The organism is Candidatus Kryptoniota bacterium, from assembly GCA_036567965.1.
Lineage (GTDB): Bacteria > Bacteroidota > Ignavibacteria > Kryptoniales > JAKASW01 > JAKASW01.
The window spans coordinates 461,371-513,174 of sequence record DATCTN010000031.1 but is presented as its reverse complement, the minus strand read 5'-3'; the positions used below and the strand labels follow the sequence as shown (position 1 = coordinate 513,174).

Annotated in this window: 49 protein-coding genes and 2 tRNA genes (1 of these 51 only partly in view); 35 read left to right on the top strand and 16 right to left on the bottom strand. The window is 50.1% G+C overall.

Features of this window, described 5'->3' with window-relative positions; genetic code table 11:
• Together VIS48_16935 and VIS48_16930 are read right to left on the bottom strand one after the other, a co-directional pair.
• Nucleotides 1-2,461: GLUG motif-containing protein (locus VIS48_16935; protein HEY9167840.1), on the bottom strand; the 2,461-nt coding region annotated here is incomplete at its 3' end.
• Between the two features lie 617 nt (nucleotides 2,462-3,078).
• Nucleotides 3,079-3,507 carry a hypothetical protein gene (locus VIS48_16930; protein HEY9167839.1) on the bottom strand — a complete coding sequence of 143 codons (429 nt, stop codon included), beginning with the start codon at nucleotides 3,505-3,507 and terminating at the stop codon, nucleotides 3,079-3,081.
• A 415-nt stretch (nucleotides 3,508-3,922) separates the two neighbouring features.
• Between VIS48_16930 and VIS48_16925 the strand changes: the two genes are divergently transcribed.
• Complete coding sequence (locus VIS48_16925; GenBank protein ID HEY9167838.1) at nucleotides 3,923-4,858, top strand: DUF4402 domain-containing protein; 936 nt, start codon at nucleotides 3,923-3,925, stop codon at nucleotides 4,856-4,858.
• A gap of 141 nt (nucleotides 4,859-4,999) precedes the next feature.
• Here VIS48_16925 and VIS48_16920 read toward each other — a convergent pair whose 3' ends face one another.
• From VIS48_16920 to thrB, 9 genes are all read right to left on the bottom strand, one after another.
• A complete protein-coding gene (locus tag VIS48_16920; GenBank protein ID HEY9167837.1) occupies nucleotides 5,000-6,031 on the bottom strand; it encodes a two-component regulator propeller domain-containing protein in 1,032 nt (343 codons plus the stop codon).
• A gap of 279 nt (nucleotides 6,032-6,310) precedes the next feature.
• Nucleotides 6,311-6,661 carry a hypothetical protein gene (locus VIS48_16915; protein ID HEY9167836.1) on the bottom strand — a complete coding sequence of 117 codons (351 nt, stop codon included), beginning with the start codon at nucleotides 6,659-6,661 and terminating at the stop codon, nucleotides 6,311-6,313.
• A gap of 125 nt (nucleotides 6,662-6,786) precedes the next feature.
• Entirely contained in the window at nucleotides 6,787-7,665 is an 879-nt protein-coding gene (locus VIS48_16910; protein HEY9167835.1) for a WYL domain-containing transcriptional regulator, read from the bottom strand.
• 123 nt (nucleotides 7,666-7,788) lie between these two features.
• The gene (locus VIS48_16905; protein ID HEY9167834.1) at nucleotides 7,789-8,031 is read right to left on the bottom strand and encodes a hypothetical protein; all 243 of its coding nucleotides are present in this window, start codon (nucleotides 8,029-8,031) and stop codon (nucleotides 7,789-7,791) included.
• Nucleotides 8,032-8,128: 97 nt separating this feature from the next.
• A complete protein-coding gene (locus VIS48_16900; protein HEY9167833.1) occupies nucleotides 8,129-9,718 on the bottom strand; it encodes a T9SS type A sorting domain-containing protein in 1,590 nt (529 codons plus the stop codon).
• A 97-nt stretch (nucleotides 9,719-9,815) separates the two neighbouring features.
• The gene (locus VIS48_16895) at nucleotides 9,816-11,468 is read right to left on the bottom strand and encodes a hypothetical protein (GenBank protein ID HEY9167832.1); all 1,653 of its coding nucleotides are present in this window, start codon (nucleotides 11,466-11,468) and stop codon (nucleotides 9,816-9,818) included.
• Between the two features lie 7 nt (nucleotides 11,469-11,475).
• Complete coding sequence (locus tag VIS48_16890) at nucleotides 11,476-12,186, bottom strand: ABC transporter ATP-binding protein (GenBank protein HEY9167831.1); 711 nt, start codon at nucleotides 12,184-12,186, stop codon at nucleotides 11,476-11,478.
• A 164-nt stretch (nucleotides 12,187-12,350) separates the two neighbouring features.
• Nucleotides 12,351-13,655 carry a ribosome biogenesis GTPase Der gene (gene der, locus VIS48_16885; protein HEY9167830.1) on the bottom strand — a complete coding sequence of 435 codons (1,305 nt, stop codon included), beginning with the start codon at nucleotides 13,653-13,655 and terminating at the stop codon, nucleotides 12,351-12,353.
• Nucleotide 13,656: 1 nt separating this feature from the next.
• Nucleotides 13,657-14,661, bottom strand: a complete 1,005-nt coding sequence (thrB, locus tag VIS48_16880) for a homoserine kinase (GenBank protein ID HEY9167829.1) — start codon at nucleotides 14,659-14,661, stop codon at nucleotides 13,657-13,659.
• 12 nt (nucleotides 14,662-14,673) lie between these two features.
• Here thrB and VIS48_16875 point away from each other — a divergent pair, with 12 nt between their 5' ends.
• Together VIS48_16875 and VIS48_16870 are read left to right on the top strand one after the other, a co-directional pair.
• Entirely contained in the window at nucleotides 14,674-14,979 is a 306-nt protein-coding gene (locus VIS48_16875) for a hypothetical protein (GenBank protein ID HEY9167828.1), read from the top strand.
• Nucleotides 14,972-15,544, top strand: coding sequence for a TrmH family RNA methyltransferase (locus tag VIS48_16870; protein ID HEY9167827.1), 573 nt, complete (start codon nucleotides 14,972-14,974; stop codon nucleotides 15,542-15,544). The genes VIS48_16875 and VIS48_16870 overlap by 8 nt, the downstream gene beginning before the upstream one ends.
• Nucleotides 15,545-15,683: 139 nt before the next feature.
• Here VIS48_16870 and VIS48_16865 read toward each other — a convergent pair whose 3' ends face one another.
• Genes VIS48_16865 through VIS48_16850 form a run of 4 tightly spaced genes read right to left on the bottom strand, consistent with a single transcriptional unit; the run spans nucleotide 15,684 to nucleotide 19,700 of the window.
• Nucleotides 15,684-16,334, bottom strand: a complete 651-nt coding sequence (locus VIS48_16865; GenBank protein ID HEY9167826.1) for an RNA-binding domain-containing protein — start codon at nucleotides 16,332-16,334, stop codon at nucleotides 15,684-15,686.
• Nucleotides 16,335-17,045 carry a monofunctional biosynthetic peptidoglycan transglycosylase gene (mtgA, locus tag VIS48_16860; GenBank protein HEY9167825.1) on the bottom strand — a complete coding sequence of 237 codons (711 nt, stop codon included), beginning with the start codon at nucleotides 17,043-17,045 and terminating at the stop codon, nucleotides 16,335-16,337.
• A 5-nt stretch (nucleotides 17,046-17,050) separates the two neighbouring features.
• Complete coding sequence (gene ruvX / locus VIS48_16855) at nucleotides 17,051-17,491, bottom strand: Holliday junction resolvase RuvX (GenBank protein HEY9167824.1); 441 nt, start codon at nucleotides 17,489-17,491, stop codon at nucleotides 17,051-17,053.
• The gene (locus tag VIS48_16850; protein HEY9167823.1) at nucleotides 17,484-19,700 is read right to left on the bottom strand and encodes a bifunctional (p)ppGpp synthetase/guanosine-3',5'-bis(diphosphate) 3'-pyrophosphohydrolase; all 2,217 of its coding nucleotides are present in this window, start codon (nucleotides 19,698-19,700) and stop codon (nucleotides 17,484-17,486) included. Before VIS48_16850 ends, ruvX begins: the two co-directional genes overlap by 8 nt.
• A 276-nt stretch (nucleotides 19,701-19,976) precedes the next feature.
• On the opposite strand from VIS48_16850, the gene VIS48_16845 reads away from it, so the two are divergent.
• From VIS48_16845 to VIS48_16690, 32 genes are all read left to right on the top strand, one after another.
• Nucleotides 19,977-21,278 (top strand): multiheme c-type cytochrome, encoded by a 1,302-nt coding sequence (locus tag VIS48_16845; protein HEY9167822.1) that lies wholly within the window; start codon nucleotides 19,977-19,979, stop codon nucleotides 21,276-21,278.
• Nucleotides 21,275-22,141: a hypothetical protein gene (locus tag VIS48_16840; protein ID HEY9167821.1), complete on the top strand. Its 867-nt coding sequence runs from the start codon at nucleotides 21,275-21,277 to the stop codon at nucleotides 22,139-22,141. Before VIS48_16845 ends, VIS48_16840 begins: the two co-directional genes overlap by 4 nt.
• A 141-nt stretch (nucleotides 22,142-22,282) precedes the next feature.
• Nucleotides 22,283-22,369: transfer RNA gene (locus VIS48_16835), tRNA-Leu, on the top strand.
• Between the two features lie 17 nt (nucleotides 22,370-22,386).
• A tRNA-Val gene (locus VIS48_16830) sits at nucleotides 22,387-22,461 on the top strand.
• Nucleotides 22,462-22,737: 276 nt separating this feature from the next.
• On the top strand, nucleotides 22,738-24,639 hold the full coding sequence (gene thrS / locus VIS48_16825; protein ID HEY9167820.1) for a threonine--tRNA ligase: 1,902 nt from the start codon (nucleotides 22,738-22,740) through the stop codon (nucleotides 24,637-24,639).
• 10 nt (nucleotides 24,640-24,649) lie between these two features.
• The gene (gene infC / locus VIS48_16820; GenBank protein ID HEY9167819.1) at nucleotides 24,650-25,210 is read left to right on the top strand and encodes a translation initiation factor IF-3; all 561 of its coding nucleotides are present in this window, start codon (nucleotides 24,650-24,652) and stop codon (nucleotides 25,208-25,210) included.
• A gap of 1 nt (nucleotide 25,211) precedes the next feature.
• Entirely contained in the window at nucleotides 25,212-25,406 is a 195-nt protein-coding gene (gene rpmI / locus VIS48_16815; protein HEY9167818.1) for a 50S ribosomal protein L35, read from the top strand.
• A 55-nt stretch (nucleotides 25,407-25,461) separates the two neighbouring features.
• Nucleotides 25,462-25,809, top strand: a complete 348-nt coding sequence (gene rplT / locus VIS48_16810; GenBank protein HEY9167817.1) for a 50S ribosomal protein L20 — start codon at nucleotides 25,462-25,464, stop codon at nucleotides 25,807-25,809.
• 130 nt (nucleotides 25,810-25,939) lie between these two features.
• On the top strand, nucleotides 25,940-26,959 hold the full coding sequence (pheS, locus tag VIS48_16805) for a phenylalanine--tRNA ligase subunit alpha (GenBank protein ID HEY9167816.1): 1,020 nt from the start codon (nucleotides 25,940-25,942) through the stop codon (nucleotides 26,957-26,959).
• Between the two features lie 6 nt (nucleotides 26,960-26,965).
• Nucleotides 26,966-29,392: a phenylalanine--tRNA ligase subunit beta gene (gene pheT, locus VIS48_16800; GenBank protein ID HEY9167815.1), complete on the top strand. Its 2,427-nt coding sequence runs from the start codon at nucleotides 26,966-26,968 to the stop codon at nucleotides 29,390-29,392.
• Nucleotide 29,393: 1 nt separating this feature from the next.
• Complete coding sequence (locus VIS48_16795; GenBank protein HEY9167814.1) at nucleotides 29,394-29,717, top strand: hypothetical protein; 324 nt, start codon at nucleotides 29,394-29,396, stop codon at nucleotides 29,715-29,717.
• Nucleotides 29,718-29,731: 14 nt separating this feature from the next.
• Nucleotides 29,732-30,022 carry a cell division protein ZapA gene (locus VIS48_16790; GenBank protein ID HEY9167813.1) on the top strand — a complete coding sequence of 97 codons (291 nt, stop codon included), beginning with the start codon at nucleotides 29,732-29,734 and terminating at the stop codon, nucleotides 30,020-30,022.
• A 263-nt stretch (nucleotides 30,023-30,285) separates the two neighbouring features.
• Nucleotides 30,286-31,839 (top strand): ribonuclease Y, encoded by a 1,554-nt coding sequence (gene rny, locus VIS48_16785; protein ID HEY9167812.1) that lies wholly within the window; start codon nucleotides 30,286-30,288, stop codon nucleotides 31,837-31,839.
• Nucleotides 31,829-32,458, top strand: coding sequence for a dephospho-CoA kinase (gene coaE / locus VIS48_16780; protein HEY9167811.1), 630 nt, complete (start codon nucleotides 31,829-31,831; stop codon nucleotides 32,456-32,458). Before rny ends, coaE begins: the two co-directional genes overlap by 11 nt.
• A complete protein-coding gene (dapF, locus tag VIS48_16775; protein ID HEY9167810.1) occupies nucleotides 32,451-33,326 on the top strand; it encodes a diaminopimelate epimerase in 876 nt (291 codons plus the stop codon). The genes coaE and dapF overlap by 8 nt, the downstream gene beginning before the upstream one ends.
• Nucleotides 33,307-33,678, top strand: coding sequence for a metallopeptidase family protein (locus VIS48_16770; GenBank protein HEY9167809.1), 372 nt, complete (start codon nucleotides 33,307-33,309; stop codon nucleotides 33,676-33,678). Before dapF ends, VIS48_16770 begins: the two co-directional genes overlap by 20 nt.
• A gap of 1 nt (nucleotide 33,679) precedes the next feature.
• Nucleotides 33,680-34,243, top strand: coding sequence for a DedA family protein (locus VIS48_16765; GenBank protein HEY9167808.1), 564 nt, complete (start codon nucleotides 33,680-33,682; stop codon nucleotides 34,241-34,243).
• A 9-nt stretch (nucleotides 34,244-34,252) separates the two neighbouring features.
• Complete coding sequence (locus VIS48_16760) at nucleotides 34,253-34,540, top strand: hypothetical protein (GenBank protein HEY9167807.1); 288 nt, start codon at nucleotides 34,253-34,255, stop codon at nucleotides 34,538-34,540.
• A gap of 802 nt (nucleotides 34,541-35,342) precedes the next feature.
• Nucleotides 35,343-36,590, top strand: a complete 1,248-nt coding sequence (locus VIS48_16755) for an anion transporter (protein HEY9167806.1) — start codon at nucleotides 35,343-35,345, stop codon at nucleotides 36,588-36,590.
• Between the two features lie 132 nt (nucleotides 36,591-36,722).
• Nucleotides 36,723-37,238, top strand: a complete 516-nt coding sequence (locus VIS48_16750) for a hypothetical protein (GenBank protein ID HEY9167805.1) — start codon at nucleotides 36,723-36,725, stop codon at nucleotides 37,236-37,238.
• Nucleotides 37,239-37,425: 187 nt separating this feature from the next.
• Nucleotides 37,426-38,307 carry a site-specific tyrosine recombinase/integron integrase gene (gene xerA / locus VIS48_16745; GenBank protein HEY9167804.1) on the top strand — a complete coding sequence of 294 codons (882 nt, stop codon included), beginning with the start codon at nucleotides 37,426-37,428 and terminating at the stop codon, nucleotides 38,305-38,307.
• A gap of 107 nt (nucleotides 38,308-38,414) precedes the next feature.
• Nucleotides 38,415-39,209, top strand: a complete 795-nt coding sequence (locus VIS48_16740; GenBank protein HEY9167803.1) for a nucleotide-binding protein — start codon at nucleotides 38,415-38,417, stop codon at nucleotides 39,207-39,209.
• 180 nt (nucleotides 39,210-39,389) lie between these two features.
• Nucleotides 39,390-39,917 (top strand): hypothetical protein, encoded by a 528-nt coding sequence (locus VIS48_16735; protein ID HEY9167802.1) that lies wholly within the window; start codon nucleotides 39,390-39,392, stop codon nucleotides 39,915-39,917.
• Between the two features lie 60 nt (nucleotides 39,918-39,977).
• Entirely contained in the window at nucleotides 39,978-40,985 is a 1,008-nt protein-coding gene (locus VIS48_16730) for a DUF4136 domain-containing protein (protein ID HEY9167801.1), read from the top strand.
• A gap of 166 nt (nucleotides 40,986-41,151) precedes the next feature.
• Nucleotides 41,152-43,182, top strand: coding sequence for a T9SS type A sorting domain-containing protein (locus VIS48_16725; GenBank protein HEY9167800.1), 2,031 nt, complete (start codon nucleotides 41,152-41,154; stop codon nucleotides 43,180-43,182).
• Between the two features lie 167 nt (nucleotides 43,183-43,349).
• The gene (locus VIS48_16720) at nucleotides 43,350-44,036 is read left to right on the top strand and encodes a hypothetical protein (GenBank protein HEY9167799.1); all 687 of its coding nucleotides are present in this window, start codon (nucleotides 43,350-43,352) and stop codon (nucleotides 44,034-44,036) included.
• Nucleotides 44,037-44,416: 380 nt separating this feature from the next.
• On the top strand, nucleotides 44,417-46,495 hold the full coding sequence (locus VIS48_16715; GenBank protein ID HEY9167798.1) for a YCF48-related protein: 2,079 nt from the start codon (nucleotides 44,417-44,419) through the stop codon (nucleotides 46,493-46,495).
• Between the two features lie 92 nt (nucleotides 46,496-46,587).
• The gene (locus VIS48_16710) at nucleotides 46,588-46,893 is read left to right on the top strand and encodes a hypothetical protein (protein ID HEY9167797.1); all 306 of its coding nucleotides are present in this window, start codon (nucleotides 46,588-46,590) and stop codon (nucleotides 46,891-46,893) included.
• Nucleotides 46,894-47,091: 198 nt separating this feature from the next.
• Nucleotides 47,092-47,514, top strand: coding sequence for an extradiol dioxygenase (locus VIS48_16705; GenBank protein HEY9167796.1), 423 nt, complete (start codon nucleotides 47,092-47,094; stop codon nucleotides 47,512-47,514).
• A 125-nt stretch (nucleotides 47,515-47,639) separates the two neighbouring features.
• Complete coding sequence (locus VIS48_16700) at nucleotides 47,640-48,881, top strand: GAF domain-containing SpoIIE family protein phosphatase (protein HEY9167795.1); 1,242 nt, start codon at nucleotides 47,640-47,642, stop codon at nucleotides 48,879-48,881.
• Nucleotides 48,882-49,366: 485 nt separating this feature from the next.
• Nucleotides 49,367-49,927: a methyltransferase domain-containing protein gene (locus VIS48_16695; GenBank protein HEY9167794.1), complete on the top strand. Its 561-nt coding sequence runs from the start codon at nucleotides 49,367-49,369 to the stop codon at nucleotides 49,925-49,927.
• 350 nt (nucleotides 49,928-50,277) lie between these two features.
• Nucleotides 50,278-50,979 carry an acyloxyacyl hydrolase gene (locus VIS48_16690; protein HEY9167793.1) on the top strand — a complete coding sequence of 234 codons (702 nt, stop codon included), beginning with the start codon at nucleotides 50,278-50,280 and terminating at the stop codon, nucleotides 50,977-50,979.
• Nucleotides 50,980-51,052: 73 nt separating this feature from the next.
• Here VIS48_16690 and VIS48_16685 read toward each other — a convergent pair whose 3' ends face one another.
• Nucleotides 51,053-51,804, bottom strand: the 3' end of a protein-coding gene (locus VIS48_16685) for a PQQ-binding-like beta-propeller repeat protein (GenBank protein ID HEY9167792.1). It continues 805 nt past the right edge of the window; only the last 752 of its 1,557 coding nucleotides appear in the window; its start codon lies beyond the right edge, outside the window; the stop codon is at nucleotides 51,053-51,055.

Genomic DNA, 51,804 nt, shown 5'->3' with positions numbered 1-51,804 from the left:
TCGCGTATCGTGACATGTTCACCACTTCATTGTATCTGCCTGCACCCATTACTCCATTACTCCATTTCTCCACCCTTTGTCCTAATGTGTTGTATATCTCTAACGTCACATTAGAAGCTTGTTTCAGATCAAACCGTATTGCCGTACTCGGGTTGAACGGGTTCGGATAGTTCTGATACAATGCATAATTCTTCGGTACATTTACAGTAACGGTGAGAGTTGACAAGTCTTTTGTAGTACCGTAGGTAGATACACTCTGTATCTTGTAATGATAAGTGGCTCCTGAGATTACTTTGTTGTCCGTGAAGTCATAGCTTCTTCCTGTGCTGCTGGTACCGAGACCTTTTAGACTATCGTTGATCGTGTAACTCGAGATGAGTTTGAATGAGGATGTACCAGGATCTTCGCGAAGGATATTGAATCCGGTATTGTTAACTTCGGATCGTGTCTTCCATGAGAGTGTAACCGACCCCATGTCGGCAGTGGCCAGGAAGTCCGTCGCCTGGACGGGGAGGGAGTAATCTGTCACAGACTGGAGGTATGGATAGCCGCTATTGACGCCGGCGTTTACGACCCAGGTACTGCTAAAGTCCCAACCTGCACCAGCAAATGTTGATTCCGTTTTCATTGCCGCAGTGCTCTCACCTGTGCCAGCGGCGCTAGTGGTTTGACCTGATGTTTGTACATCCCAGAAGTCGCCTAAAATAGTACTGCCACCGTCGAGAGAACCCAAAAGTCCGCCAACATTACTTGCACCCGCCACACTCCCGGTACTGTAACAGAATATTATTATAGATTCGTAGTTTAATCCCACAAGTCCGCCACCCAGAGTGTCTGCACAAGTAACAGCCCCCTTGCTGAAACTATTAACTATGGTGCTGCCCGTAAAAGTTTTGACATTAAATCCGACGAGCCCGCCAACCGCTGTATCTCCTCCGACTGAAGCAGTGCTGAAGACCTTCGACATAATGGCGTCATTATTAATGCCAACTAACCCACCGACCTGGCTAACGCCGCGGATTATACCGGTACTGTAGCTGGCGGATACCGAATCGAATTCATTATAGCCGATTAACCCACCGACGTGACTTGCCCCGGCGATGTTCTCATTGACAAGCCCGATATTCTTCACATTGCCACCATCAGATAATCCGAACAAACCTACATAATCAGAATTTTCACGGGAAATGCTCAGGCTTGAGATTGCAAACCCACCTCCATCATATGTGCCGGCAAAGGGCGATATACTATTTCCTATCGGCGAAAACCCGGCACTCGAATCCCAGCCTGAGGTTTGCGATGCATCTATGTCTGCAGTTTGTTTGAACCTTGATGTCCAGGAACTTGCGTGCTGTGTTATCCAATAAAGATTATCGAGAGTGGCTACGAGGTACGGGACACTCGATGTGCCACTGCCGAAAGGAGTGACTGACACCACTAAATGCGTTCCGTCAGGGTACTGGAATTTCGGATATGGGTACCCGTCGTTAACTCCATCGCCCATATACCAAACAGAAGTGTCCCATCCAGCGTTTGTAAACGTAAGAGGGTCCTTCAACTCTAGTGAGGTTTTGCCTGCAGCACCAGTTATGCTCCCTCCGCCGATGCCGGTCGATCCGGAGGAATCCGTATTCCAGAAACAGTTGACTATTGTAGCGCTGTTAGAGCCGGCAAGTCCCCCCTCATACGCTATTCCAGCGGTTGCTTTTCCCAGGCTGTAGCTATTTGATATTGTACCGTACGCATTGTTACCGACCAGCCCTCCTGCATATCTCAGCACGCTGGTGACATTTCCCGTACTATAGCTGTTACTTATCGTTGAGCCGGTATAATTTTCTCCAACGAGCCCGCCGACGTACGACTGTCCGCTCACCGTAGCGGTGCTGTAATCCTCACTTATCGCTCCATCTAGATTCATGCCGACGAGACCACCTATATCATTATTACTGGTTGTGTTGGTCCCATTAACGGAACCGGTACTGTAGCAGTCCGTTATCGCCGAACCGTTGTAGCCTGCAAGTGCGCCGACGTCTACTCTCCCGGTGATGAATACATGGACGAGTCCGATATTTTTCAATGTTGCTCCCTGAGTCCAACCAAACATCCCAACCTGAAGTCCGCTGCCACGAGCAATGTACAACCCAGAGATAGTGTATCCATTCCCGTCGTAAGCGCCTGTAAAATGTGTCGTGGAATTTCCAATCGGTGTAAATCCGCTATCCGAATCCCATCCAGTATCCGAAGATGCAGCTATGTTGGCAGTCTGCAAGTAATACGCACCCCATGCCGTATCGTTCACCGCCTGCTGGATCCAGGCGAGATTGGCGAGAGAGTCAACCCGGTATGGATCTCCGGCAGTGCCACTGCCGGAAGGTCTAACAGCTGTCTGTGAAAAGGTACCTAGAGCATTGAACAATACGCTTAACACGACTGCCGCAAAATTGTAAACCCACCGAGTCATCTCTCCTCCATTCCTCTCGCGCTCCTTAATAATGTGTATACAACCTAATCAGAATGTGGGTGCGATTGGCATTGACTTTCCATCTCCGCGATGAGATAGTCTTCAAATCCCGTCATTCTGAATCTTCCTAACTCAAAGTTTTGTCCCAGAACATGTGTCCCTCTCTTCTTCGTCAAGACACAAAGGCCCTATTGAATGAATCATGTAATGAGCGTTGAACGCAGGCCTACATATAAACTCGCAGCTTGGTTTACTTCTATTTCCGGGCGGCTTCTCAGTTTAGTCCAACCAAATCCGTAACGTACTCGAAAGTGATGGGGTTCCATCCTATTTATTGTTGCCTGGCTACTTTGCCTTTGATATTCAGAGCAGCCCGGAAGGAAATAGGTAAGGAAACTGAGATGCTGTTCGAAGACGCGGAAGGAGGCTTGGCAGAAACTGACCATGTGCAATTTGTTAGCTGGGTCGTACGGATCAGTTAAGACATTTAGCCCGGTTGCTCCTCGGGCAGGACTCGAACCTAACCACACATAGATAAAGATAGAAAGGATTTGTGTAAGGAATTTGTGCAAGTTCTTTGTGCAATTTATTCCCGGAAGTCCCCAATAATACCCCTCTCAAGCTGCGATTCTATTTGATTCTAACGCATTGAGGTGTGTGAACTGCTCCACGAAGAGAAAGAGCTTCGTGGGTAAGCTATGCCCGGGATGTAAATTATGCCAGTCGATTTCCCTTCGTTGCTGACGCTGTTCCATCTCCAAATCATCGACCCAGCAATTAAGTACAGCGGTTACTAACCTCATGTAATAACCGTTTCCATGCTCATTATCTCCCAGCATCACGATCCTTTTCTCGCTGAGATTATTCACGACCAGACCAAATAGCGAATCGGATTTGAAGACATCGGTAACGCGGAGATCCGGTCTACCGGATCGTGTACATCCGCTGATACAGATCATGAATACCAGCGCATAGCATCCGCCCTGGACTAATCTGGCCAAAAAAGAAATTGGATCCCTGCGGCAACGCATTTTTCTTTTCTCCATCTTACGCAGTCCCCTCAAGATGAGGACAAAATGTCTTGAGCCCGTTGAAGTTTCCATCATTGCACGACTCCATGTGGTGACCAATAGTCGGAACGCAAAATCATCCCCCGCGATATCTGCTAGTGTCATAATTTATAGCTTGCGCCGGAAATTCCCACCATCATGAGTGTGAAGCGGTTCGCCGCCTCGATTTCACCGGAGTTGTAAGGGCTCACCGCGGTCAGCGCCCCCGGCGATCTTAAGAAGGAAAAAACAGGTCTTTGACACCGGCTACACCGAAAAGTTGATTTTCGATCAAGCGCATTATAAGTTTCCATCGACTCGGTTAGCGATGTGGTTCGCGTCCATAATGCTGCACCATTCGTCGAGTTGAGACGTGGCACGGAAACATCGGTCGGTCAAAGAATATTGCGAGATGAACAAGAAACGTTCAGTCTACAGGTCATTCGCGGCGATCGCTGTCATTTCTTCGTTGATGGTACTATCGACCAGCTTAACAACGCCGGCCCAACCAACCGTAACCGCAAATAGCAACCTGGCGTTCGGTACAGTCGTCTCTGGAGGAGGCATTTATTCCGTCGCGCTTGCAAATGCTTCCGAAGGCAAGGTGACAATACGCGGCACCAAGAGGCGGGTCTATGTCACGCTCGTGCCCCCGGCGACGCTTACGAGCGGCGCGAACAGCGTCACTTACACGTGGGCGGCGGCATACAACAATACTGCGGACAATCCCGGCGCTGCGACCGCTTTCACATCCACAGCCGCTAACTTCGTACTCAGCTATAGAACCGGTGCAAACTATTATGCCTACATCTACATTTACGGCTCGATAAATTTGTCGGGGACCGTCCCTTCAGGAACGTATACTGGAAATTTCGTGGTGCGGGCTTCCTACAACGCGGGCGGAACTCCCAATCGAACAGCAACTATCACCGTGACGTGTACCGTGATCCAGAGTTTGACCCTTGCTTCGAGCGGACCGCTTACCTTCGGCACGGTTGTAGCAGGCACAACTCCCGCGGCCATAAATGCACAGACGAGCTCAAGCGCCGTTTCGATTACGGCCACCGGAAACGGCGGAAGCTCAGTGACTGTAACATATCCTGCAAGCGCAAGCCTGTCATCGGGCGGCAACAATTTGACATACACTCCGAGCCTTTATGGGGCACAATCATCGGCATCCCGTTCGAGTTCTACATCCGTAGCGAACGGCAGTACAGTCACGCTGGGCGGAACGACAGGAAGCGCGGGGAATTATTACTTCTGGCTTGGCGGATCGCTGGCGGCAATTCCAAGCGGCCAGCCCGCGGGAAACTACAGCGGCCCGTTTACACTGACGATTCATTACTGACATTCATTCCGGGACCGCCTCAGCTTGGTTCCCTAGCGGCGTTCATGAAAGAGGAGCGACAAATATCGCTCCTCTTTTGTTCCGGACATAAGTTTTATAACTATATCGAGCCGAATGCTCGATGGGCACTTCCAGGTATGTTTACTTCATGCACTTCGGAATGAACACCACTCCGCCATGTGTCCCGACCCATTTGTTGCCGTCTTTGTCCACGGCAATTGTCTGAATCGTGTTGTTCGGAAGTCTGATTATCGGAGTGTCCCTCGTGTAAGTCCACCAGTTCGAACCATCATACTCGACAAGTCCCCGGCCGTACGTCCCGACCCACAGGTTCCCAAATGTGTCGACAGCGATCGACGTGACGTTGTCGAGCCCAGTGGTGAATGAAGCGAGAGTAGCGGAGTAAGCTGGTACATTAGTCCAGTTCACGCCGTCGAAGTTCGAAAGATCACCAGGACTGCTGCTGCCAGCCCATGTGAAACCGGTGTTTCCTGCGGCCGCCACCGCCCAGATATTTTCGCCCTTTAGCTTTGAACTCTGGGGTTCCGATGTCCTTGCACCTTTAGCGAGTCTTCTCAGTCCCTCTCTATAGGTACCGATCCACATGTTGTCTGACCTGTCTATGAAGATCGCGGTGATGGTGGTGTCTTTAAGGTAGATCGTCCAATTCTTTCCGTCAAATTCCGCCAACCCTTTATAGGTTCCGACCCACTTCGTACCTCTCGAATCTATTACAACTCGATACACCGTGTTGTCCGGAATGGGTGAGTTATCCTTGTCGTACTTTGTCCACTGTCTTCCATCATACATCAGCAGGCCGGTCTTTTCTGTCCCAATCCATTTCTGTCCCATGTTGTCGATTGCCAGAGAGAAAATCTGATTGTTGCGAAGGAGAGAGTCCTTATGCGCAACCCATCCTTTCTTCCCCTGATATTCAGCCAACCCATTTTCAGTACCCGCCCACGCGTTTCCCTGGGCGTCAAACGCGATCGCCTGGACATTTAATCCCGGAAGCCCGCTCCTCATTCCATAGACTTCCAAACACTGAGACAGGACAGGGCGTGATCCAGCAATCAAAAGCAGAAACAAAACGACCGCCACGACAGTGGTGGTGAAAACCTTTTTTCCAAACCAATTCCGCAAAATCAATAAATAATTGGATCTCTCGATCATGTGACCTCCCATTTTATTATTTGACCATTAAAAGGCGGATGGAAATGAAATAGAATCCTCTGTGAAAATAGCTTAACGCTCCCAAGAATATAGCATATTTAATCCAGACACTCTCCTCTGACCGGCCAGCGTCCCCAAGAAAATTCAAGCGACCAAATGACAAAGTGGCCTTTATGAATTCTGGTGCACGCTGCGACCAAAAGAATTAAACGAGGAGCCGTAAGTAAATGGTTCCCACCGATAAGCCCTGACGATCGCTAACGAAGAATTACGACTGCATTAATCGTCTTCGATAGGATATGGAGTGAGCATTTCCCTATCCACGAGAGAAACCAATATCCCGTTTGCGAGATCGCCGATTTGCCATTTGTCCATGTCGTTTTTCTCTACGGTCTCAGCAGATCTATGATCATCGTAAATGCTTACGCATTCCCCCAAGTCGCCTTCCGCTATGAATCTGTAGTCCGCATTTTCACATCTTGCGATCATAGAGTAAACAGAGTATGGCTCTTGTTCTTCGCTCACGCGGCCTGATATGCTTTCTGTTTTATTGCTTGCCCGGAATGTTACCCTGTATTCTCCTTCCCCGATCATCACTACGTTCTGTACTGCGTCCAGATAGTTCTCCATGACATTCTCCATTTTACGGTAGATATATAGTATCTCACCGATGGAGAAATCGTATCATTGAATGATAATAAATGTGCTGCAGTGTACTCGGGGAGATAGACCCAGCCGAACCGGCGTGCGGGTTATTATCGTCTTTTGTTTCGCGCCAGGATGCCCGCCGCCTTATCCGTGACGTATTTCTTAAGCTCTTTCGGCTTCACTACTATTACGTCGCCGCCCCAGGACAACACCCAGCTCCCCACTTCCTCGATTGAGTTCACTTTCATTTTGAGTGTTACCCCGCCGTTCTTGTGCGGCGTGATTTCCTGGTCCTCGCTCCATGTTCGGCTGCTGATGATCCTTGAAACTCTCTTGTCAAACTCGAGAACCACTTCGAAGACATTTTTCCCGCTGAAGAAGCCGAAACTCCCGGCGTAGTAATCGTTTGCCGAATATTCAGGCGAGCGCTTAAATGTCTCGCCCGTTTGCGTGATCGACGTGATGCCTCCGACAATGAACTGCTTGAAGATTCCGTTCGACATCGCTATCAGCCTCCAATCGCGGTTGCCGGGAATGATGTCGTACGGTTCAAGAGTATATTTCATCAATTGCGAATCCTGATGCCTGACATAACTAATTTCAATTTTCTCACTCGACCCGATTGCCGCGACGAGAGATGTGAAAATGCCGAGAGTCTTTCCCTTTAATTGTTTCACGGTCAACGAAATGTTTTTCGGGAAACTGATTATCCCACCGACAGAACCGAGGTAAGATGCGAGGAGGACCCGATAGTCTTTCTCAACGAGATCATTCAGGAGAATCAATTTACCCTTGATGCTGTGGATATCGAACCCCATCTCGCGTAATTCACGCAAATCACGGTTGAGAGTGGCCACTTCAACATGGAACAAATCGCAGAGGTCGGCCACCGAATTTGTGCCGGGGTTCTTCTCCACGAGCGCAAGCATTTCAATTTGCCGGGCAGTCTTTGTCCGGCTCGCGTTGAGATCAGTCCGCGCGGTCATGCCGTCTTACGCGTACAATAATTGCGCACCAGAGAATTCCATGAACAAATTGATCGTGATCTTTTTATTCTTGCGACTTCTCATTCTCAATGCAATCAACATCCGGCCAACATTGACACCGAATCAATTATTCGATCCCGGATCGCACCGAAAACCAGACTGATCGCGCAGGCTACCGGTGACGGACAGCCGCGCACGTTTGTCGCAAGCGCCATCGGGTACGATCCTCCCTATCAGATAACTTATTATGAAGAATTCGTCTATCCTGCCGCATGACCTGAAGGAAGCATCGATCGCGTCCCTGAGAATGTTGTCTCTCTGATTTCCGTTTGAATTTCTCACTCCATCAAAATCAAGCTCGATCATTTTCAATTCTCCTTTCGTACGTCTACGAAAGAATAAAGCGTAGGTGCTGTTAAAGTCTTATCACCAAATGATAATATTCGCAGCAAAGATCCGCCGGTCATCTCAGATAAGCCATTTTCTGGATCAGGGTCTTTCCTTCAACTTGCATCCTGGCGAAATAGATTCCGCTCGGTAGGTTTTCAGGGTTCCAGACATACGTGTGGTAACCGGCGTCTATCTTCCCGGAAGCAAGTGTCGCGATTTCGCGGCCAAGAATATCGAATATCTTCAGCGAGCCGCCGGCGGTTTTCGAATTGTGAAATTTAATTACCGTTCCACCGTTGAACGGGTTCGGATAGTTGGGAGACAGCTCGAATGAAGCTGCAAGATCGGAAATCCCCTTTTTTACAGAGGTAGTAATCGATCGAATCTCCTCGCTCTCAAGTATGCCGACGGTATCGCCGCCTTTATTCAGCATCACCAGTTGAACCGTTTTCGCGCTATCGGGGATTGTAACAAATTCATTCAGCTGAAACTCTTCGAGCGGGGTAATCTGGTGAGTTTCTCCACCAGATACGATGCCGCCACCGGAATCGAGGAATACCGCTTTCACTGTGCCAGCATAGAACACGCCGAAATCGCCGGACAACAAATGAGAATTCGGGTTGTACGTCAAGCTATCGGCAATTGCACCGACGGAATCGACGCAGAGAACTGGCCCTCTCATTTTCGCCGCCCACCAATTCTCTGTAAAAGTATACTGTCCGCCTGACGCCGGAAGATCCACGATCGGGCCCTTCACTTCGATTTCCATGTATATCGGAGGAGCACTCCCGCTTACATATACTGACACGCGCGCACCGCTATCGGGATATTGGGCCGTGTCGTAAACGTCGAAGGTCCTGATGAACGTGACAGTGTCGGAGACATCCGAGTAAGCGATCCAGCCCTTATCCGGGTCGGCGTAAATTTTCGCCCCGAGAGTAGCGAACTGGACACCGTAGATTCCCGGTGCCACCTCCCCTTTCCACGCCTGACTATTGCCGCCTTGCGGACTCACACCTGTGGGCCCGTAAACACTGTTCGGGTTGATCGGAAAGTATGCCCAGTAATTCCCGTAGTCTGTTCGCCCTGGATGACTAACTATCGATTGTGTTATGCTCCACATGCTCCATGATGCGTCCGTCGGGCCCTGGTTGATCATCGTCTGGTCCATCCTGACCCTGCTTGTTCCTTTGTAGACTGTTGCCTTTCGGAGAAATCTGATTCCGGGTGCGTACCACTGTTCGACAGGACCGAGAACAGACACAGAAGCCGAATCTCCCCAGGAGACTGTATCGAGGACCGAATAGTTTCCGTAATCGAGGTTCGGAGGAGGCGGCCACCCGCCGGTGTTCCACGCACTCTGCGGTGCAGGCCAGGTTTTGTATCCGCCAAAGTTGTGCCATTGTCCATCCAGCTTAGGCGAGTAAACGTTCCCTACCTCGGAAGAATTTATGAAAACCGACGGAAGTTCGCCGAGATCGTACTGCATGACCCGCCCGCCTATCGCCGGAACAGTCGCATGCGTTATCAAACCGTTATTGAGTACGATCGCGTTCCATCCCCAGCTTTTGTAATTAGAATCGCCCGCAACGGAAACCGCCGATGACTGCGCGTGGACAATTCTGCCCAGCAGACAAAAATAGATTAGGATAGTCGTTCTCATTTTCACCGCCTGATCCAAATTTCTGCCTCCTTTATGCCGCCTTGAGAACATTCGCCCCGATCAATCATGCCCGAAGCGCGTGATCGAAGATTGAATTTTACAAATCGATTTTCAATGCCCGGACGCCGAAGAACCGCGCAAGCGCGACACAGCCCAGTCCGATGAGCGCGAGAATCCATAATCCCCACAGCTCGGCCTGGAGCTGACCGTTGGATGAAAAATACTGGAACGACTGGTTGAACACCACCGAGCTCATGATCACCATCAGGCCCAGTGAAACCAGAAGTGATATAGTAGCGCCGTGGGATGACGATATCCTCACGGCATTTTTCTCCTTGTAGTCGACGAAAGCGCCGCCGAATACCAGTACCAGCGCAGGAAAAATTATTCCGCCCGCAAGACCGTAGGCCATGCTGGTAGGTATCAGGTTATGAAACTTCTTGAATGGCGAGGGCGCCGCATAACCAAGCACGGTTCCGATAACCGACAGGACCACGACACTCGGAAGAAGTTTCGAATAAAAAACATCCTTTAGCTTTACGGGTGACGACCTGATAAGCCAGATAGTTTCTCCTTCGAGACTGAGCATGGGATAGACGAATCGTACGGCGAGGGCGACGACCAGGAAGCTATCGAAAGCGAAAATGAGCGTGAAAGATGAAGTGATTATGAATGTGTCGGCAAGATAGATGCGCATCGCGAACAGATTGGAGAGAAAGACTCCGATCAGGATCAAGAGGACGATGAAGTGGAATGTCTGGCTCGGCTCGCGGATAAACATGAGGAAGTCCCTTTTCAGGAGCGAGATCGGCTTCCCTGACCGGCTCGCGAAGAGCTCGCCGTTTCCGTTCTTGTGTCTGAGTTTCCGCTCAAAAAGTTTCTCACGCGCGATCCAGAACGCGTCCTTGTAATATCTATCCGCGAGCTTGAACATAAGAATGAAAAGGCCGACAGCGATCGCGCACACGATCAGTGCCGAGGCCGCGGCACCCACGATATTATTTGTCGTCGAAAAGTAGAAAAAATTGGCAGCCCAGAAACTTGGCGCGAAATAATCCGGCTTCGGATCGAGCGCACCGAGGTAACGATCGATGTGGGGGTAATATTTCATAACATCGTTGAACAATTTGAACGGATTATTGAGCTCTATATAAACATATGTGCTCCCGGCATAAAGAAGCGTCACGAAAGCAACTGCAACCCGGATAGAAATCTTCCTGGAAATTTTGAGAATCAGGAGAAGGACGATCGAACCGATGCAAGCGGCCGAGAAGACGAGAGGCAGCACCGCGAGGAGAAGACCGAGTGTGGCCGTGATTCCCGCCTCGAAGTAACTCGCGTAACCGGCTACCGCGGCGAGTATCAGGACAAGCATAAGGGCCGAACTGTAAAGAAAAGAGTCGAGGAATTTCGACACAAAAATGTCCACAGGCTTAAGCGGAAGAGAATGGAGAAATTCAGCCTCGGTGTTTCTAAACACGGTCGAAAATGAAACAAGAATGTTTGCCACACTCACGATAGCAAAGAAGACGAAGAGGCCGAGCGCGAGAAGCCGGTGATAAAGGAATAAGCCAATCTTGGCGCTGGTCAATAGATAACTTGTCGTGAATTTGACGACACCGAAGGTGAGATACGCGAACAGGGCGAAAGTCAAAAGGGAGAAGAGCGATCGCGCCAGATGTCGGCTGAGCCGTTTTCCGCTTTCGAGATAAAGAAGCTTCAGTTTTATCTTTATGAGTTCTTTCAGCATAAACCGATCACGACGTCAGTTCCAAATATCTCTTCTCGAGTCGATCCACTCCGTCGCCCGCGAACTCGTCCATCCCGCCCTCGAAGACAAGTCGGCTCGTCCTGATGACCGCGATCTTTGTGCAGACGTCTCTCGCAAGTGAAAGCTGATGGGTGGTCAGAAACACTGCGGTGCCATTGGCGGCCGCAAGTCTAACCTGGTTTTTGAACGTTTCTGCGCCGCGCGGATCGAGCCCGACCATCGGTTCATCGATGACGATCAGTTTCGGCCTGTGCATGAGTGCGGAGGCAAGGACAAGCCGTTGCCTCATTCCCTGTGAGTAGTCTTCGATACGCTTGTTCAGCCATGGAGTTACTTCAAATATCTCGGACACCTCGGATATTCCCCTCGCCGCCTCCTCCTTCGTCATCCTATACATCTTTGCGACAAACAGGAGAAACTCCCCTCCGCTCAGCTTGTCATACAGAAACGGCTGATCAGGGACATAGGAAAGATGTTTCTTTGCGTCCTCCGGATGTGCGTGCGCCTCTACGCCGTTTATCATGACTCTACCGGAACTCGGCTTGAGGAGCGTGGCAATCATTTTTATTGTGGTTGTCTTCCCGGCTCCGTTGGGACCGAGGAAACCATAAATGTCTCCGGCCTCGACAGTCAACGACAAATCTTCCACCGCGACGAATGAGCCGAATTTCTTGGTGAGCGACTCCAGCTTCAGCATGAACGTTCCCGTGATTTCTGAATTCTGTACAACGAATGAATCGGCAATCTCTCCGCTAATTCATCCATCTTCATACAAGAGTTCATCGCCCTCTCCAAGCCTGCTACCCGTCCTATAAACATGATCGCATCTGAATTTAGTTTCCCTTATTAATTGAGGTCAATCTACTTCTGCTTAAAGACAAGTCTAATAGGGACACCCTGGAACCCGAATTTCTCTCGAATCCTGTTCTCGAGGAACCGACGATATGTTATCGAGATTTCCTCGGGAAGATTTGTAAACATCGCAAAAGTCGGCAGCTTGCTATCAACCTGAGTAATGTACTTTATCCTGATTTCCTTCCCTGTTTTTGAAAACGGCGGGGTCCGTTCAATGAGAGGAAGAAGATAGTCGTTTAACTCACTTGTTTTCAATTTGACTTTCGCAGAGCGAATAAGCCGGACCGCGTTCGAGAGCAGCTTCTGAACACGCAGGTTCTTTGTTACCGATATGAATAAGACCGGTACGAAATCGAGAATCCTCAATCTCTTTTTTATCTCTTCCTCATATTCGGATGTTGTAACGCCCTTCTTGTCGACGAGGTCCCACTTGTTCACTCCGATTATGACGGGTTTTCCCTGCTCGATCGTATAGTCTACGATCTGCAGGTCTTGTTTCTCGACTCCGACCGATGCGTCGAACAAAACGATCGCCACGTCGCAGCGCTCGACCGCCTGAAATGTCCGCAGAGTGCTGAAGAACTCGACAGATTCCTTGATCTTGCTTTTCTTTCGGAGGCCGGCGGTATCGACCAGGATCAACTCCTCACCGTTGAACTTCAGAGCCGTGTCGACCGAGTCCCGCGTCGTGCCTGGAACGTCTGTTACGATCGAACGGTTTTCTCCAAGGAGGAGATTAACCAGGGAGGACTTGCCGACATTAGGTTTTCCTATGATCGCAATTCTCTTGGCCCCTTCTGTGTCGATCTCTGTCGTGCTGTCCGGAATTGTCTTCACCGTCTCGTCGAGAAAATCGCCGACGTTTCTTCCCAGCTGGGCCGAGACCCCCATCATGTTGCTGAAACCGAGCTCCGAGAACTGGGCTACACTTTTTTCGTGTTTCAAGTCGTCGATCTTGTTTACAACCAGGACGACCTTCTTGCTTTTTTTTCGAAGGATATTTGCGAGCTCTTTGTCGATTGGATGCGGGCCTGCCGAGCCGTCGACCACAAGAATGATCGCGTCCGCCTCATCAACGGCGTATTGCGCCTGTTCCCTGATAGCTTTCTCAAAAACGTTCTTCGAGTCCGGCACGAACCCGCCTGTATCGATGAGAGTATAGGTCTTTCCCCGCCAGTCGAATGACCCGTATATCCTGTCGCGTGTGACGCCCGGTTTGTCGTCAACGATAGCGTGTCGCCCGCCTATGATGCGATTGAAAAGTGTCGATTTACCGACATTGGGCCTCCCGACTATCGCGATCGTCGACATATTATTTCCCGCCGCCCAGACCCACCGTTTTGAATTTGCCCGAGGCGACCTCAGCTCCCTTATTCACCGGCTCCATCATTTCGGCGCGCCAGTTCAGGTTCATGCCGCGGATCATTCCGGCGAACGCATCTACAACCCCTTCGCAGTGGTCCGTGCAGAACGCGATACAGGCCGACCCTGCTCCGCTGATTGTGAAGGCGAGGGCTCCGCCCTCAAGTGCCACCTTATTGAAGAGCTCAAAATGCGGTATCAATTTCTTCCTGTGCTTTTCATGAATCTCATCTCTTACGGCGTATCTGATCAATTCGTAGTTGCCCGTAGAAATCGCAGCGACCAGGAGTGAACTGTGCTGGACATTCGTAACTGCCTCCTTCAGGGTTATGCTGGAGGGAAGGAGCTTCCTTGCTGTTTCAGTTTCGATCTTGTTGTCCGGGAGGAGCACCGCAAACTTCAGTTTCTCGCCGATGTCGATTTTTATGTGAGAATATTTGCCATCGCCATTCCGGGCATTCACGATCATTCCTCCGTACAGCGCCGCGCTGACATTGTCGGGATGACCCTCGAGCTCTATCGCGAGATTATAAATATCAGTGTCGGCGAACTTCTTTCCCGACATTTCGTTTGCCAGCAGGAGGCCACCAATGATTGCGGCGCCGCTCGCGCCGAATCCGCCACATTCCGGGATTCCGTTATCGATCCTTATACTCAAACGCGGCACCTCGCCTAGAATCTTCTTCATGGCGACGACGACAAGATTATTCTCGTCTTTTGGGATCCCCGCCGACCCTTCGCCGGATACTTCGATATGAAGAGAATCCGCCGGATCCGATTCTATGACCATGTATCGATTCACGGCAAGACCGAGCGTGTCGAACCCGGGCCCGAGGTTGGAAGTTGACGCCGGAACTACAACTTTCAGATTAAACTCCTTTACTAAAATATATCTGCGCGATGGAGATTTTACAACGGAAGTTTGTGCTGAGTCATCCTTGATTTTCATGGACATGAGTGAGATTTTGTGCGTGCCATGATTCCTGTTTTGATCTTCTGGATGCACATTACGGCCGGCACTTATCTTTTCGCGAAGAGATACCACGAAGAAACCCTCGGAGAGGCGTTTCTCCTAATTTTATTTGCCGGAATCGTCTTCACGGCGGCGTGGACGTTTTCATCATTCATCATACATCTCGCTTTCGGAGAAACGGGAATAAACGAAATCCTGAATAGCGATTCACTTTCACTCATGCTCCTGACCGTCCTGGAGATTGTCTTTTATAGGATCTGGTTCGGGAGATCGAAACGGCAAGTCTCCGCCGGTGCATAAGCTCTCTTACTCGGAAATATCGGCGAGAAGGCTGACGGTGGATCAAGCTGCATCCGAGAAGCGTTCCCCCATATATGGATTTCTCGAAAATGTCAGGAGTCTTTACAATGTGGGATCGATCTTCAGGACTTCGGACGCCATTCTTCTCTCAAAACTATATCTTACCGGATTCACTCCGCACCCGCCTCGTCCTGAAATTTCCAAGACAGCACTCGGCGCAGTGGAAAGTGTACCATGGTCATACCATAAAAAAGCTGTCGAAGCGGTTCAGGAAATCAAGTCTGCGGGACTAAAGTTCGTGGTCCTCGAACAAACGAGGGAAAGCGTTCCAATCTGGGAGCTGCCTCGCAACCTGTTTCCGGTTTGCATTGCCGTGGGAAACGAGATCGGTGGAATATCCAAAGAGCTAGTGGATTACGCGGATATCGCCGTAGACATTCCGATGAAAGGTGTGAAACACTCGTTAAATGTCGCAGTAGCTTACGGGATCGCCGTCTACAGACTGTACGAAATGTATTGTGAAGTTAACTCGAAATCTGAATTGAAGAATCAACGACAGGTGTAAGCATCCCTCGTCATTTTCCGCATTCAGCCTCTCAACTTTTTAACATATCTCGCGACTCTTCGTTGGTTCCAAATTCTCAATCGTAAACCATTTACCGTAGATTTCCCCCGGCTCATTTTCCTGTTCGCCCTCATGCACATTAGAAGGCTGACGTGAAATACTCGTTCTTCTCGTCCGTATAGATTCGGATTACGCCGGCCCTCACGAGGTTGACGAGGATTCTGGACGCGCGTCTCTCACTTATGTTCACGAGTTTAGCGTATTCCTTCACCGTGATCCTGTTTTTCTCCTCGAGATGCTTAAAGAGTCTTCGCTCGCTGTCCCCGATGATTATCGAGAGCGGTTCGCTGTCCGAACTTTCGCTCTCGAGTATCTTTACAACCTCCCTGCTCGCGATAACACTCTTGTCGTTAATCCTGATATAGACTTTCGCGTCGCTGGAAACGAAATTCCTGTAATCCTGCAGGCGGTGAGGTTTCTTCCCGCTTTCCTCAACTATCGCGACGACGATATCCTTCCTGTTCAACTCGATGACCTGGACTATCGGTTCAATTCGCGGCTCGCAATAATCTCTCGCCGCTTCGTATATGAGGTCCATTTCGGACTTCTCGCTTTCAACTCCGTATATCGTCCCGTCGTCATCAACACCGAAGAGTATCATCCCACCTTTTGTATTAGCGAAGGCTATCAGTTCCTTCGCGATTTTTTCCACGGAGCTGAATTGCCGTTTGAATTCAATCTTGAAATTCTCTCCCTCGGAGATCAACGCCTTCAGTTCACTGATATCCATTCACCAGCCTCTTGCTTCCATTCTCAACGAGATGATTTCGAGCCTGTTCGACACAAACCGGGAGTCTGTGTTAGGATCGTGCCTGATAGGACTCGGGATTATCGCTGCAAGCCGGAGGCACTCTTCACGTGTAACCTGGGATGCGGACGTTCCGAAATAAACCTTGCTTGCAGATTCGACGCCGAAAATTCCACGGCCGAATTCGATCTCGTTGAGGTAGAGCTCAAGTATCCTGTCTTTCGTCAAATAGTGTTCGAGCATATATGCCGCGATCACCTCGTTCATCTTCGTGAGAGGATCCCGGCTGGTGGAAAACCACAAGTTTTTCGCCAGCTGCATGGTAATGGTGCTCGATCCCCTCACTATCCGCTTTTCTTCCCAATTCTTCTCCAGAGATTCCTTGACTTCGTACCAGTCGACGCCGTTGTGCTCAAAGAACGTTCCGTCCTCCGCGACAATCACCGCATGGATCAGAGAAGGTGAGATTTGTGACAAGGGAACAAAAGTATGGCGGATGAAGAACGGTTCATGATTTGTTTTTGCGTCTTTAATTCTCTCGTCCATAAGTGCCGTCGACTTCGGATTTGACATTTTCAGTTTTGCAACCGTCCACGGGAACGGGAGCATGACAGCTTCCACGACGAGGAGGACAAGAACAATTAAGGCTGCAGAATTTCGAACGACATGACGAGTTCGGATTTCAGCCGGCATCGGATTCATTTTCGTGAATCAAGATAACTCTGGAGAATGAGCTGCGAGGCCATACGATCCAGATTGCTCTTCCTCTGCCTCTCTTTCCTTTTCACGCCGAGTTCAAGCTGTATTCTTTGAGCCATTGTTGTAGTGAACCGTTCATCCCACTCGACCACCTCGATTTCGCCGTCAGGGCCGGACCGAAGCTTCTCTCTAAGTTTCGCTGCGAATTTTGCCGCCTCGATCGCTGAGACTCCTTCTTTACCGCTCAGCATCAGCGGTTTCCCGACGACGACCTTTCCAACCGACAACTTTACTATCATCGCTATTACTATTTCAATCAGGTTCCTGTCATTAGGTATCGTATCGAGACCGCGGGCAATTATTCCAGTCGGATCGCTTACTGCGATCCCTACTCTTTTCTGGCCAAAGTCGATTCCCATCATCCGTTTCTGTTCAGGCATTAGGTCCCTGTCCGGACGATCCGGCCGACATTCTGTCGACATGAGTCACGCTGTCGATCTTTTTCAACTTGTCGATCAGTCGTTCGAGATGTTCTTTGTCCTTGACATAGATAATGATGTGACATTCGAAAAGCTCGCCGCGGACTTCGGCTGAAACGCTCCGGATGTTCGTATTCTGATAATTAGTGACCGCATGCGTCAACTCCGTGAGGATTCCCGGCCGGTCGAGTCCCGACACGGTAACGCCGGCCACAAACAGGCCGCTGCTTTCGCCGGGCCATGTGGCATCGACGATTCTTTCTCTCGCTGCGTTTTCCAACCTTGCGAGGTTCGTACAGTTGCGCCTGTGGATCTTTATTCCCTCTCCGGTCGTGACGAACCCGACGATATCGTCGCCGGGTATCGGGCTGCAGCATTTCGCGTAAGAGAACTTGAGATCGGTGCGCGTGCCGTCGACTACAATTCCGTCGGATGCCCTGCGCGCAATCTCGACAAAAGTGTGCAGGGGTTTGGTATTTTCAACCGGCTCTCTCGCTGTCTTCTGCTGCGTGAGCCGCGCTATAACGCTGTCGGGTTCTATCTCCTCATCCGCGATCGCGATGAAAAATTTCTGCGTGTTGTCGAATTTAAGATCATGGAGAACTTTTGCGAAGTCGTCTTCCGCAATCGTCAGTTTGTGCTTCTTCACCCTCTTTGTCCAGATTTCCTCACCCTCGGCTGCTTTCTTTCTGGCTTCGTCGTTCAACCACCGGCGAATGTGCGCCTTTGCTTTCCGCGAGACGACAAACTTCTCCCAATCAGGATTTACGTTCTGGTTTGACGAGGTGATGATCTCAATCTGATCGCCGCTGTTAAGCTTGGTGTTAAGGGGCACGATTCTGCCGTTCACCTTTGCGCCGACGCAATGCGTGCCCACTTCGGAATGGATTTCGAAAGCAAAGTCGACGGGCGTGGATCCTCTTGGCAGAATCTGCAGGTCCCCTTTCGGAGTAAAGACATAAATCTCATCCTGGTACAGGTCGAGCTTAAAGCTCTCCAGAAAACTCGTCGCGGCGTCTTCGCTAGCGGCAACAGGCGGTTGTTCCAATATCTCACGAACCCACGAAATCCATTCGTCCAGATTCTTGTCAGACAGCTTTATGTCCTCTTTGTATTTCCAGTGCGCCGCCACTCCGCGCTCGGCCACCTCGTCCATCTGGTTCGTCCGGATCTGCACCTCGACCATCTTTCCTTCGGGACCGACGACGGTCGTATGGATCGATTGGTAACCGTTTTGTTTAGGAACAGAAATGTAATCCTTGAATCTTTCAGGAACAGGAGTGTAAATCTCCGAGACGATTCCATAGACGGAAAAACATTCGTTCTTATCGGCTGTATCGAGAATTACCCTGACCGCAAAGAGGTCGTAGATTTCCTCTATGGGCTTTCCCCTTTTCACCATCTTGTTGTAAATGCTGTAGATATGCTTGGGCCGTCCGGTAATGTCGAATTTAATTTCCTCTCCTTCGAGCCGCTTGCGTATTGGCTGGATGAATTTCCTGATATAGGCTTCACGCTCCCGCCGCTTCGCGTTCAACTTGCGGGAGATGTACTCGTAATCGGCGGCATTGATGTGTTTGAACGCGAGGTCTTCGAATTCCCATTTCACTTTTGCCAGACCGAACCGGTGTGCCAGCGGCGCATAGATTTCCAGTGTCTCCTTGGCGATGCGCTGTTGCTTTTCCGGCGCGAGGAACGCAAGTGTCCGCATGTTATGAAGCCTGTCCGCGAATTTCACGAGAATGACGCGCAGATCTTTCGCCATGGAGAGTAGCATCTTACGGTAATTCTCCGCCCGGGTGATGTCATGGCTCTCGACCGCGCCTGAAATCTTTGTCACGCCATCGACGATCTCGGCTATCTCATCTCCGAAATCAGATCGCACTGCCTTCAGATCGTAAGCGGTATCTTCGACCACATCGTGAAGAAGGGCAGCCGCGACAGAGATATCATCGAGTGGAATTTCTTTTGCGACAACAAGGGCGACTTCGTAGGGATGCGAGAAGAACGGTTCGCCTGATGCGCGAGGCTTTCCACGAACGTGCGCGTTCCAGCTGAATTCGAATGCTCGCCGTATGAGGTTTTCGTCTACCGTGAACAGGTTCGCCCGACACACTTCCAGCAGTCGGTTCAGTTTTTCAACGCTTTTTACATCAGCTAAATAAGACACCTTGTAAAATCTCCGAAAAAAGAGCTAAATCTTGCGTATCCAATCCCAATTTCAATTTAGAAACGCCACCGTAATTTCCAAATCTGGAGGTGTGAGCCTCAGGCCATAACCCCCCGTGCGCATCCCTCGATTGTCATTTTCAAATTCCATTTCCTAATTTCTTCTGTAATCACAATTCTGCCGCCGGCGGATGGAATCGTTTAGAAAATCAACTTGCGTTTCCCCGACAAGCATTGATTCCGACCGCGGGAAGCGATGGAACGGAAGGAAGCCCAGATGATACGAGAGATCCCGAGATCATTCATGGTTGGTGCATCGATCACGCTGATCGTGCTCGTAGCACTCTACTTTTTCACAAGAATACCTTCTGGCGGCGAGACGCTCCGCGTCCAATCCGCCGGCTCAAAGCTCGGAGGTGAACAGGTCGCGTATTCGGGCGGGGACAAGTGTGCGACTTGTCATCAAAGAGTGACGCCGGATATCGTGTACCAGTATGCGTCAAGCAGCATGGGAAAGTCAGGCGTGAAATGCGAGGACTGCCATGTAGTTGACAGGAATAATCCGATGGGTCACGACCATGAAGGTTTCTTCATTACCGGCGAGCCAACGCCGAAACAGTGCGCACGCTGCCATGTCAGAGAGACAGACGAATATCTTCACAGCCGCCACGCCGGGCCCGCCTGGATGGCGCTCACCGGCTTCGATGACTTCTCGCCGGAACAGAAGAAGCAAACCGAGCAGATCTCCGAACTCACACTCGGGCCGAACGGAATCCCAACCGCATTGAGAAATTCGATCTTCGATATGGAAGGCCCCAACGTCACTCCTGCGGCATGCCAGAGTTGTCACGAGATCGGAAAGCCCAACAAAGATGGAAGCATCGGAAACTGCAACAAGTGTCATTTGAGACACGAGTTCTCACTCGCCCAGGTCCGCAAACCTGAAGTATGCGGACAGTGCCATCTTGGTCCCGATCATCCGCAGGACGAGATCTACAAGGAATCCGCGCACGGTGTGATGTATGCGACTGAAGGAGAAAAATGGAACTGGGACCAGAAACCGGGTCGTCTCACAACCAGCGACATGCCTGCCCCGACTTGCGCCACATGCCATATGAGCGGGTTCGGCGGACAGGGAACCACCCACGAAGTTGGGACACGACTCACAAAATATCTCTTTGCCGCCGTGTCTACGGACAGACCGAACGGACAGCAGAACAGGCTGGCGATGCAGGAAGTGTGCGCCAACTGCCATTCGCAGACGTTCATTAAGAACGTATATCAACGTGCCGACAGCGTTACATCTTTTGTAAATGGAAAAGTCGCAGAGGCGTCCGCCATAATATCAGGATTGATCAAAGATAACATCATAACTTCTAAACCGTTCGCCACACAAATCAGTTTCGACGCCTTCGACCTGTGGCATTATTACGGCAGGACAGCGAAGTTCGCCGCATACATGCAGGGACCGGATTTCGTTCAGTGGCATGGAGTTTATCCGATGCTGAAACAGCTGAATGAAGTCAAAGAGGATGCCGCCGAGCTGCGCCGCCTGCATCGATCCGGAAGACGGCCATGAGCGAGATATCCGTGTTCCATCTTGCGAGAGTAAAGCTTCCGTTTGAAAAAAACCGGCTTCTTCTAATACTGGTTGGGATGAATTTCATTTTCACAGGGGTCGATGTAATTCTTGCGCATGCCGTGAACGATTTCGTCCCTTTGTACGAGCTCATCCCGATCTTCTTTGTGCCGCTTGCTGCACTTTCAAGTTTTCTCGTCGCTTTGAAGCCGAAGCCTGGGAAGACGATCGCACTTTTCCATATCTGTCTCATGGCGATTGGCGTAATGGTGGGAGTCGTCGGCACTGCGTTCCACGCGAACCAGGCGCTGAACCCGCTCGGACAGCTGACCTGGATATGGCTGACATTCGCGTCACCTATACTTGCCCCGCTCGCTTTTGCCGGAATTTCGCTCGTGGGATTGTACGCGGTGGTCGAAGAAAGGGAAACGGGAATTCTCGAGGTGCCGGGACTCGGCACGTTCAAGGCACCGATCTCGAGGGACCGGCATTTTCTCTGGCTTGTCGGACTGGGATTCGCGGCGAGTGCGCTCACGTCGATAATCGATCACGGCCAATATGGATATACATTATATAAGCTTATCCCTATCGCGTACGGACTTTTCTCGACAGGAGTAGTGATATCTCTGGCGGTTAGCAGGAGATGGTCTGCGGGAGATGAGCTCACATATTTTTGGACAATGGTTACAGGTATAGTTGTCGGGGTTCTCGGGTTCGCGTTTCATTTGTCGGGCGATCTAGCTGACAATGGCCGGCTCAGTCTGGAGAGAGTTCTTGTCTTCGCCCCGATCCTCGCGCCGCTTCTTTACTGTGACCTTGGGATTTTGGGACTGATCGTAGTTTCAAATGATTCCAGCGAGTAATTAGCAACTCGATTTTAGATTAGGACGCCCGGAAACGGGAGAGATACCCGAAAAATAGTGAAATTCCGTCATTCTCGTTGACTTTTTAAGCCACCGTGCCTAAATTGTTCGGCGATTCTGACGAGACTTCGGCGGCTCGCCGCCGGGGTGGCGGAACTGGTAGACGCGAAGGACTTAAAATCCTTTGGCCCCAAACGGGCCGTGCGGGTTCAAGTCCCGCCCTCGGCACAGAACGATTCAGGCACGGGCGATTAGCTCAGTTGGTTTAGAGCGCTACATTGACATTGTAGAGGTCAGAGGTTCGAATCCTCTATCGCCCACAGATATGAAAGAGAAGAGGTCAGAGGTTCTCCCGTCCCGAAGGTCCAACCGCAGGTCACTTCGGGAGACTCCTTCGGAGGATCCCTTCGGGAAAGGGACTCCTTCGGAGGAATCCTCTATCGCCCACAAACGAGATATGTCCTTGAGTATGAAGAATCTTTTCGTCGCAAGTTGATAACGAGGAAAGCTTCCGCTCTCCCGACCAGATGGGGTTTAATCTTTTTCCATTATCCGAATATTCTCCGGACTAATCATTCTAACGTAGAAGAATTTATATGCCAAAAGTGAAACTCCCTGACAATTCGGTAATTGAAGTCGCGCAATCGACCCCCGCGCTCGAGATCGCTAGAAAGATTTCGAATTCCCTCGCTGAAGATGCGCTCGCCGTGAAGATCAATGGAAAAGTCTGCGATGTGAACACCCCGATTTCATCCGACTGCGAAATCAAATTTCTGAAGTTCGAAGACCCTGAAGGGCGCGAAGTGTACTGGCACAGCAGCTCCCACCTCATGGCTCATGCGATTCAGTCGATCTTCCCGGAAGCGAAATTCGGAGTCGGCCCGGCCATCGACGACGGATTCTATTATGACGTCGACATCAGCAAGCCGTTAAGTCCCGAAGATCTTGTATCGATCGAGGCGAAAATGCACGAGATCGCCGACCGCGACAACGCATTCGTGCGCAAGGTGGTTCAGAAAAACGACGCTCTCAAATTCTTCGGCGACAAGAAAGACCCATACAAAGTGGAGATCATCACTGGTCTCGATGAGACGATCACTTTCTACAGCGAGGGTGATTTCACAGATCTGTGCCGTGGTCCACACGTTCCTTCCGCCGGAAAATTGAAATTCTTCAAGCTACTCGGTACGAGCGGGGCGTACTGGAGAGGTGACAGCAAGAACAAGATGCTCCAGCGGGTTTACGGAATCTCTTTCCCGAAAAAGAAGATGCTCGACGATCACCTTAAAATGCTCGAAGAGGCCAAACTCCGCGACCACAGGCGACTCGGGAAAGAACTCGAACTTTTCGTGTTCCATGATATTTCTCCGGGCGCGCCGTTCTGGCTCCCGAAAGGAATGGTAATATTCAGAGAACTCGAGAAATTTATCCGCGAAGAACTTGACAGGCATGGTTATGTCGAGATCTCAACTCCGATGCTCGTCAAGAAAGAGCTATGGGAACAGTCGGGCCACTGGGATCATTACAAACAGAATATGTTCATTCTGAACGTCGAAGAGGATACCTACTCGCTTAAGCCGATGAATTGTCCTGAAAGCACTTACGTTTACAAGCACAAGACGAGGAGCTATCGAGATCTTCCGTTGCGGCTTGCCGAGATCGGCAGACTTCATAGGAACGAAATTTCCGGCGCGCTGGGCGGTATGTTCCGCGTCAGACAGATCACTATGGACGATGCACACATTTATCTGCGTCCCGACCAGATCCTCGACGAGGTGATCGATCTGATCAATTTTGTGAACAGAGTCTATCGGATCTTCAATTTCGAACCGTCCTATAATCTTTCCACACGTCCGGACAACGCAATGGGCGACGTGAAGCTCTGGGAACAAGCCGAAGACTCTTTAAAGAAAGCGCTCGAGAAGAACGGCATCGAGTATGGTATCAAAGAAAAGGACGGCGCGTTCTACGGGCCGAAGATAGACATACAGATTAAGGACGCAATCGGCAGAGAGTGGCAGGTCGCGACAATACAACTCGACTTCGTCATGCTCCCTGAGAGGTTCGACCTGACCTACATCGACGCCGACGGCCAGGCGAAGCGACCCGTGGCGATCCATCGCGCAATATTCGGTTCATTCGAGAGATTTGTCGGCATATTGACCGAACATTATGCCGGCGCTTTCCCAACCTGGCTGTCGCCGGTTCAGGCAGCAGTCCTGCCGATCACAGACAGTCTGAACGATTATGCAAAGTCGGTAGTCGACGCTCTTCAGAAGGAAAACGTCCGCGTTGAACTGGACGACAGGAACGAGAAAGTCGGTTTCAAGATTCGCGAATGGGAGACGAAGAAGGTGCCGTACATGCTGATTGTCGGCCAGAAAGAGAAAGACGCCGGCACCGTGTCCATTCGCAAGCACCGGGAAGGCGACAAGGGAACTAAAAAGCTTACTGAATTCATTATGAGTATTAAGAAAGAAATAGTGGAAAAAACCTAGGAGTCCGCCTATCAACACACCAAAGTTAAAGATCAACAACGAAATCAGAGTCCCGAACGTCCGTTTGATCGACTCTGACGGTAAGCAGCTGGGGGTAATGCCTCCCCGTGAAGCCATGAGACTTGCAGAGAACAGAGGTCTTGACCTCGTAGAGATTGTACCCACCTCGAATCCGCCAGTATGCAAGCTGGTGGATTACGGCAAGTACATGTACGAGCTGACAAAGAAAGAAAAAGCAAAGACGAAGGGCCAGACCTCGGCACAACTCAAGGAGATCAGGTTTCACCCGAATACCGACGAGCATGACTTCCAATTCAAGTCGCGGCATGCAAAGGAATTTCTCGAGCAGGGACACAAAGTGAAGGGAAGTGTCTTCTTCAAGGGAAGAGAGATAACGTACGCGTCGCATGGAGAGGCCTTGCTCAACAGGTTTGTCGAGTTCCTGGTGGAAGTCGGCAAGGTGGAGCAGAAGCCGAAGCTGGAAGGTAAGAGCATGGCAGTGATCATCGCTCCCGACAAGTCGAAGAAGAAGACGGTCGAGCCAAAGCAAAAAGAGACAAAGGAGAATTGAAATGCCGAAGACAAAGACAAATCGCGCGATGGCAAAGCGAATAAAGAGGACAAAATCCGGCAAGTATCTGAGGGAAAAAGCGTTCAGGAGCCATATTTTAACGTCAAAGACTCGAAAGCGAAAGCGTCATCTCCGCGCAGCGGCAATCCTCGACAAGACGGACAACCGTCGCGTAAGGCAAATGTTAAACGAGTAGATGACTCTTTCGCGCGTTATTCTTATATTTAACTGTTTAATGGAGAAATCTTAAAATGCCACGTTCGAGAAATAAAGTCGCATCTCACAGAAGACGGAAAAAGACTCTAGAGCTAGCGAAAGGATTCTGGGGAGCGCGAAGCAAAGTACATTCGATTGCAAAGCATCATGTCGAGAAAGCGCTTCTGCATGCTTACAGGGACAGAAGGAAGAAGAAACGCGAATTCCGCAGTTTATGGATTGTCCGCATAAACGCTGCGGCGCGGGAGAACGGGACAACTTATTCCCGCCTGATCGCCGCGCTCGCAAAGAAGGAAGTGACGATGAACCGAAAGGTTCTCGCCGATCTCGCGGCAAACAATCCCGAGACTTTCAAGCAAGTCGTACATTTCGCATTTAATTAACACAATCTTCCTGCGTTCGGAAATCGGTTTTTCTGTATCGCAGGAAGATTTTTTGTATCCGGACATTCGGACATGTCCGCAGAATGATGACCGATTTTTCATCTAGTTCCTATTTAAATGGACAGAAGCAATGTTTGAGGAAATCGAAAAGCTGAAGGAAGAAGCCGCTGCCGATTTGAGTCACATCGAGAGCGTTGAATCTCTCGAGACGTTCCGCCTGAAGTATCTCTCGCGGAAAGGACTTATGGGGCAACTTTTCGAGAAGATGAAAGATGTACCGAAGGAAGAGAAACCGTCGGTCGGAAAATCTCTGAATGAGCTGAGGAATTTTCTCGAATCTGAATTCGACCTCGCAGGAAAGAGAATCAGAGGCGGACAGGGCGCGCAAAAGGACAATATCGATCTCTCAATCCCGGGAAGAACCAGGTACGTCGGCCGCAAACACCCGCTCACCAAGACAGCAGAAGAAATTAAGAAGATATTTCTTGGACTCGGATTCGGAATTGCCGACGGGCCCGAGATCGAAGACGATTATCACAATTTCGAAGCGCTGAACTTCCCTCCCGACCATCCCGCAAGAGACATGCAGGACACGTTCTTCGTGAAGAACGAGAGCGGCAAATATCTCCTGCGGACTCACACGTCTCCCGTCCAGATCCGCGTCATGGAAAACAACAGGCCGCCCGTCAGGGTGATAATGCCGGGGAGAGTTTACCGCAACGAAGCGATCAGCTCGAGGAGTTACTGCCTGTTCCACCAGGTGGAAGGCTTGTATGTCGATCGGCACGTGAGCATGGCAGAGTTAAAGGGAACAATTACATTCTTTGCCAGAGAATTCTTCGGAGGAGACGTAAAGCTTCGTTTCCGCCCGAGCTATTTCCCGTTCACTGAACCGAGCGCCGAAGTCGACATCAGTTGTTTTATTTGCGGCGGAAGCGGCTGCAGGATGTGCAAACATTCCGGCTGGCTCGAAATTCTGGGCTGCGGAATGGTCGACCCTAATGTGTACAAATACGTCGGCTATGACGAGACTGAAGTGAGTGGTTACGCCTTCGGCATGGGAATCGACCGGCTCGCGATACTTAAGTACGGGATAGACGATATCAGGCTTTTCTTCGATAATGATCTCAGGTTCTTAAATCAATTTTAACTTAAAATGAAAATCTCCAGGAAATGGGTTGAGCAGTTCGTCGATCTCTCGGGCATAACTGACGAAGATATCGCTCTTCGCTTGACGATGCTCGGACTTGAAGTCGAATCGTACGAGAATCTCGCGAGAAAGTACGATGGGTTCGTAATCGGCTCGGTGCTCGAGGTGGAAAAGCATCCAAATGCAGACAAGCTTACGGTATGCAAGGTGGACATCGGCGGAGAAACGAGGAGCATTGTTTGCGGCGCTCCGAACGTAGCCGCGGGCCAAAAAGTGCCCGTCGGACTCGTGGGTGCCGTCGTCCCGCACGACCAGCACGACCCTGAAGGAAAGCCGTTCACGCTAACGACGGCAAAGATTCGCGGCGTCGAGTCTGAAGGAATGATCTGTTCAGCGGCTGAGCTCGGTCTCGGTGACGATAAGAGCGGCATATTGGTATTCGAGGATGACGCGGCAGTCGGGAAACCGTTGGCAGAGCATCTCGGCGTCAACGACACCGTCTTGGACGTCAGTCTCACTCCCAACCGCGGTGACTGCCTTTCGCATCTCGGCGTTGCTCGAGAGCTAGCGGCGGCGTTCTCGAAGAAGATTACACACAGAAAACCGACGCTCCATGAAACCGAAACTCCCGTCACAGACTATGCGAAGGTCGAAGTGACGGCTCACGATCTTTGCCCCCGCTATTCCGCGCGGGTGATCACTGAAATCGCAGTTCGCCCGTCTCCACGATGGTTGAAAAACGCAGTGGAAAAAGTCGGGATGAGATCGATAAACAACATCGTCGACGCTACGAATTACGTCATGCTGGAGCTCGGCCAGCCGCTTCACGCGTTCGATCTAAGCCTGCTGACGAAGCACAAGATCGTCGTGAGACGACCTAAACCCGGCGAGTCGTCGTTCAAGACGCTTGACGAAAAAGAGAGGAAGATCGATCAGGAAATGCTGATGATTTGCGACGCCGAAAAGACCGTCGCGATCGGCGGAGTGATGGGCGGGATGAACAGCGAGATCCGTCCCGAGACCACCTCCATCCTCATCGAGAGCGCAAATTTCTCCGCGTCGTCCGTCAGGAAGACGTCGAAAGCGCTCGGACTCTCGACCGAGGCGTCTTACAGATTCGAACGCGGTGTCGACCCGAATCTCACCGTGATCGCGCTTGACAGGGTGAGCGACATAATCGCCGATACTTCGGGCGGAAAGATCGCACAGGGAATCATCGATGTCGCCGAGAAGAAGTTCGGACCGGCAAGGATCGAATTGCACGTCGAGAGAATCAATATGCTCCTCGGCACGCGGCTCGCCAGCGGAGAAATCAAGAAGTCTCTCGACTCGATCGGGATCATCTGCGAGAGAAAGTCCGATACGGTCCTCACATGCTTCGTCCCTACATATCGAGGAGATATCGAGCGCGAAGTCGACCTGATTGAAGAGGTCGGAAGACTTTACGGTTATGAGAAGATAGAAGATTCACTTCAGACGAGACTTGTATTCGACACGAGATTCGGGAAATCGGATCCCGACAACGGCCTCCGGGACTTTCTTGCGGGAGCGGGCTTCAACGAGATCGTGACGAATTCACTTCAGCCCGCATCGATAGCGGGATCGAGCGCACGAAATTATGTCAGGCTCGCGAACCCGATAAGCGAAGACATGGCCGCGATGAGGACTTCCCTTCTTCCCGGAACGCTCCAGACAGTTTCACGGAACCTCTCGTACGGAATGAAGAACATGAAGCTCTTCGAAATCGGAAGGATCTATTCCGAAAGCGACAAAAAGCAGACAGTCGGGAATTTCCTGGAGCAAACCACCCTCTCGCTTGCGATCACGGGTGCGTCTGACCCGGTATCATTCGACAGAAAAGAGACTCCATTCGATATTTTCGACCTGAAGACGGAGATGGAGCGTGTCATGCGGCACCTCAATCTTGACAATTGGGACATTATTTCTTATGATACTACCGAAGAATACGAACAACCATTAAAGTTGATTGTGAACGGAACTGAGGTAGGCACGGCAGGGCGAGTCAGCCGGACAACTCTCGAGAGATTCTCGATCGAACAGGATGTTTGCTTTGCCGAACTGGACCTTTCACAAATCATTTCAGCACGAGAGAAGGCAAAGAGATATCGTCCTCTTCCCAGATTTCCATTCGCTTCAGTCGACCTGGCGTTCATCGTCGACTCGGATGCACCGGTGGCAGGAATAATCAAATCGATCCGCGAATCCGGCAGCGAATTGTGCCGCGACATTCGCCTTTTCGATATATACGCTGGCGAAGGGATCCCTGAGGGCAAGAAGAGCGTAGCGTTCACCGTTGTGCTCGGGAGCGACGAGAGGACATTGAACGACATTGATGTCAGCAAGTTTATCGAAGGAGCAGAGATCAGGCTCCGGGAAGAATTTTCAGCCGTCTTAAGAAGACAGAAGAGCTGATATGAGCGCGACTACAGAATCGTCGGACGAACAAACAACATTGTCGATGAAGAAGCAGCTCCTTTTGGAGTTGTGGAACGAGATCAGGAGGGCGGTCGACATCGTAAGCGTTGTCAAAGGTGAGAACGAGTCGTTGAAACAAAACCTGGTAAAGGCGGGGTCCGAGATCGACAAGCTCAAAACGCAATCGGCAGAGCTCGAGAAGATGTTGACATCCAGGACCGTCGCTGCGTCAAACGGTCTCGACGATAAAGAGAGAGACCAACTTGTCGAGGCAGCGCAAAAGCTGATCGACAAGATCGACAAACAACTTAATCTCTACTGACCACGGAGCCGGAGATGGAAAAGAAGAGCATTCGTGTCACCATCCTGGGTAGAGAATATCCGCTTCGCGTTGAGAATGAAGAAAAAGCACTCAGAGTGGTAGCATACGTAGATTCTCTATTGAATGAACTCATTGAAAAAAATCCTGGTGCACCTACTTCGACCATAGCAGTGATTGCCGCTTTAAATATATCCGAACAACTGTTCGATTTAAAAGAGCGGGTCCAGAACGAGGGGATCGAGATCGCTGACCTGGTTGGAGTTTTGAGCTACTTGAGAGAGAATTTTCCGATCGAAGCGAGTTAAGTTCTTTTAAATATTTTCTGTAAAGTTTCAGCCGTAACGGTGCCGTGGTCACACGTGAAAGAACTGCTAAGTAAATGGTTATGGGAGCCCGGCTCGTGAACGACGAAAGCAGGCTGCAACCCGCCTCGTGCGGGTCGAACCGGAAACGATTCGCGGCAGAAGCATGACCCGTTCAGGAGGGCACCCACCGTGTCAAGATGGGGTTCTTTCCTATCTGCCACGCACGTTACGGCTTTTTTTATATAAACATCCGGAGGTCCAGCATGTTAACATCGTTGATCGCAGTAGCCTGCGGTGCGGCGGCGTTCCTCATCGGCTGGTTCGGTCAAGCATCAATTACCAGGAAGAAGATCGGAGCCGTGGAAGAACGCTCCAGGCAGATACTGGAAGCGGCGGATCGAGAAGCAAACTCGCTCAAAAAAGAAAAACTCATCGAAGTAAAAGATGAATGGATCAAGAAGAGACAGGATCTAGATAATGAATTCAATTCACGCCAGCGAAAAATCCAGAACGTTGAACGTCAGCTCACGTCCAAAGAAGAAAACCTGGACCGGAAGGCGGAATCGTTAAGACAACAGGAGAAGAGCCTTCGGACACTCGAATCGGACGTCAGGGAGAAAACCCGGGTCGTCCAGTCGAAGGAAGCAGAGGCCGAGAGGCTGGTCCAGCTTCAAACGGAGAAGCTTGAGAAACTTGCCGGCGTATCCCGCGACGACGCCAAGAAAATGCTCATTGAGAACCTGAAGAACGAGGCAAGAAGCGAAGCCTCTCTCGAGATCCGCGAGATCCGCGAGAAGGCTCGGATGGAATCCAAGAAAGAAGCCCAGAAGGTCATCGTCCAGGCAATCCAGCGCACAGCGGCAGACCATTCCGTCGAGACGACGGTAAGCGTCGTCAGTCTCCCGAACGAGGAAATGAAGGGGCGCATAATCGGGCGCGAGGGAAGAAACATCCGCTCGTTTGAAGCGGCGACAGGATGCGACATTATCGTAGACGATACCCCCGATGCAGTCGTGATATCAGGTTTCGATCCTTTCAGACGAGAGATCGCGAAGATCGCCCTCGAGCGTCTGATAACCGACGGGAGAATCCATCCGACAAAGATCGAAGAGGTCGTCGAGAAAGTGAGAGGCGAGCTCGACGAGGAGATCGTGCAGATCGGCGAGGACGCGCTTCTCGAAGTCGGAATTCACGGCGTGCATCCTGAGATCGTGAAGCTCCTCGGGAGAATGAAATACAGATCGAGTTACGGGCAAAATGTTCTTCAGCACAGCATCGAGGTCGCGTTCCTGAGCGGACTGATGGCAGTTGAAATCGGTCTTGACGCCACGCTTGCCAAGCGCGCGGGACTTTTCCACGATCTCGGAAAGGTTGTCGACAAAAACGTCGAAGGTCCGCATGCCCTGCTTGGATTTGAGATCGCGAAAAAATTCGGTGAAAACCCGGTAGTGGCTAACGCGATTGGGTCCCACCACGAGGACATCGAAATGGAGAGTCCGATCGCGGCGATCGTGCAGTCGGCAGACGCAATAAGCGGCGCCAGACCCGGTGCGCGGCGCGAATCACTCGAAGGGTACGTCAAGCGACTCGAGAAACTCGAAGGCATCGCGAACTCCTTCTCGGGAGTCGGCAAGACATACGCGATCCAGGCGGGCCGCGAAGTCAGAGTCATTGTCGAGCCGGAAAAGGTGAACGATATGTTCGCAGACCAGCTTGCCCACGAGATTTCCCAAAAGATCCAGGAGCAGATGGAATATCCAGGCCAGATAAAAGTGACAGTAATCCGAGAGGTCCGCAGTATCGCATATGCGAAATGATATCCGGCCTCTCCGAATCGGACTGACCGGAAATATCGGAAGCGGAAAGTCGACCGCAGCTTCACTATTCGCCGAAATGAATGTGCCGGTAATCAACGCGGATATAGTCGGACACCGGATCCTCGAGCACGACGAGAACGTAAAGAAGAAAATCGTCGGGAAATTCGGAGCCGATGTCCTGGTCGATGGAATAATAGACCGTAAACGAATCGCACACATCGTTTTCAATTCTCCCACCAAGAAAACCGATCTCGAAAAGATTCTCCATCCCGCCATAATGGAATCAATTGACGCCGAGCTGGCGAATATTGGAGAGAAACATTACGCGATAATTGAAGCCGCTCTTATATACGAAGCAGAACTCTCAGACCGTTTCGACTATATCATTCTTGTGAAAGCCGAGAAAAATCTTTCGATCGAGCGGGCTTCTACCGGACTCGGAATAAGCAGGAAAGAAGCAGTTGAGAGATTAAACACCCAAATTCCTCAGCTTGAAAAAGAGAAACTTGCCGATTTCGTAATTGCAAACAATGGCACGGTTGAAGATCTGAAAAAGAAGGTAGAGCTGCTCCATTCCGTCATCTCTTCCCTTCCGAAAGGAAGTGCTGGAGATGATTGAAATAAATTTCACGAAGATGAACGGAGCGGGTAACGATTTCGTGGTCATAAATAACTTTAGTGGCAGCTTGAAAACCGCGCTACCTCCTCTTGCCGCCGCCTTGTGCGCGAAGGGATTCGGCATCGGCGCGGACGGAATGCTCGTCCTTCTGAAGAGCGCGGAAGCAGACTTCGAGATGAGATACCTGAACTCCGACGGCAGCGAAGGAGGAATGTGCGGCAACGGCGGCAGATGCATTGCCCGGTTTGCGCTGCTCAAGAAAATTTCCGGCAAGACTACACGGTTTGCCGCGCATGGAAGGATTTATTCCGCCGAAGTATTCGATGATAACAAGGTACGGCTCCACCTTCCCGATCCGGAGAAGATCGTGAAGTCCTTGAAAATACCCGTCGGCTCGAAAGAGCTCGACGCCACATACGTACGTCCTAACACGGACCACACAGTTCTGACGAGCGGAGAAGGATTCGATCACGTCGAGAAGGCCGATCTGGTTGCCCTCGCGCGAAAAATCAGGTTTAACTTCGGCATATTCCCAAAAGGCACCAATGTGAACATTATAGAGAAGACCGGTCCGAATGCTATTCGCATCAGAACTTACGAGCGGGGAGTAGAGAATGAAACGCTCGCGTGCGGCACAGGAGCGGTTGCTTGCGCGATCACGTCTTCACTGAGATACAACATGATCTCGCCGGTGGAGATACTCACTGCCGGAGGTGAGACTCTGAAAGTTTATTTCGACAGAAAAGCGGACACATTCTCAAATCTCGTTCTCGAAGGGAGCGCGAGAGTGGTTTTCGAAGGACGGATTAAATACGACGAGCAAACGCACAAACTCCTGGACCTCACTGATGGACAAAGAAAGATTTGAAATGATCGTTGAGAAAGCCTTCGAGGATATTCCGTCTAACTTCAAGTCGAGGCTGGAAAACGTTCATGTTGTCGTCGAAGACATGCCGGATCCGAACGACTTGCAAAGCGTGCACATTCAAAATCAGGAAAACCTTCTCGGGCTCTACTCGGGAATCCCGCTGAGCAAGCGCGGAGCGGATTACGGCGTGTACCCCGTTCTGCCCGACAGGATAAAAATATTCAGAATGAACATCGAGCGCATTTGCAGCAGCGACGAAGAGGTCGAGGCGAAGATCAGGGAAGTACTTATCCACGAGATCGCGCACTATTTTGGTATGACGGACAAAGAGATAAGAAAGGCCGGCTACTGAATTGGAAATACTTCTTCATCAGTACGGCTACCTAATAATTTTCGCGATCACGTTATTTGAAGGCGAGACGGTACTGATAATCGCGGGGATACTGGCGCATCAGGGGTTACTGAATCTCGAGCTCTCGATGTTGTCCGCGTTCCTCGGCTCGACCATCGGCGACCAGCTCTTTTTCCAACTTACGAAGCACGAGGGATACGAATTCGTCAAGAAGTTCAAGTATGTGGCTTCCGTACTTCCCCGCGCCGAAAAGCTGGTAAAGAAATATGGCGCTTACGTCGTCCTTTTTTCGAGATACATTTACGGTTTGAGGTCGGCGTTGATCGTAATGTGCGGGCTGGCGGACATGCCTTCGATAAAATTTTCCGTATATAATATTGCCTCGGCATTAATTTGGGCTGTTTCTTATGGGTTTCTTGGTTATTTTTTCAGTGAGGCGATAGGTTCATTTGCGGGACTGAGGAGAGTTGAGATAGTAGTAGCCGCAGCCATAGCGATCGCCGCGCTGATATACTGGATCGTGAGAACAGCGAACTCAAAGCCTGCGTCCGAGCAGCCAAAATAGGAGGTCTAGATGTCGAAAGTTCTACTGGAGATCAATTACGAGGTGCAACCTGAAAGGCATGAGGATTATATCAAGCTGATCGACGAGCTCAAGTCGGGGTACGAATCGTCAGCCATCGCCAAGCTCGAAGTTTACCAGGTCCAGGGCTCGCAGAACCATTACATGGAAATTTATACTTACGAGAACGAAGAGACTTTCCAGAGCGCCGACGATAGCGCGTTCGATGAGCTCGTGGTGAAAATAAACGACTGCCTCGTACCGGATAAACTGAAGTCTTATACTCTACACCAGATCTGAAGAACTAAACGGGGCGACATCAAAAGTCAAAACTAGATTCGATACACTTTTGAGTTTTGATCTCCAACTTTGAGCTATGACTTCTGAATTCGCGACTCCTGCAAAATCCAAGTCATCGGACAATGTCTATATGAGGACCGTACTCTAGCTTTCATCCCATCCTAAACTTCGGCTGTATACAATCCACGTTGCCTATCGCATCGCGAAACTGAAAACCTCTAGATCGGAAGATGCTCACGAGAACTGCAATGTTAGAACAATTCTTGAGTACGGCCTTCGGAAAAGATGACCATGAGTCCCGATCCCGCAGAACGGGATCACAGAAGCCACATTATGTGTGAAACTGTAGTGTTCGAGGGGTAGAAGTTTCCAATATGGGATTAGGAAACAAGGATTGTCCGAGCGACAGCGGAGCAGTCATGAGAAAGCAACCGGAAGTTGAGCTTTAACATTACTTTTCTCTCTGTTGTTCTTTTTCTTTTGCTCACCCAAAAGAAAGTGAATGGAAAGTCCGCCTTCTGCGGATGCGCCGCATGTAAAATAATCGGAGGCGCAAAAAAGGTGCCCCGCGAAAATGGTCCCGACTGGGGTCGGGATCGTCCCGTACGCAGTTGTATGCGATTTTTTGAATAGCTATTCCAATTCATTCGTCAGACAAAAAATCGCTGTATCCATACGTTGAGTCATGCAAGGATACTACCTACTCAACGGGACTCCATTTTCGCAAGGGGATGCAATGATTGTGAGGTTTCACGGAACATATTTTGACCTTTGACGTTTCATAACTAACCTTCAGGACACAATGCTACTAACCGCACTCATTATCTTCGCGTTTACCTACATTGTCATTTCTGTTCAGCGACTTCCCTACTTCCATTTAGACAGAACTTCCGGTGCTATGATCGGTGCGGTTGCTATGATCGCGCTCGGCATCGTAACGATCAACGAAGCGTACATGTCGGTGAATCTCGACACGATCGTGCTGCTTCTCGGAATGATGCTCATCGTGGCATATCTGCAGGTCAGCGGGTTCTTCGATCTTGTCGCGACGTTTGTGATGAAGAGAGCGCAGACCGGCAATAGGCTGCTGCTTATGATAATAGTCGCCGCAGGAGTGCTCTCGGCGTTCCTCGTGAACGACACGATATGCGTAATGATGACGCCGTTCATACTTCTTCTTACCACGCGCTCGAAGCTCGACCCGAAGCCGTTCCTCATCGCGCTCGCCACAAGCGCGAACATCGGAAGTGTCGCGACACTTGTGGGCAATCCTCAGAACATGCTTATCGGAACGTTTTCAGGCTGGCCTTACCTGAAGTTTTTTATTTTGATGCTGCCCATCGCGCTATCCGGACTGGCGGTCAACTTTTTCATTCTCAGGATCTTCTTCAGGAACAAATTGAACCCGGCACTCGCGCCTCAGAAGCCGGAGACTTTGCGGCCGCTCGACAAGCCTCTTTTCTACAAATCGCTTGGAGTTATGTCAATCGTCATAATCGGATTTTCAGTCGGCGTGAGCTTGTCCTTCATGGCGATCCTCGGAGCGGCGCTTCTTGTACTCGTGTCGAATAAGAGGCCCGATGAGATGTTCGCAAGGGTAAATTGGTCACTCCTCCTCTTCTTCGCGAGTCTGTTCGTGGTGGTTGGAGGAATAAATAAAGCAGGGCTTGTCGAGGAAGCTCACCAAATGCTCAGAGGGTACTTCTCTATTTCCGCGGCGGCACAGATAGGGACCTTTTCATTCGCTTCTTTGGTCCTTTCCAACGTTGTCTCGAATGTACCGTATGTGATGGTTGTCAGGCACTGGATCGCGTCATTCAGCGCGCCGGCTCTCATGTGGCTCGTGCTCGCGATGAGCTCCACATTCGCGGGTAATCTCACAGTCGCCGGATCGGTAGCCAACATGATTGTTCTCGAACTTTCAAAGGACAAAGCGCCATTAGGTTTCTGGGAATTCACAAAAGTAAGCGGCGTAGTGGCGATCCTAACATGGATAATTGGGACGGGAGTATTGATTGTTTATGGAATGATGGGAGTGGGTATTAAGTGAAGAGGCACAAAGGGAGAGAGGTACAAAGGCACAGAGGGAGAGAGGTGGAAGGCACAAACCTGTTGGAGAGGAAAATGGACAAAGCGAGAGACTCATGTAAACACAATCAGATAAAAGGAGGAGCTGGCTAAAATGAAGACGATCAAAACGATCATCGCCTGTGTTGCATTGATTTCGATTACGGCGCGCGCGCAGCAAACGGCGTTTCAGGATTCTCTACTCGACAAGCTTGCCGGGAAATGGATCCTTCAGGGTACGATAGCGGGACAGGAGACGACTCACGACATTTCAGTTGAATGGGTATTGAACCACGAGTACTTGCAGATACATGAAGTATCTCGCGAGAAAAACGCGCAAGGTACGCCGGCATATGAGGCGATTGTATACATCGGCTGGAACCAGCAGACGAGTCAGTATCAATGCTTATGGCTCGATGTGACTGGTGGAGGAGGCTTGAACGGCGACGCGATCGGTCACGCGAAGCAGAACGGAGATGAGATTCCCTTCTTATTCATAAGTCCGGACGGCAGCAGCTTTCACACGACATTCGCATACGGGCTTGACACAGACACATGGAAATGGATAATGGATGCAGAGGCGGGCGGAAAGACTCAGCCGTTCGCGAGATTGACGCTGAAAAAAAACTAAGCTCTTTGATGTGCACATACCCGCGTTGAAGCTTGCGAGTTCACAGCGCGCGGGTGACTTAGCCATGTGAACCCACTACAATGCTTTCATCCGCAGTGTTGGTGCAAGAAACGGCTGAACCTTGATAATTGAAATGCCGAAGGTTAGCTTCATGCAGGCATAGGGTAACGGGAAGGTGAATGCGATCGTGCAAACAGGAGGCAATTCAGGAATTCCTGACCAGGGAAAGGGGCTGTTAGAAGTCCTGGAGGATGAACTGCGCCTGCGTAACTACAGCTACAAGACGATTAAGGCGTATCGAAGTCATCTGCGATCGTTCGTGAAGTATTTCTCTCCTCGTGATCCGCGGGAGCTGTCAAGTGACGACATCCGAAATTACTTACTGGATCTGATAGATGTCGAGAGGATTTCGGCAGGTTCGGTGAATCAAGTGTTAAATGCGATGCGATTTCTTTACGTGGAGTTGTACAAACGACCTCTGGTTCTCGGGAATATACCGCGTCCGAAAAGGTCAAAGAAGCTACCTGTGGTATTGAGTCAGGAAGAGGTGCAGAAACTCATAGGGGGAGTAAGAAACCTAAAACATCGTTGTCTATTGATGGTCACTTATTCCGGCGGTTTGAGAGTGAGCGAAGTGACCCACTTAAAGGTGGAGGACATAGATGGGGGAAGGAAGGTGATTCACGTTCGGGCTGCCAAGGGGAAGAAGGAGCGGTATACGCTGCTTGGCGATGCGACCCTTGAAGAGCTAAGGAAGTACTGGAGGGCTTGTCGTCCGATGAAGTGGTTGTTTCCGGGTCAAAGCGAGAGTGGGTATTTGAGCGTGCAGTCGGCAGAAAAGATTTTCAAAGCCGCGGTGGCGCGGGTAGGGATAATAAAAAACGTCTCAATACATTCGTTGCGGCACTCCTTTGCCACTCATCTTCTCGAGGCAGGGGTGGACTTAAGGTATATTCAAGAATTATTGGGTCATTCAAGTTCCAAGACGACAGAAATATATACACACGTTACGAAGCGGGCTATCGGGCAGATAGCGAATCCGATTGACAAGCTCTTTCCGAAGACATGAAGTACAAAAACCAACTACAATTTTACACCCAGATTGGACGTGAAGTCGTAATGGGTAATTACAGTAGTTAGCCGCAAGCACGGCACTCAATTGACGAGGAATCCGATATGACAATAATCGAAGAGATTAAAATTCACGCTGAAGCTCTCCAACAAGCCGTGAACGACGACAAAAAGTTCTTTGCTGCTATCATCCATTACGTAGACCGACTTGCTCAGCTTGCCAAAGCTAATCGAGAGGATGTCAGCAAGGATGAATTCAAAATGCTTGCCGATAAGATAGAAGACTTCTTTCAGAGGTACCGCCCGACTGGGGAAAGCCTCTACATTCCGCCCAACCAGACTTCTAACGCTGATCCCACCGTGCAAGACATCAACAGATTAGTAACAAAACTAATCTCACTGGATGACGATGCTTTCAAGGCACTTTTTCCTAGCCCCCGTTTTGCATCTCAAGCCAAAGGGCCCTCTGTCACATCTTCATCGAGCCCCTGCGTGTTTATCGGCCATGGCAGAAGCAAGCTCTGGGCAAGAGTCAAGGTCTTCTTAGAAGACGAGGTGCACATTCCCGCCATTAGCTACGAATCTGAATCAAGGGTCGGAGAGTCAATTGTGCCAATTCTTGAGAAAATGCTTGACCAAGCTACGTTTGCCGTCCTTATTCTAACCGCTGAAGATGAGACTCCTGACGGTTCCAAACGCGCAAGGCAAAACGTCGTTCACGAAGCAGGACTTTTTCAAGGGAGGCTTGGCTTCACGAAGGCCGTTGTCCTGAGACAAGATGGACTAGAGGATTTCTCCAACATTGCTGGTCTCCAATATATTGGTTTCAGCGACGACAAAATCGAACAGACCTTTTACGAGTTACAGAGGGTACTCAAACGAGAGAAAATGATTTCTTAACTATTGGCAGTGCCGTGCCTGCGGCTAACAACGAGAAAAGAGACGCTCGATTATTGTATATAATGGAGCTCGCTTCACGCCGCGCACATTATAGCCGACGAGGAGCACGGCGCGACTCTTTTCTCGTGGACGTTAGTTGCCATTGCCGAATGTTTTTAAAGTGATCTGACGGGAGACCTCATGTGTGATTCGTATAGCATTCTCACGACTTGGACTCCTATCGCGGGAGTCATGGTTGGACTTCTTGGAGTTATCATTGCGATTCTGAGCCTGCGCTCTCAAATCAAACGGTCGAAGTTCACCCAAAGCGTTGACCTTCTTCTTAAGTTAGAGGACAGATTCACCAGTTCTCAGCAAATGGTAAGTGCGAGGCGAAACGCTGCCAAATCTCTTCAGAAAGGCGGCGATTCAGAAGCCGATGATGTTTTTGATTTCTTCGAGACCGTAGGAATGCTTGTCCGAAAGAAGGCACTTGATGAGGAGATGGTTTGGAACACTTTCTTTTATTGGCTCCACCACTATTGGGTGGCCTCTGAGAATTATGTCGCTTCTCAGAGAGCGGATGATCCCACAACTTGGGAAGAGTTTGCATTTCTTAATCATTGCATCACGCAAGTCGAGAAAAGGAAGACGCATTGTTCCGACGATGACCTCAAGTTGTCAAAAGAGGACATAGCTTCTTTCCTTGAGGAAGAATCACAACTGTGAATACCGTTAGCACCCTACATCATAATCATGAGTTATTTCAAAACCATAGATAGGTGTCCTATGAAATATTCAATCGCCTGCTTCTTAGTAGCACTCTGGCTTGCTGGGTGCAGTACTTCACAGAGACTCACGAATCTTACGCCAGCATACCTTTATCTTGAACCAAGCGTAACCGCCTACGAGAATCCAAGCTCTGACATAAGTTCGTATAAAACGTTCGCTGTCTTTCCTTACTCCGTAGTTGATTCACTGACACAAACCAACCCGATTCTCGAACAACAGCTTCTTTTCTATGTCCGCAACCTATTCGAGCAGCAAGGGTACAGGTTCGTGCAATTAAATGACCACCCTGATTTTCTGATGACCGTAGATGGACGTTCCCAGTATCAGGAGAGGTATGTTCCACCCCAGTCCATGACATTGCCATACTGGGTGCCTAGCAAAACAATCACTGTGGAAGGGTTTTCCTCTGGGAATCTGAATTTCAATACCTTCGGTGACATTAATTCTTTTGGCTGGGGCAACTGGACTGAGAACAGCACACAGACAGTGCAAGTGCCAGGATATATGACGACGCAAAGTTACCAAATGCCAGGGTATACGGTTGGACACTACTATCCTGAGCTTGTTATTCAAGCATATGATAGCAAAACGCTGCAGAATATTTGGACCGCAACAGGTGTAGGAACCTCAGACAATTCCGACGTAAGAGTCTCTGGACAACTCGTATTGATTGACATGGTCAACAAATTCCCCACCTCAAAGCAAATTGACCAACCGACTCAGACTGGCTATGTGGGCTTATTTCTAAGACTTATCACCGTCGATGGCAATAGCTACTATCCTACAGTCGTTAAACTGATGGACGGAATGCCCGCGGAGAGTGACGGCGTAGAATTGTATGATATGATAGTTAAGATAAATGGACGCGACACGCGTAACATGCCAATGACAGAGGTTCTTGGTATGATGCGAGGTAGCGAGGGTTCGCAGGTTCAGCTGACAGTGTGGAGGCTCAATAAGCTGCTCGACTTTACAATCACACGCGCTGCAAGGAATCTGAATTGACAATGGCACGGCAACGGCAACTAACAAGCCGGACAAAGACGCTCGTCATTTTTATATTTGGTTCTCGCTTCATGGCACGCACATTATACGAAGAAGGAGCGTGCCACGACTTTGTCCGGCAGGACGTTAGTTGCAATTGCCTGCCAAGGAGATATTGAAATTGAGAATGCTAAAGGGCGTGCTTTTTGGAATAATGGTTGTCGGCATAGCGATTAACAAATCAGATGGACAGTGGCAAGGGATGAACGGACCGTGCGGCGCAATGGTCACTGCTCTCGCTGTTGATGGCCATGTTCTCTTTGCCGGTACAAATAACAACGGGCTCCTCCTGAGCTCTGACAATGGCAACACTTGGTTAGAGCCTGACAGCGGCATGCACGCAAGTATTTCCATTTTTGCCTTTAATAACGGGATGGTTTTTGCTGGAACAAATCAGGGGGTCTTCCGATCCACTAACGAAGGAACAACCTGGACGCAGACAGAAGGTGGTTTGAGCGGCTTAAGCGTCATATCGCTTGCCACCATAGGCAAGAGAGTATTGGCAGGGACGGATCAGGGCATCTTCGTTTCTTCGAACGGAGGTGACAGTTGGATACACGTTGACTCAATGGCGGGCAACTTGAACTACGTCGTTTCGCTTGCAACTGAAGGCACCAGGGTTTTTGCGTCTGCATACGGGGGAATATATGTTTCTGCCGACTCAGGCTCGGACTGGGAACAGGTCAGTAATTCACCTGACCGCGCAAGTTGGTGGCCCCCCTCTCTTTGCATTTTGGGAGAAAACATAGTGGCCGGATCAGCGAGCGGTATCTTCGTATCGACCACCGGCGGGACAAGCTGGAGCCATATCACTTCGGGTGCGCCTGACACTGTATCCCATGTTTTCGCAGCCGGTGGATATGTTTACGCAACGTGGTACAGCCATCTTTATATCTCAGAAGACAGTGGCAAAACTTGGAACGCAACCAACCACGGAACTCCCAACCTACCATATGTTTTCTCATTTGCCGCCGCTGGAAATAGACTTTTTGCAGGCACGTACAGCGGAGTCTACACTTCGACTGACAATGGCAACACCTGGACGAGTGTAAGCATGGGGTTCCCGAATCTCGGCAGCCGCACCTTTGCGACAAACGGATCGCTTATTTTTTCGGGCTCATCAGCCGGTGTTTTCGTGTCTTCCGATGGTGGGCTAGATTGGCTGCCGGTCAGCTCAGGGATAAATGACCCTGAAGTCGATGCTCTGACCCTTCTGGGAAATACTCTTTACGCCGGTACGTATACTGGGGTTTACATTTCATCCGACTACGGCGCAAGCTGGGATCCGACCAGCAAAGGATTACCTTGGCCTGCTCAAATAAATTGTCTTGCCACGATTGCGGGTAATATTGTTGCGGGAGCCTCTGGGGGGATCTACGTTTCCACAGATAGCGGCAAAAGCTGGTCTGATGCAACCCCAGCTATCAAATACCTTGAAGTGTATTCGTTTGCTCAGCAGGGCGACGACGTGCTGGCAGCAACGAACCTCGGACTATACATATCAAGGAATCATGGCTTAGACTGGTTGATGGTCAAAGGTTCGGGCCCTATCTCCGCTATTTGTGTTAATGGAACAACGATATTTGCGGTGGATATTAATTGGGTTAGTGTATCCACCGACGCCGGCAATAGTTGGACACGTGCAAATGCCGGATTACCTAGTCCCTTGCCTAACGCTTTTGCCGCTATTGGCGGTTACGTCTTCGTTGGAACGATCGGAGGGATCTACCTTTCAAGTGACAACGGAAGCACTTGGACATCAGTCAATTCAGGTACGTCATCGACCGGCAACGTAACGTCACTTGCGTTAATCAATGGATACCTTTTTGCGGGCACATCGCAGGCCGTGTTAAGACGCCCGCTTTCAGAAATGATCAACGATTTTCCTTTCCCTTCAGATTTCAGGTTATACCAGAACTATCCTAACCCATTCAATCCTTCCACCACAATACAATACAGTCTACCTGACCAAGCACAAGTCACTCTGAAGGTATATGACGTGCTTGGAAGGCTGGTAGCAACGTTAGTCGATGAGCATCAGACAGCCGGTGCTCATTATGTCCTTTTCAACTCCGAGAAATTGTCAAGCGGAATGTACTTCTACCGATTGCAGGCTGGCACATTCATCAACACCAAGAAACTCTTGATAATCAAATGAACGGGCAACTGCAAGTAACAAGCCGCATCACGACGTTCGTCATTTTATATTCAAGATGCTCACTCAATGGCGCCGACATTAGAATATATGGAGCGGGCGCCACGGCGCGATGCGGCAGTACGTTAGTTGCCACGTGGCTTGCATTCAATTTAATGTGGGAGTCGTGCATGAATAAAACAGTCCTGAGTATCTCTTTAGCGGCGGCGCTTCTTCTGTTCGGGTGCGCGAAAGGAAGCAATCCCGTCTCCCAAGATGGAACTTCTCATACTTTTTACGGACAAGTTCTTGATAGCCAAGGAAAGCCGCTGGAAGGTGTTGCCATCCATTATATGTTCACCACCGAACCGAACTCGTTGTACAAATTGGACAAAACTTGTCCCTCTACGATTATTGGCTATACAGTCCCAAGGCGTTGTCATGTTACAGTAACCCTTCTTCGATGGTTCACGCTTGATTCGATTGCCACGCTTGTGGACGATACGTTGAACGCGGGTGAATACATGGTTACTGTCGATGGGCTGAGCGCTACTAATGGAGTTTACATTTGTCGAGTTGTCGCCGACACTTCGGTTTCTGAGTTCAAGATAGCACTTGAGAACTTGGATTACTCTGTACTTATCAAGAAGACCCCTTTGACGACGACAGACTCTAATGGCAAATTCTCTTTGCCTTATGGAATATTTGCTTTCGGCGTTCCGTTTGTTCTTACCAACGGGGTCAACCCCATCGACACCGTGTACATGTCACGAACAATAGAATTCGTTCTCTATAAGTCGGGCTATCAAACTGCGGTTCAGTCGGTCACCATTGATACGACCACCGATATGAACCAACAATTTCATTTGGCTCAGTGAAGGTATTTGGTTACGACGGTCGCCACGCAGCAACTAACACGCCGCATCACGACGCTCGATTATTGCATATCATGGCGCTCGCCCGCCTTGCGGGACGGCGGACAGGCTCCATGCCGCGCACATAAGAGGCTTCAAGGAGCGCGGCGCGAGCGTGATTGCCGCAAACGTTAGTTGCAATTGCCCTAGGAAGAAAAGTAGAGGAAACTATGTGTTGCGTTAGATTAAACTTGATCGTACTCCTAATGCTTATGACCGCGGATAGGCTGGTGGCTCAGTGGGTAGACAGAAGTCCGTCGGGCATTCACGGGGGTTCCTATACCTGTGTCTACATGGAACAGGATGCACAAAACGGTTGGTCGGTCGGTCCGGGAGGCACGGCCATGCGAACGACAGACGGAGGCGAGACATGGTCTAGTGTCTACCTTGGAATAAGTAATTACCTCACCGGAGTATTCTTTGTGGATCAGTCGACAGGCTGGATCATCGGGGGCAAGAGTTCATGGAACAGTCCTAGCAATGCTATCATTATGGGTACAACCAACGGCGGCTCATCATGGACTATCCAGTACACCTCGCACGAAGACCTAAACGGGCTCTATTTTACTGACAGGCACAATGGCTGGATCGTTGGTAGTACGAATCCCCAAGTGGAGAATGAAGGCTTGATCCTACACACTACCGATGGAGGAAGTCATTGGGCAAAAGACTCGATTTTCGGAGACCTTTACAGCGTCAAGTTTCTCAATCAAGCGTATGGTTTTTTGGGCGGAAGTGGAATGTCTGCAAATGCCGGAGTAATTCACAGAACCACGGACGGGGGGAAAAGCATTACAGATTATGCCCTCACCGGTGACATGTATTCGGCGACAGGCGTCCCTGACATCGCTTGGGCAGATTCCAACCGTGGATTTTGCGTCACCGGTGAGTTGGTGTTTAATACAACAAATGCCGGTGCGAACTGGAAGCAGGTTTTCTCATATCAGGAAAGTGGGAGATATTTGAACCACGTATCTTACTTGGGAGGGTCCAGCTGGCTTGTCTCTTCATCTTCAGTAATCTTCAAGACAACAGATGACGGGAACAGCTGGGATACCTCGCTCGTGTACCAGAATCTACTTCCATACTCGCAAATCTGGAATGTCAACGATATCGTCGACATGAAATTTGTTAACAGTAATAGCGGACTTGTCTTGATAAGGCCAGGGTATGTTTATCTTACCGCGGACGGTGGAACGTCTTGGACGCTTATAGAGCCAACGCTTCAGAACCTGAATTCCATCGACTTGCTTTCCACAACCTCTTTAATCGTAGGAGGAGACGGAGGCAGAGTCTTCAAAAGCACCGACGCAGGAGATACATGGACAATTCTCAAGGTTCCAACGACCACAGATGTGCTGCAAACCGATTTCATATCAGAAAAAGACGGTTGGGCGACGACCTTGGACGATTTCTATCGGACGTCAGACGGTGGGTCGAAATGGATATTGACATCTTCTGCCTGTCTACCTAATCCTTTGACCGTCTTTGACACATCTCTTATGGTTGGAGTGCGGGAGCAAGTTCTCAACGGGAATCATGGATTTTCTGTACAGGAGGGGAACGTAGTGCGATCAACTGATGGCGGAAGGAATTGGACCCAAGTCTATGCGATAGATTACTTCGTCCCACCAGGCTCTATTTACTTCTGGAATTCAGTTCGCGGCTTGGCAAGTTTACCTGTTGAAGATTTTATCGGTTCCACAGCATCTGTTCTTCAGACTTCTGACAGTGGGAAGACCTGGAGTATCCTCTCGCAAATTTCGTTTACCGACAACATAAGCTCATTTTCATTCGTCTCTGACTCCATCGGATTCGCGCTTGCCGATTCCGGGCGAACTGGGACTCGGGCCATGATCGTCAAGACATCGGACGGCGGTAGATCATGGAAAGTAGTTTCGGAGATCGATCACGGTCTTTCGTCTCTGTGCTTCGTCGATGCGTGGCATGGCTGGGCTTGCGGAGCTGGAGGTATGATATACAGGAGTTCTAATGGCGGGACAAGTTGGCTAGGATTACAGGTCAATCCGGCCTATGATCTAAATGTCATCAAATTCGCAGACACCTTGAGCGGGTACGCAATTGGAGGCCGCGGACTGGTCCTAAGGACAGATGACGGAGGACTCACATTTGTTTCCATTCGATCTCATGATTCTCCCATCAGCTTTGCGCTTTCACAGAATTACCCAAACCCGTTTAATCCCTCAACTATGATCAGCTATCAACTTCCGGCTAACAGCCATGTTAGCTTAAAGATTTACGATGTGCTTGGGAGGGAGGTTGAAACACTCGTCAACGAGCGCCAGACAGTGGGGATTCACTCCGTTACGTTCGAAGCGGTCAACCTGCCGAGCGGAGTTTACTTCTATCGTTTGCAGGCTAGCCTATTTACGCAAACCAAGAAGCTCGTGGTTCTCAAATGAGACGGGCAACTGCAACTAACATGCGCAAGCCGCCAGGCAGCCGGGTCAATGATTAGGGCGCTTCATCAAGTGAATTTTCTAAGGAGATTCCAATGTTCTATTTCGTGTTAGAGGTAATAGGCGTTTCGATTCTGGTTTCATTACTCTCGACGTGGATCAAGCTCATTCCACACTATCCGAAACGAAAGTATGCATTCATCCAACAATTGATCAACACCGCATTCCTAACTATTCTTCTGACCTTTCTCTGCTTATTTGAGATTTATCCATCCTGGTTCCTGCTTTTCGCGCTGATACTCTTTATCCTGTGGTTATCCATTCGAATCACCGGCGCCATTGTTCCGAAGGATGGAGAATCAAGCATCGAGACTCCAAATAGAACAAAGAGCGACATGTAATGCGATCGTCCCGTGGCTCATACGCTAAGGAACCTACCCGTTATGCCGCTTCATAACCGATGGCTCGTTATGCCGGCTCTGGTTTCCGCAAGGCTCTAAGTTCAGTGGAAAACTCTCGTCGAAGTGAACGATAACCTATCGGACTGTTCATGCGGCTTGAGGCAGAGATTGAAGCAGATACCTGATTGAGGAGGATGTATGAGTATTATCGGTGCCCATTCCATCATTTACAGCAGGAAGCCTGAGTCTGACCGAGCTTTCTTAAAGGACGTGCTGAAACTGCCCAACGTGGACATCGGTGAGGGTTGGCTGATCTTCGCGCTGCCACCCGCTGAGGTCGCGATCCATCCCTCGGATGAAAACGATATTCATGAACTGTATTTGATGTGTGACAACGTAAAGAGATTTGTTTCCGAGATGAACAGTCACGCTATCGTTTGCGGCCCCATCCAGAATCGCGACTGGGGACTGCTCACCGAGGTCAAATTGCCGGGCGGAGGCAAGCTCGGAGTCTATCAGCCCCGCCACAAGAGTCCAAATGCCATTACCAGGCGAACACGAAAGAGAATGATCAGGCCGTCAACGAAGGAGAGAAAGGCCGTAAGAAAATCGGGCAAATGATCTGCATGATAAATTCCGCGTACTGCAGATGGCGCCAGCATTTGCATGAAACTTTTGCCCCGCCGAACTTGCTATATTAGTATACAGATGAGAAAACGTAACGAGGATATGAGGAGCTCGCGTCGATGAAGATCAATAAGCGGGACGAGCAAGCGCAGGATTTCGTCCTGCTGCACCGCGTGGCGCAACGGATCAATTCGAACCTGGATCTCGATTCCCTTTTGGAGGAGATCGTCAACGACGTTTCCCAGACAATCGGCTGCTCACGTCTTGCCGTCCTGTTGAAGGATGACCGCACGAATGAGCTCGTCGTTGGAGCGGATTGCGGCGGCGATGCAAATCAACACATGAAAGGTGATCGCTTCAAGATCGGCGAGTACGGGATGGTCGGACACGTCGGCGCCACCGAGCAAACTTATTACGCGCCCGATGTCAGCGTAGACCCTTACTACCGCGTGAGCGACAGCCAGACCCGCTCGGAGGTAGACATACCTTTGCGGTCTAATGGGAAACTAATCGGCGTCTTCAACGCACAGCACAAGGAGCTCAACGCTTTTACGCCGGACCGTATCGAGCTTCTCGAGGCGCTTGCGGGACACATCGCCACAGCGATAGAAAACGCCCGCATGTTCCAGCGCGAACGCAATGAAAAGGAACGAATGTCAAAGGAATTGTTGGAGGCGCAGAGCATACAACGCAGCCTGTTTCCTCCATCGCCTCCTGTTGTCTCCGGATTCACAGTCGACGGCACTTGTCTTCCCTGCCGCGAGGTTGGAGGCGATTGGTTCGATTACGTCCCGCTTAGTGATGGTCGTCTGGCAGTTGTCCTGGCGGATGTTTCGGGGAAAGGAATGGGAGCAGCCATGCTTATGTCATCTACCCGATCAGTGCTCCGTCTGGTTGCAGAGAGCGGACTATCGCCGGCTAAAGTTCTGGGCCGTGTCAATCATGTCCTGCTGACAGATTTCCCGGCAGCAAGGTTCGTTACAATGGTGTACGCAATTCTCGACCCGAAGGAAAGGAGCGTCGTTTTTGCGAATGCCGGGCATTGCCTTCCGCTGCTTATCGATGGAGCCAGCTTGCCGGATTTCCTTTCGACAGATGCGGGACTCCCTCTGGGAGTAAAGGAAATTTCTTTCTCCGAGCGAACGGTGATAATGAAGCCCGGGAGCAGGCTCGTGTTCTATTCGGACGGACTGACCGAAGCTATCAACCTGTCACTAGAACTGTATGGCGAAAAGCGCCTGACCGATAAACTTTCAGACCGCTCATTGTCGATTGCGGACCTGTTGCGAGACGTCGAGACGTTTAGAGAGGGTTATCCCGTGTGCGACGATCTCACCGTGGTAATGATAGAAGCAAAATAATCACGGGACAAACCTGGGAGCGAATAACGCATCCGAAATGGTTTTTCTTTTTCGATCCTAGAACGGCAGCACACAATATCTGCTTCTCTTCGAGATGAGGTTCGGCCGCCACACCGCATTGCAACGGCTTGCCTTTCAAAAACGCCAGTTCTAAATGATTCGAACCGAATACTAAGGCGAATAGGAGAAATGAGGAAGACCGCTCGAGGCCAGAGTCATCGTTGAAGAAAAAAAGCTTGTCTATGAATTGGAAGGATACGAGGATTATACGAAGAAAGTAAAATATAGACTGGTCCCATTCGTCTGGTAATATGAGCACCCGGCCATCATCTTGGGTTTCAGCGAGGATGCGAAGACGAATCGGGAAGCGGGATGCACGTGAGAATCGGCGGCACCTTATTTCGAAGAGCGATCTTACTCATACAGTGAGCCGCCTCTTCCAGGATCCAACAGATCGACAATCAAATAAAATCGGTGGAAAAGTTATGAAACGCAGTCGAAACGGGGTTTGCCCGGTTGAACGAGCCGGTTCACTTGACAGCAAATTGAGAAAGTGGTTTCAGAATCCGCGAAAGATACTTTCGCCTTACATCAAAGAAGGAATGACTGTTCTCGATGTCGGTTGCGGTCCGGGATTTTTCTCGATTGAAATGGCAAAGATGGTAGGTACGGGCGGAAAAGTAATCTCGGCGGACCTGCAGGAAGGGATGCTCGTTGAGCTTGCGAGGAAGATCAGGGGCACCGAATTGGAAAGAATAATCAAGCGCGTGCAATGCGCTAAAGATTCGATCAACGTGTCTGATAGAGTTGACTTCATTCTAGCTTTCTACATGGCTCACGAAGTCCCCGACAAGAGCTCCCTCTTCAGGCAGCTTAAGGAGGTCTTGAATGTGGACGGAAAGATCCTCCTTGTTGAGCCGAAGTTTTTCCATGTTTCACGCGAAGAATTTGAAAGTACCACCACGCTTGCCGAGAGCATCGGATTCAATGTTCACCGAGGTCCCAGGCTCCCATTCAGCTGGTCTGCGGTGTTGATGAACGCCTGAGTGAAGTAAATGATTAAGAGACTCTGCGTGGACTAATAGACCCATCCCGCCGGCTTGGACAAATCGCGAGATGATATTCCCATTCCTCAGGGCTGGATTGAGTTCGATGTGGAGGACATTGATGGTGCGACGGTCGACCTGAAATCTTAAGGCTATGGGCTTCTGGTTTCAGCCAGGAAGGAGCCGTGAGGACAGACGGTCACGCGACCCATCGGGCCCGAAGGAGTTCTTGTCGGAATAACGTTCACTCCCTGGATGCGAAATAAATAGCCGAGAGTCTCAAGCCGGCTGAAATGCATCCGTAAACAACTTGCGTTATCATTTGACTAAATTCTTGGTCATATTCAATCATGAAGCACAAGTTTGTCATGTTAATTGCCGTCTTTTTGTTCCATCATCAGTCTGCAGATTCACAAACTTTTTCATCAGGCGATCACTGGTACACTAACCCGCTCGGTTTCTCGCCGCTTGAATTGCATGCCGCGAACGGATTTCTATTGCCTGCGGCTGCGGTGGCGGCTTGCCTCATCTTCACGAAAGACGATACTTCACTGACAAACGGAAATGCCCTTTATAACGAAGACGGAATATCGTGGGGGTACAAGATTCCTCACACGACGCTGTTCCAGAATAGTACCGGCATTTCACACGCTCTGCGGAGATGGATGAGCGTCGGTCTGGAAATATGCTTATATAATGTAATGGACGAGTATAATAACACCGGCGGGGTCGGAGTACGACCGTTCGCGCGTTTCTATCCGTTAACTGAAAAAAGATGGAGGTTGTATTTTGAATCGGGAGTGGGAATCATTTATTTCTTCGACAACTTTCCTAAACCCACAATTGCCGACTCCAGACTCGGGACACATTGGAATGCCACTTCAAAGTATGGTATCGGAAGCGAAATAAATCTCGACTCCTCGACATCTATCGTGATCGGTGCAAGACATGTTCATGTATCGAACGGAAATGTCCTCGGTGTAGATCGCAATCCGTCTCATGACAGCAACGGTTTCTTCGTGGGATTTTCATATAGGCCGGCGAATCAATAATTCGAAAGTTAAAGCTGCTACAGAAAAACCTAGCGACTCCAAACTGATACAGCGCCGACGACTTACGCCGCCCTTACTTCAGGCCGTACGCGTTCAGATCTCCTGACTCATCGGTAATGAACAATACTCCGTTGTCCACAATTGGACTTTCCCAGTGAATTCTGCCGATATGAGAGTCGTGCCAGAGCACTTTTCCGGAAACAGGATCGATCGCGCGAAGGTTGTTACTCCCCGCGCAGTACAATATGTCGTTTGCGACAACAGGAGAACTCCCTCCGCTTGAACTCTTCCACATTATTTTAAGTGACGGCATTCCCTTCCTGTCGACATTGAGCTGGTACGCAGCAAGATTATTGTAAGTCTCGACGAACACCCAGGCTGAGTGGTCCTTGGGGTTCGCCCAAACAGCAGGCGCGGTAAAAAGCATTTCGTCGCCGGCGATATCGACGAGCTTTCCAATTTCTCCTCCCGTGTGCCCTGGTCCACCTTTGCCGCTGAGATCCTCAAGGTTCACAAGACGCAGCTTGGCATCCTTTCCTCCCTGGACGGCAAGGTTTTTCACGCCACAATTATCGGGGACGGGAACGACCGCGGGTGCAGTGCTTCCAAGATCAAGATCTGCATCGTTCAGCTGAGCTTCGTTGGACGGCGTATAACTGTCGACTGGATTTCCGTCGATACCCGTCCCGTCGGGGTTTAGCGAGAAGATTGTGTCGCCCCAGTCATGGTGAGCCGGGTTAAACGGGCCATTTCCAGTCGCCATGTAGATTCTGTCCGTGGCAGCGAGGTAAACGACTCCCGCGCGTGCCCAGATCGCCGACTGAA

Excerpts from the sequence above, each read along its gene's own strand:
- VIS48_16720 (HEY9167799.1), top strand. The coding sequence starts at position 43,350 with ATGAATAAAACAGTCCTGAGTATCTCTTTAGCGGCGGCGCTTCTTCTG.
- VIS48_16695 (HEY9167794.1), top strand. The coding sequence starts at position 49,367 with ATGAAACGCAGTCGAAACGGGGTTTGCCCGGTTGAACGAGCCGGTTCA.
- VIS48_16795 (HEY9167814.1), top strand. The coding sequence starts at position 29,394 with ATGAGCGCGACTACAGAATCGTCGGACGAACAAACAACATTGTCGATG.
- VIS48_16760 (HEY9167807.1), top strand. The coding sequence starts at position 34,253 with ATGTCGAAAGTTCTACTGGAGATCAATTACGAGGTGCAACCTGAAAGG.
- VIS48_16700 (HEY9167795.1), top strand. The coding sequence starts at position 47,640 with ATGAAGATCAATAAGCGGGACGAGCAAGCGCAGGATTTCGTCCTGCTG.
- VIS48_16920 (HEY9167837.1), bottom strand. The coding sequence starts at position 6,031 with ATGATCGAGAGATCCAATTATTTATTGATTTTGCGGAATTGGTTTGGA.
- VIS48_16915 (HEY9167836.1), bottom strand. The coding sequence starts at position 6,661 with ATGGAGAACTATCTGGACGCAGTACAGAACGTAGTGATGATCGGGGAA.
- pheT (HEY9167815.1), top strand. The coding sequence starts at position 26,966 with ATGAAAATCTCCAGGAAATGGGTTGAGCAGTTCGTCGATCTCTCGGGC.
- rpmI (HEY9167818.1), top strand. The coding sequence starts at position 25,212 with ATGCCGAAGACAAAGACAAATCGCGCGATGGCAAAGCGAATAAAGAGG.
- VIS48_16705 (HEY9167796.1), top strand. The coding sequence starts at position 47,092 with ATGAGTATTATCGGTGCCCATTCCATCATTTACAGCAGGAAGCCTGAG.
- mtgA (HEY9167825.1), bottom strand. The coding sequence starts at position 17,045 with ATGCCGGCTGAAATCCGAACTCGTCATGTCGTTCGAAATTCTGCAGCC.
- pheS (HEY9167816.1), top strand. The coding sequence starts at position 25,940 with ATGTTTGAGGAAATCGAAAAGCTGAAGGAAGAAGCCGCTGCCGATTTG.
- VIS48_16930 (HEY9167839.1), bottom strand. The coding sequence starts at position 3,507 with ATGGAGAAAAGAAAAATGCGTTGCCGCAGGGATCCAATTTCTTTTTTG.
- ruvX (HEY9167824.1), bottom strand. The coding sequence starts at position 17,491 with ATGCCTGAACAGAAACGGATGATGGGAATCGACTTTGGCCAGAAAAGA.
- VIS48_16925 (HEY9167838.1), top strand. The coding sequence starts at position 3,923 with ATGAACAAGAAACGTTCAGTCTACAGGTCATTCGCGGCGATCGCTGTC.
- der (HEY9167830.1), bottom strand. The coding sequence starts at position 13,655 with ATGTCGACGATCGCGATAGTCGGGAGGCCCAATGTCGGTAAATCGACA.
- VIS48_16770 (HEY9167809.1), top strand. The coding sequence starts at position 33,307 with ATGGACAAAGAAAGATTTGAAATGATCGTTGAGAAAGCCTTCGAGGAT.
- VIS48_16910 (HEY9167835.1), bottom strand. The coding sequence starts at position 7,665 with ATGACCGCGCGGACTGATCTCAACGCGAGCCGGACAAAGACTGCCCGG.
- VIS48_16845 (HEY9167822.1), top strand. The coding sequence starts at position 19,977 with ATGATACGAGAGATCCCGAGATCATTCATGGTTGGTGCATCGATCACG.
- VIS48_16900 (HEY9167833.1), bottom strand. The coding sequence starts at position 9,718 with ATGAGAACGACTATCCTAATCTATTTTTGTCTGCTGGGCAGAATTGTC.
- VIS48_16710 (HEY9167797.1), top strand. The coding sequence starts at position 46,588 with ATGTTCTATTTCGTGTTAGAGGTAATAGGCGTTTCGATTCTGGTTTCA.
- VIS48_16865 (HEY9167826.1), bottom strand. The coding sequence starts at position 16,334 with ATGGATATCAGTGAACTGAAGGCGTTGATCTCCGAGGGAGAGAATTTC.
- VIS48_16725 (HEY9167800.1), top strand. The coding sequence starts at position 41,152 with ATGCTAAAGGGCGTGCTTTTTGGAATAATGGTTGTCGGCATAGCGATT.
- VIS48_16790 (HEY9167813.1), top strand. The coding sequence starts at position 29,732 with ATGGAAAAGAAGAGCATTCGTGTCACCATCCTGGGTAGAGAATATCCG.
- thrB (HEY9167829.1), bottom strand. The coding sequence starts at position 14,661 with ATGTCCATGAAAATCAAGGATGACTCAGCACAAACTTCCGTTGTAAAA.
- VIS48_16740 (HEY9167803.1), top strand. The coding sequence starts at position 38,415 with ATGACAATAATCGAAGAGATTAAAATTCACGCTGAAGCTCTCCAACAA.
- VIS48_16715 (HEY9167798.1), top strand. The coding sequence starts at position 44,417 with ATGCGAACGACAGACGGAGGCGAGACATGGTCTAGTGTCTACCTTGGA.
- VIS48_16690 (HEY9167793.1), top strand. The coding sequence starts at position 50,278 with ATGAAGCACAAGTTTGTCATGTTAATTGCCGTCTTTTTGTTCCATCAT.
- VIS48_16840 (HEY9167821.1), top strand. The coding sequence starts at position 21,275 with ATGAGCGAGATATCCGTGTTCCATCTTGCGAGAGTAAAGCTTCCGTTT.
- rny (HEY9167812.1), top strand. The coding sequence starts at position 30,286 with ATGTTAACATCGTTGATCGCAGTAGCCTGCGGTGCGGCGGCGTTCCTC.
- VIS48_16905 (HEY9167834.1), bottom strand. The coding sequence starts at position 8,031 with ATGATCGAGCTTGATTTTGATGGAGTGAGAAATTCAAACGGAAATCAG.
- thrS (HEY9167820.1), top strand. The coding sequence starts at position 22,738 with ATGCCAAAAGTGAAACTCCCTGACAATTCGGTAATTGAAGTCGCGCAA.
- VIS48_16755 (HEY9167806.1), top strand. The coding sequence starts at position 35,343 with ATGCTACTAACCGCACTCATTATCTTCGCGTTTACCTACATTGTCATT.
- coaE (HEY9167811.1), top strand. The coding sequence starts at position 31,829 with ATGCGAAATGATATCCGGCCTCTCCGAATCGGACTGACCGGAAATATC.
- VIS48_16890 (HEY9167831.1), bottom strand. The coding sequence starts at position 12,186 with ATGCTGAAGCTGGAGTCGCTCACCAAGAAATTCGGCTCATTCGTCGCG.
- VIS48_16895 (HEY9167832.1), bottom strand. The coding sequence starts at position 11,468 with ATGCTGAAAGAACTCATAAAGATAAAACTGAAGCTTCTTTATCTCGAA.
- dapF (HEY9167810.1), top strand. The coding sequence starts at position 32,451 with ATGATTGAAATAAATTTCACGAAGATGAACGGAGCGGGTAACGATTTC.
- rplT (HEY9167817.1), top strand. The coding sequence starts at position 25,462 with ATGCCACGTTCGAGAAATAAAGTCGCATCTCACAGAAGACGGAAAAAG.
- VIS48_16735 (HEY9167802.1), top strand. The coding sequence starts at position 39,390 with ATGTGTGATTCGTATAGCATTCTCACGACTTGGACTCCTATCGCGGGA.
- VIS48_16750 (HEY9167805.1), top strand. The coding sequence starts at position 36,723 with ATGAAGACGATCAAAACGATCATCGCCTGTGTTGCATTGATTTCGATT.
- VIS48_16730 (HEY9167801.1), top strand. The coding sequence starts at position 39,978 with ATGAAATATTCAATCGCCTGCTTCTTAGTAGCACTCTGGCTTGCTGGG.